General features: G+C 69.1%; 56 protein-coding genes (2 of these 56 only partly in view). 32 read left to right on the forward strand and 24 right to left on the reverse strand.

Annotated features, from left to right (window positions below; all coding sequences use genetic code 11):
* Together L3Q65_RS45475 and L3Q65_RS45480 are read right to left on the reverse strand one after the other, a co-directional pair.
* On the reverse strand, window positions 1-803 hold the 5' portion of the coding sequence (locus tag L3Q65_RS45475) for a sugar ABC transporter substrate-binding protein (protein WP_182895594.1). It extends 199 nt beyond the left edge of the window; only the first 803 of its 1002 coding nucleotides appear in the window; it begins with the start codon at window positions 801-803; its stop codon lies off the left edge, out of view.
* 41 nt (window positions 804-844) lie between these two features.
* Window positions 845-1717, reverse strand: a complete 873-nt coding sequence (locus L3Q65_RS45480) for a sugar phosphate isomerase/epimerase (protein WP_237598405.1) — start codon at window positions 1715-1717, stop codon at window positions 845-847.
* Window positions 1718-1816: 99 nt separating this feature from the next.
* Between L3Q65_RS45480 and L3Q65_RS45485 the strand changes: the two genes are divergently transcribed.
* Entirely contained in the window at window positions 1817-2824 is a 1008-nt protein-coding gene (locus L3Q65_RS45485) for a LacI family DNA-binding transcriptional regulator (RefSeq protein ID WP_237598406.1), read from the forward strand.
* Window positions 2824-3825 (forward strand): Gfo/Idh/MocA family oxidoreductase, encoded by a 1002-nt coding sequence (locus tag L3Q65_RS45490; protein WP_182895597.1) that lies wholly within the window; start codon window positions 2824-2826, stop codon window positions 3823-3825. Before L3Q65_RS45485 ends, L3Q65_RS45490 begins: the two co-directional genes overlap by 1 nt.
* A gap of 1 nt (window position 3826) precedes the next feature.
* Here L3Q65_RS45490 and L3Q65_RS45495 read toward each other — a convergent pair whose 3' ends face one another.
* Window positions 3827-4423 (reverse strand): TetR/AcrR family transcriptional regulator, encoded by a 597-nt coding sequence (locus L3Q65_RS45495; protein ID WP_182895598.1) that lies wholly within the window; start codon window positions 4421-4423, stop codon window positions 3827-3829.
* A gap of 61 nt (window positions 4424-4484) precedes the next feature.
* Here L3Q65_RS45495 and L3Q65_RS45500 point away from each other — a divergent pair, with 61 nt between their 5' ends.
* Both L3Q65_RS45500 and L3Q65_RS45505 read left to right on the forward strand, forming a co-directional pair.
* Window positions 4485-5144, forward strand: a complete 660-nt coding sequence (locus L3Q65_RS45500) for an SDR family NAD(P)-dependent oxidoreductase (RefSeq protein WP_182895708.1) — start codon at window positions 4485-4487, stop codon at window positions 5142-5144.
* Between the two features lie 53 nt (window positions 5145-5197).
* Window positions 5198-5701 (forward strand): GNAT family N-acetyltransferase, encoded by a 504-nt coding sequence (locus tag L3Q65_RS45505; protein ID WP_237598407.1) that lies wholly within the window; start codon window positions 5198-5200, stop codon window positions 5699-5701.
* A gap of 206 nt (window positions 5702-5907) precedes the next feature.
* Here the strand turns inward: L3Q65_RS45505 and asnB are convergent, their stop codons facing one another.
* Window positions 5908-7749, reverse strand: coding sequence for an asparagine synthase (glutamine-hydrolyzing) (gene asnB, locus L3Q65_RS45510; protein ID WP_182895599.1), 1842 nt, complete (start codon window positions 7747-7749; stop codon window positions 5908-5910).
* A 425-nt stretch (window positions 7750-8174) separates the two neighbouring features.
* Between asnB and kdpF the strand changes: the two genes are divergently transcribed.
* From kdpF to L3Q65_RS45575, 13 genes are all read left to right on the forward strand, one after another.
* Window positions 8175-8276 (forward strand): K(+)-transporting ATPase subunit F, encoded by a 102-nt coding sequence (kdpF, locus tag L3Q65_RS45515; RefSeq protein WP_037358287.1) that lies wholly within the window; start codon window positions 8175-8177, stop codon window positions 8274-8276.
* 1 nt (window position 8277) lies between these two features.
* Window positions 8278-9939 carry a potassium-transporting ATPase subunit KdpA gene (gene kdpA, locus L3Q65_RS45520; protein ID WP_237598408.1) on the forward strand — a complete coding sequence of 554 codons (1662 nt, stop codon included), beginning with the start codon at window positions 8278-8280 and terminating at the stop codon, window positions 9937-9939.
* Window positions 9936-12029, forward strand: coding sequence for a potassium-transporting ATPase subunit KdpB (kdpB, locus tag L3Q65_RS45525; RefSeq protein WP_237598409.1), 2094 nt, complete (start codon window positions 9936-9938; stop codon window positions 12027-12029). Before kdpA ends, kdpB begins: the two co-directional genes overlap by 4 nt.
* A 1-nt stretch (window position 12030) precedes the next feature.
* Complete coding sequence (locus L3Q65_RS45530) at window positions 12031-12642, forward strand: potassium-transporting ATPase subunit C (protein WP_237598410.1); 612 nt, start codon at window positions 12031-12033, stop codon at window positions 12640-12642.
* A gap of 5 nt (window positions 12643-12647) precedes the next feature.
* Window positions 12648-15206 (forward strand): sensor histidine kinase KdpD, encoded by a 2559-nt coding sequence (locus L3Q65_RS45535; protein WP_182895603.1) that lies wholly within the window; start codon window positions 12648-12650, stop codon window positions 15204-15206.
* Window positions 15203-15901, forward strand: coding sequence for a response regulator (locus L3Q65_RS45540; RefSeq protein WP_037810222.1), 699 nt, complete (start codon window positions 15203-15205; stop codon window positions 15899-15901). The genes L3Q65_RS45535 and L3Q65_RS45540 overlap by 4 nt, the downstream gene beginning before the upstream one ends.
* 77 nt (window positions 15902-15978) lie before the next feature.
* Window positions 15979-16230, forward strand: coding sequence for a hypothetical protein (locus L3Q65_RS45545; protein ID WP_237598411.1), 252 nt, complete (start codon window positions 15979-15981; stop codon window positions 16228-16230).
* Window positions 16231-16260: 30 nt separating this feature from the next.
* Complete coding sequence (locus L3Q65_RS45550; protein WP_182895605.1) at window positions 16261-16542, forward strand: hypothetical protein; 282 nt, start codon at window positions 16261-16263, stop codon at window positions 16540-16542.
* A gap of 269 nt (window positions 16543-16811) precedes the next feature.
* The gene (locus tag L3Q65_RS45555) at window positions 16812-17108 is read left to right on the forward strand and encodes an acylphosphatase (protein WP_182895606.1); all 297 of its coding nucleotides are present in this window, start codon (window positions 16812-16814) and stop codon (window positions 17106-17108) included.
* 179 nt (window positions 17109-17287) lie between these two features.
* Window positions 17288-20890, forward strand: coding sequence for a chromosome segregation protein SMC (gene smc, locus L3Q65_RS45560; RefSeq protein ID WP_182895710.1), 3603 nt, complete (start codon window positions 17288-17290; stop codon window positions 20888-20890).
* Between the two features lie 136 nt (window positions 20891-21026).
* Window positions 21027-21569, forward strand: a complete 543-nt coding sequence (locus L3Q65_RS45565; protein ID WP_220508429.1) for a hypothetical protein — start codon at window positions 21027-21029, stop codon at window positions 21567-21569.
* A 155-nt stretch (window positions 21570-21724) separates the two neighbouring features.
* On the forward strand, window positions 21725-22066 hold the full coding sequence (locus L3Q65_RS45570) for a beta/gamma crystallin domain-containing protein (RefSeq protein ID WP_182895607.1): 342 nt from the start codon (window positions 21725-21727) through the stop codon (window positions 22064-22066).
* A gap of 150 nt (window positions 22067-22216) precedes the next feature.
* Complete coding sequence (locus L3Q65_RS45575) at window positions 22217-22714, forward strand: hypothetical protein (protein WP_182895608.1); 498 nt, start codon at window positions 22217-22219, stop codon at window positions 22712-22714.
* Between the two features lie 55 nt (window positions 22715-22769).
* Here the strand turns inward: L3Q65_RS45575 and L3Q65_RS45580 are convergent, their stop codons facing one another.
* A complete protein-coding gene (locus L3Q65_RS45580; RefSeq protein ID WP_182895609.1) occupies window positions 22770-24335 on the reverse strand; it encodes a sodium:solute symporter in 1566 nt (521 codons plus the stop codon).
* A 9-nt stretch (window positions 24336-24344) separates the two neighbouring features.
* Window positions 24345-25559 (reverse strand): anhydro-N-acetylmuramic acid kinase, encoded by a 1215-nt coding sequence (locus L3Q65_RS45585; protein ID WP_182895610.1) that lies wholly within the window; start codon window positions 25557-25559, stop codon window positions 24345-24347.
* A gap of 140 nt (window positions 25560-25699) precedes the next feature.
* Between L3Q65_RS45585 and ftsY the strand changes: the two genes are divergently transcribed.
* On the forward strand, window positions 25700-27061 hold the full coding sequence (ftsY, locus tag L3Q65_RS45590) for a signal recognition particle-docking protein FtsY (RefSeq protein ID WP_237598412.1): 1362 nt from the start codon (window positions 25700-25702) through the stop codon (window positions 27059-27061).
* Between the two features lie 34 nt (window positions 27062-27095).
* On the forward strand, window positions 27096-27590 hold the full coding sequence (locus tag L3Q65_RS45595; RefSeq protein WP_237598413.1) for a GNAT family N-acetyltransferase: 495 nt from the start codon (window positions 27096-27098) through the stop codon (window positions 27588-27590).
* On the opposite strand, the gene L3Q65_RS45600 is transcribed toward L3Q65_RS45595, so the two are convergent.
* The gene (locus L3Q65_RS45600; protein WP_182895613.1) at window positions 27583-28347 is read right to left on the reverse strand and encodes an IclR family transcriptional regulator; all 765 of its coding nucleotides are present in this window, start codon (window positions 28345-28347) and stop codon (window positions 27583-27585) included. The genes L3Q65_RS45595 and L3Q65_RS45600 overlap by 8 nt on opposite strands.
* A gap of 108 nt (window positions 28348-28455) precedes the next feature.
* Here L3Q65_RS45600 and aceB point away from each other — a divergent pair, with 108 nt between their 5' ends.
* Window positions 28456-30030, forward strand: a complete 1575-nt coding sequence (gene aceB, locus L3Q65_RS45605) for a malate synthase A (RefSeq protein ID WP_237598414.1) — start codon at window positions 28456-28458, stop codon at window positions 30028-30030.
* Complete coding sequence (locus tag L3Q65_RS45610) at window positions 30030-31226, forward strand: aldolase/citrate lyase family protein (protein ID WP_182895615.1); 1197 nt, start codon at window positions 30030-30032, stop codon at window positions 31224-31226. The genes aceB and L3Q65_RS45610 overlap by 1 nt, the downstream gene beginning before the upstream one ends.
* Before the next feature lie 54 nt (window positions 31227-31280).
* Here the strand turns inward: L3Q65_RS45610 and L3Q65_RS45615 are convergent, their stop codons facing one another.
* On the reverse strand, window positions 31281-31700 hold the full coding sequence (locus tag L3Q65_RS45615) for a nuclear transport factor 2 family protein (RefSeq protein WP_237598415.1): 420 nt from the start codon (window positions 31698-31700) through the stop codon (window positions 31281-31283).
* A 131-nt stretch (window positions 31701-31831) separates the two neighbouring features.
* On the opposite strand from L3Q65_RS45615, the gene htpG reads away from it, so the two are divergent.
* A complete protein-coding gene (gene htpG, locus L3Q65_RS45620; protein WP_237598416.1) occupies window positions 31832-33718 on the forward strand; it encodes a molecular chaperone HtpG in 1887 nt (628 codons plus the stop codon).
* A 69-nt stretch (window positions 33719-33787) separates the two neighbouring features.
* Entirely contained in the window at window positions 33788-35128 is a 1341-nt protein-coding gene (locus L3Q65_RS45625; protein ID WP_182895617.1) for an 8-oxoguanine deaminase, read from the forward strand.
* 387 nt (window positions 35129-35515) lie between these two features.
* Here L3Q65_RS45625 and L3Q65_RS45630 read toward each other — a convergent pair whose 3' ends face one another.
* The gene (locus L3Q65_RS45630; RefSeq protein ID WP_237598417.1) at window positions 35516-36910 is read right to left on the reverse strand and encodes an FtsW/RodA/SpoVE family cell cycle protein; all 1395 of its coding nucleotides are present in this window, start codon (window positions 36908-36910) and stop codon (window positions 35516-35518) included.
* Between the two features lie 163 nt (window positions 36911-37073).
* On the opposite strand from L3Q65_RS45630, the gene L3Q65_RS45635 reads away from it, so the two are divergent.
* A complete protein-coding gene (locus tag L3Q65_RS45635; protein ID WP_237598418.1) occupies window positions 37074-37760 on the forward strand; it encodes a DUF998 domain-containing protein in 687 nt (228 codons plus the stop codon).
* Between the two features lie 11 nt (window positions 37761-37771).
* On the opposite strand, the gene L3Q65_RS45640 is transcribed toward L3Q65_RS45635, so the two are convergent.
* The 7 genes from L3Q65_RS45640 to L3Q65_RS45670 all read right to left on the reverse strand — a co-directional run bounded on the left by L3Q65_RS45640 (window position 37772) and on the right by L3Q65_RS45670 (window position 42492).
* On the reverse strand, window positions 37772-38131 hold the full coding sequence (locus L3Q65_RS45640) for a twin-arginine translocase TatA/TatE family subunit (protein ID WP_182895620.1): 360 nt from the start codon (window positions 38129-38131) through the stop codon (window positions 37772-37774).
* Window positions 38132-38167: 36 nt separating this feature from the next.
* The gene (locus tag L3Q65_RS45645) at window positions 38168-38776 is read right to left on the reverse strand and encodes a TetR/AcrR family transcriptional regulator (protein ID WP_182895621.1); all 609 of its coding nucleotides are present in this window, start codon (window positions 38774-38776) and stop codon (window positions 38168-38170) included.
* The gene (locus L3Q65_RS45650; protein WP_182895622.1) at window positions 38773-40119 is read right to left on the reverse strand and encodes a nucleobase:cation symporter-2 family protein; all 1347 of its coding nucleotides are present in this window, start codon (window positions 40117-40119) and stop codon (window positions 38773-38775) included. The genes L3Q65_RS45645 and L3Q65_RS45650 overlap by 4 nt, the downstream gene beginning before the upstream one ends.
* 25 nt (window positions 40120-40144) lie before the next feature.
* A complete protein-coding gene (gene pucL / locus L3Q65_RS45655) occupies window positions 40145-41035 on the reverse strand; it encodes a factor-independent urate hydroxylase (RefSeq protein ID WP_237598419.1) in 891 nt (296 codons plus the stop codon).
* Between the two features lies 1 nt (window position 41036).
* Window positions 41037-41354 carry a hydroxyisourate hydrolase gene (uraH, locus tag L3Q65_RS45660; RefSeq protein ID WP_182895624.1) on the reverse strand — a complete coding sequence of 106 codons (318 nt, stop codon included), beginning with the start codon at window positions 41352-41354 and terminating at the stop codon, window positions 41037-41039.
* A gap of 82 nt (window positions 41355-41436) precedes the next feature.
* The gene (uraD, locus tag L3Q65_RS45665) at window positions 41437-41922 is read right to left on the reverse strand and encodes a 2-oxo-4-hydroxy-4-carboxy-5-ureidoimidazoline decarboxylase (protein WP_237598420.1); all 486 of its coding nucleotides are present in this window, start codon (window positions 41920-41922) and stop codon (window positions 41437-41439) included.
* Window positions 41923-42015: 93 nt separating this feature from the next.
* Window positions 42016-42492 (reverse strand): helix-turn-helix domain-containing protein, encoded by a 477-nt coding sequence (locus L3Q65_RS45670; protein ID WP_043833120.1) that lies wholly within the window; start codon window positions 42490-42492, stop codon window positions 42016-42018.
* A 108-nt stretch (window positions 42493-42600) separates the two neighbouring features.
* On the opposite strand from L3Q65_RS45670, the gene allB reads away from it, so the two are divergent.
* Window positions 42601-43929 (forward strand): allantoinase AllB, encoded by a 1329-nt coding sequence (gene allB / locus L3Q65_RS45675; RefSeq protein WP_182895626.1) that lies wholly within the window; start codon window positions 42601-42603, stop codon window positions 43927-43929.
* 4 nt (window positions 43930-43933) lie between these two features.
* On the forward strand, window positions 43934-44953 hold the full coding sequence (gene alc, locus L3Q65_RS45680) for an allantoicase (RefSeq protein ID WP_182895627.1): 1020 nt from the start codon (window positions 43934-43936) through the stop codon (window positions 44951-44953).
* 231 nt (window positions 44954-45184) lie between these two features.
* Here alc and L3Q65_RS45685 read toward each other — a convergent pair whose 3' ends face one another.
* The 3 genes from L3Q65_RS45685 to L3Q65_RS45695 form a co-directional block, all read right to left on the reverse strand.
* The gene (locus L3Q65_RS45685) at window positions 45185-47230 is read right to left on the reverse strand and encodes a WXG100 family type VII secretion target (protein WP_237598421.1); all 2046 of its coding nucleotides are present in this window, start codon (window positions 47228-47230) and stop codon (window positions 45185-45187) included.
* Window positions 47227-47559 (reverse strand): type VII secretion target, encoded by a 333-nt coding sequence (locus tag L3Q65_RS45690; protein WP_182895629.1) that lies wholly within the window; start codon window positions 47557-47559, stop codon window positions 47227-47229. Before L3Q65_RS45690 ends, L3Q65_RS45685 begins: the two co-directional genes overlap by 4 nt.
* 137 nt (window positions 47560-47696) lie before the next feature.
* Window positions 47697-47873, reverse strand: a complete 177-nt coding sequence (locus L3Q65_RS45695; protein WP_167441866.1) for a hypothetical protein — start codon at window positions 47871-47873, stop codon at window positions 47697-47699.
* Between the two features lie 69 nt (window positions 47874-47942).
* On the opposite strand from L3Q65_RS45695, the gene L3Q65_RS45700 reads away from it, so the two are divergent.
* The 3 genes from L3Q65_RS45700 to L3Q65_RS45710 are packed head-to-tail and all read left to right on the forward strand — an operon-like array spanning window position 47943 to window position 49253.
* Window positions 47943-48107, forward strand: a complete 165-nt coding sequence (locus L3Q65_RS45700) for a ribbon-helix-helix protein, CopG family (RefSeq protein ID WP_009074407.1) — start codon at window positions 47943-47945, stop codon at window positions 48105-48107.
* Window position 48108: 1 nt separating this feature from the next.
* Window positions 48109-48435, forward strand: a complete 327-nt coding sequence (locus tag L3Q65_RS45705) for a VOC family protein (RefSeq protein WP_182895630.1) — start codon at window positions 48109-48111, stop codon at window positions 48433-48435.
* Window positions 48432-49253 carry a class I SAM-dependent methyltransferase gene (locus tag L3Q65_RS45710; protein WP_237598422.1) on the forward strand — a complete coding sequence of 274 codons (822 nt, stop codon included), beginning with the start codon at window positions 48432-48434 and terminating at the stop codon, window positions 49251-49253. The genes L3Q65_RS45705 and L3Q65_RS45710 overlap by 4 nt, the downstream gene beginning before the upstream one ends.
* Here the strand turns inward: L3Q65_RS45710 and L3Q65_RS45715 are convergent.
* From L3Q65_RS45715 to L3Q65_RS45735, 5 genes are read right to left on the reverse strand one after another with little or no spacing between them, the layout of a single operon-like run.
* Complete coding sequence (locus L3Q65_RS45715) at window positions 49246-49740, reverse strand: DUF6228 family protein (protein WP_182895631.1); 495 nt, start codon at window positions 49738-49740, stop codon at window positions 49246-49248. The genes L3Q65_RS45710 and L3Q65_RS45715 overlap by 8 nt on opposite strands.
* 30 nt (window positions 49741-49770) lie before the next feature.
* Window positions 49771-50247: a CoA-binding protein gene (locus tag L3Q65_RS45720; protein ID WP_237598423.1), complete on the reverse strand. Its 477-nt coding sequence runs from the start codon at window positions 50245-50247 to the stop codon at window positions 49771-49773.
* Window positions 50244-51530 (reverse strand): O-acetylhomoserine aminocarboxypropyltransferase/cysteine synthase family protein, encoded by a 1287-nt coding sequence (locus L3Q65_RS45725; protein WP_237598424.1) that lies wholly within the window; start codon window positions 51528-51530, stop codon window positions 50244-50246. Before L3Q65_RS45725 ends, L3Q65_RS45720 begins: the two co-directional genes overlap by 4 nt.
* A gap of 11 nt (window positions 51531-51541) precedes the next feature.
* Window positions 51542-52051 carry a GNAT family N-acetyltransferase gene (locus tag L3Q65_RS45730; RefSeq protein ID WP_182895634.1) on the reverse strand — a complete coding sequence of 170 codons (510 nt, stop codon included), beginning with the start codon at window positions 52049-52051 and terminating at the stop codon, window positions 51542-51544.
* Window positions 52048-52881: a putative RNA methyltransferase gene (locus L3Q65_RS45735; RefSeq protein ID WP_182895635.1), complete on the reverse strand. Its 834-nt coding sequence runs from the start codon at window positions 52879-52881 to the stop codon at window positions 52048-52050. Before L3Q65_RS45735 ends, L3Q65_RS45730 begins: the two co-directional genes overlap by 4 nt.
* Window positions 52882-53055: 174 nt before the next feature.
* Here L3Q65_RS45735 and L3Q65_RS45740 point away from each other — a divergent pair, with 174 nt between their 5' ends.
* The 3 genes in view from L3Q65_RS45740 to L3Q65_RS45750 are tightly spaced (at most 3 nt apart) and all read left to right on the forward strand, a layout consistent with a single transcriptional unit that may run on beyond the window.
* On the forward strand, window positions 53056-54423 hold the full coding sequence (locus L3Q65_RS45740; protein WP_182895636.1) for an ammonium transporter: 1368 nt from the start codon (window positions 53056-53058) through the stop codon (window positions 54421-54423).
* Window positions 54420-54758, forward strand: coding sequence for a P-II family nitrogen regulator (locus L3Q65_RS45745; RefSeq protein WP_182895637.1), 339 nt, complete (start codon window positions 54420-54422; stop codon window positions 54756-54758). Before L3Q65_RS45740 ends, L3Q65_RS45745 begins: the two co-directional genes overlap by 4 nt.
* Before the next feature lie 3 nt (window positions 54759-54761).
* On the forward strand, window positions 54762-55895 hold the beginning of the coding sequence (locus tag L3Q65_RS45750; RefSeq protein ID WP_237598425.1) for a [protein-PII] uridylyltransferase. It continues 1170 nt past the right edge of the window; only the first 1134 of its 2304 coding nucleotides appear in the window; the start codon lies at window positions 54762-54764; its stop codon lies off the right edge, out of view.

Here is a 55895-nt window from a genome sequence, read left to right on the forward strand (position 1 = left end):
GCGGCCACCACGTCGGAGTTGAGGTCGAACGTGGCGACCTGCGCCTTCGCGTTCACCGACTTGATCGCGCTCACCGCACGCGCGGCGACCTGCGAGTTCAGCGTGAGGACCGCGTCGATCGACGAATCGGTCTGGACCGCGCCGCGGATGCGGGACTCGGCGTCGGTCGGGTTGGAGATGTCCACCTGCAGCGTCTGCACGGTGCCGGCGAATCCGGTCTTCGCGCCGTCACAGCGTTGCGCCTGCCCGACGTTTCCGGCCTCGTGGATCACGCACAGCAGCTTGTGCTTGCCGAGTTCTTTGAACTTCTTCCCGGCTTCTTGCCCGGCGATCGACTCGTTCTGCCCGACGTGCGCAAGCGCGCCGTACGCCGCGCTCTTGTCCTCGCCGGAGTTGATGGTGATCACCGGGATCCCGGCGCGCACCGCGGCCTCGATGGACGGACGCAGCGCTTCGGGGTTGGCCATCGACACGACGAGCCCGCCGGTCTGCTGCGCGACAGCGTTGTCGATCAGCTTCGCCTGCGCGCCCGGATCTCCGTCGGACGTGTATTCGACCTGCACGCCGAGGTCCTTGCCCGCTTGTTCGGCGCCGTTCTTCACCACGTTCCAGAACGCGTCGCCCGCGGTGCCGTGGGTGATCACCGAGACCTTCAGCGGCCCGGACGGCGTCGGCGCGGCGGCGGGCGCGGTCGTCTTCGGTTCGGCGGCCGGACCGGTGCACGCCGCCAGCAGCAAGCCCGCGGCCAGCAGGCTCGCCACCGCGCGGCCGGAGCGTCGTGCGCGCTCCCAGCGATGGGACATCGTTGTCTCTCCTCGCTTGTTTTCCGAGCTTGTTTCCGGCGTCAGCCGGTGATGGTGCGCAGGTACGAAAGGCTGGTCGCGACGTCGCGGCCAGGACGGTCCGCCGGGCTGTCGTCGCTCAGTGCGGTGTCCTGCTCCAGGACGTACCAGCCGTCGTAGCCCGCCTCGGCGACGGAGCGGACCATGGCTTCGATGTCCACGTCGCCCTCGCCGAGCGGAACGTAGAGACCCCTGCCGACGGCTTCGGTGTACGGCAGTTCGCCTGCTCGGACGGCGTCGGCCAGCTCGCCGCGGACGTCCTTGAGGTGCAGGTGCCCGATCCGCCGCGGGTGCCGCCGGGCGAGCGCGACCGGGTCGGCGCCGCCGATCAGCAGGTGGCCGGTGTCGAGGCAGAGCTGGAGATCCGAGTCGGCGAGGAAGCGTTCGACCTCGGCCTCGGTTTCCACGTGCGTGCCGACGTGCGGGTGCAGGACCGTTCGCAGACCGTGTTTTGCCGCTATGTCGCGGATCTTGCCTGCCGTGCCGACCAAAGTGGACCATTCGGCGTCGATGAGGGCGGGCCGTTCGTCGTAACCCTCGAGTCCGGTTGCCGCGGCGAGGACGAGCATCGTGCCGCCGCAAGCCGCGAAGAGCGCGGCCGATTCTTCCGCTTCGGCTATGGCCGCGTCAGGATCTTCGTGCAGTGGTACGGCAAGAAAGCCGCCGACGAGGTCGAGGCGGTGGCTTTCCAGCAGCTTCTTCAACTCGGCCGGTTCGCGCGGCAGATAGCCGGGCGGACCCAATTCTGTTGCGGTGACGCCCAAATCGGCCATCTCGCCGAGTACTGCCGGGGCGTCGAGCACTCGGCCCCAGCCGGGAACCTCGCAGACTCCCCAGGAGATCGGGGCGGCTGCGACGCGGATCTTCGCGGTCATGGATCCCTCTCCGGTCGGGGGGCGTCCTCTTGATTAGAGCGCTCTAAGCTTGTAGCGTCCGACCCGTCGCGTCAAGCGCTTCTCCGGGGAGGTTTTCGCATGGGGAAGCCCACCATGGAGGATGTCGCCGCGCGAGCCGGGGTTTCCCGGGCACTGGTTTCGCTCGTGATGCGCAACGCGCCGAACGTCTCGGCGCGGCGACGCGCGGCGGTGCTGAAGGCGGCGGAGGAGCTGGGTTATTCGCCGCACGTGATGGCGCGGTCGCTGGCGAGCCGGACGTCCACGGTGCTCGGCGTGATGGTGAACGACCTGCGCAACGCATTCTTCGCCGATGTCGTCGAAGGGCTGGACGCGGCGGCCCAAGCGGCCGGGTTCGACCTGATCCTCAACACTGGCGGCAGGATGCCTTCTCGGGAAGGTGCGGCGTTGCGCAGTCTGCTGTCGTTCCGTCCGGCCGGCGTCGTGCTGTTGTCGCCTGTGGTTCCGGCCGCGGCGATCGAAGCCGCGGCACGGCAGTGTCCGGTAGTGTTGGTGTCACGGACCTCTCGACTGTCTACTGTGGATACGGTGAACGACGACGGCGAGGCTGGCGCGGCGTTGGCCGTCGAGCACCTGGTCCAGTTGGGGCATCGCCGGATCGCGCACCTCGACGGCGGGGGAGCGGCCGGCGCCGCGGCTCGGCGACGCGGTTTCCGGCAGGCGATGCGGGCGCACGGGCTGGAGCCGATCGTGGTGCGCAGCGAACACACCGACACCGCGGGCGAGAAAGCCGTGCAGGAATTGCTGTCCGCGTACTCTCCGGCTCCGACGGCACTGCTGGCGGGCAATGACTTCAACGCGGTCGGCGCGATCTCGGCGCTCGAAGAACGCGGGTTGCGGGTGCCGGAGGACGTGTCCGTAGTCGGCTACGACAACACGTCCTTGGCTTCCCTGCGGCACATTTCACTGACCACAGTGGACCAACCGCGGGCGGAAATGGCGCGGCTGGCTTTCGACGCGCTGCTGGAGCGCGTACGCGGTGAACGCACTGAACCGGTGCGGCACCTGCTTCATCCGTCCCTGGTCGTGCGGGAGACCACGGGGCCCGACTCAGGGGAGGCGCAGTGATGAGGTTAGGACTGGCAGGGGCCGGACGGATCGGTGCCGCACACGCGGAAACGCTCGCGGGATTCGACGAGGTCGCGTCGGTGGTCGTCGCCGACGTGGATCCGGCGCGCGCCCAGCCGGTCGCCGATCGGCTCGGTGTCGAGGCGGCCGAAGGAATCGACGCCCTGTTCCAGTCTGGTCTCGACGGCCTGGTCATCGCGGCGGCCACGGACGCGCATCCGGAGTTGATCATCAAGGCGGTCGACGCGCGACTACCGGTGTTCTGCGAAAAGCCGGTCGCCGCGGACATCCCCGGCACGCTCGCGGTGATCGACCGCATCGCGGACTCGGACGTTCCGGTGCAGATCGGTTTCCAGCGCCGGTTCGACGCGGGTTACCAGGCCGCGCGGGTCGCGGTGGAGAGCGGGGAGCTGGGCTGGCTGCACAGCGTCCGGGCGACCACTTTGGACCCGGCACCGCCGCCCGCCGCGTATGTCGCGCATTCCGGCGGTCTCTTCCGGGACTGCGGCGTGCACGACTTCGACATCCTCCGGTGGGTGACCGGCCGGGAGGTCGAGCAGGTGTTTGCCTTGGGGCGCAACAAAGGCGAGCAGTTCTTCGCGGATGCCGGAGACGTCGATACCGCCGCGGTCGCGATGACTCTCGACGACGGAACCCTCGCGACGGTCTCGCTGACGCGTTACAACGGCGCGGGTTATGACGTGCGCTTCGAGGCCCTCGGTTCGCTGGCGAACGCCGTGGTGGGCTTGGACGGCCAGGCCCCGCTGCGGTCCGTGGAGCCGGGCGTCGGACGATTGCCGGGACCGGCGTATCCGGGCTTCATGGAACGTTTCCGGACGGCCTATTCGGCTGAGCTGCGGGCGTTCCTGGATGTTGCCGCCCGGCGGATCCCGTCGCCTGCCGGAGCAGCGGACGCGTTGGAGGCGTTCTACATCGCGGAGGCGTGCGAGGTCTCGCGGAGGGAGAACCGCCCGGTGCGGGTCGCCGAGGTGCGGCGGTAGGTCACCCGCGCGGACGAAGCAGCTTATCCACCAACGTATCCACCAAATTCTTCGGCACCGCGGTTCCCGTGAGCGCACAGTAGACGATCGGTCCGAACAGAGCGTCCATTGTGGCTTCCGGATCCAGTACCGGAGAAACCTCGCCTGCCTCGGCAGCGCGGGTCAGCATCTCGCGTTCGGCGATCTGCCGCGGCTCCAGGTAGCGCTCGTGGAACCGCGCGGCAGTCCCCGCATCGTGCTGTGCTTCGGCCAGCAGGGTAAGCAGGCACTTGCCCGCAGGGTCCTCGGCGAGGAAATGCGCGAAGTCGCGCAGATAGGCCCGGATGCTGTCGGCCGTCGGGAGTTCCGTCGGCACCGGCAGGCGTTTCTCGCTGTCCTCGATCAGCGTGTCCAGCAGAATCTCGACCTTCGACGGCCACCAGCGGTAGATGGTCTGCTTCGCGACGCCGGCCCGGCGCGCGATCGCTTCGACGGTCAGTGCGCCGAAGCCGTGCTCGACCAGCAGGTCGTCGGCGGCGTGGAGCACCGCCAGGCGCGCGGCCTCGTCGCGCCGGTTGCCGGAGCGTGCCCTGCGGGGCTGGGAATTGACTGCGGGCATACCGGGCACCTTACCGTGCTACTGTCTAGACGCGACGTTGCGTCTAGACAAGGGAGCGGTCATGGCGGTACGCCGGGCGTTGGTGGTCGGGGCTTCGCGAGGACTGGGATTGGTGCTGGTCACCGAACTGGACCGGCGCGGGTGGGAGGTCGTCGCGACGACTCGCGACGGTTCGGTGCCGCGGGAAGGAATGCGGACCGAGCAGCTGGAGATGACTGACGACGCACAGATCGCGGCGCTCGGAGACAGAGTCGGCGGTCCGCTCGACCTGCTCTTCGTGAACGCGGCGATCAACCAAGGGAATCTGCCGATCAGCGAAGTGCCGGCGACGATGTTCGCCGAAGTCATGATCACCAACGCGTTGAGCCCGTTGAGAGTCCTCGAAGGACTGCACGATCTGGTCGCGCCGGGCGGCACGGTCGCGGTGATGTCGTCCGAGCAGGGCAGCATCTCGATGAACGTCGAACCGGGATACGAGCTGTACAAGGCGAGCAAGGCCGCGCTCAACCAGCTCATGCGCAGCTACGCCACTCGCCACGAGGCCGACGGGCGCACCAAACTGCTCATCGATCCCGGCCACAACCGGACTCGGCTCGGCGGTCCGGACGCGCCGTTGCTGCCTGAGGAAAGCGTCCCCGCGGTCGTCGACGTGCTCGAAGCACAGGCAGGAGAGCCCGGGCTGCGGTTCCTCGACCGCTTCGGCGAGCCGGTTCCCTGGTAACGACTGGGCCGATCGGGTAGCGCTGGACGGCTTCGCGTGCCAAGCTGCGGGGCGTGCCTGGATCCGGAGAATCCGAGATCGTGCTGATCCCGCTCGACGAGCCGGGGCTCGAGCGGCTTCTGGACGCCGCGGTGGCCGACGCCGAACCGACGGAGGTCATGCCGCCGGTGGAAGGTCCCGCCGGGTGGACCGAAGCCCGCCGCGAAGCGTTTCTCGCGTTTCACCGCAGGCGATCGCTCAATCCGGACACCGCCATCGAGACGACGTGGGTCGTGGAAGTCGACGGCCGCGTCTGCGGGGCGGCGCGGCTGCGGCCAGTGTCCGGACGGGCCGCACTGGCGGTCGAGGCCGGGGTGTGGCTGGGCCGATCGGCGCGCGGACGCGGAATCGGCCGCAAGGTGACCGCGGTACTGCTGGACGCGGCCCGCGACGGCGGCGCGGCGAAGTTCGTCGCGACGACCACTGTGGACAATGCGGCGGCACAGCGGCTGCTGAGCGGGGCCGGCGCGGAACTGGACGTGCGCGGCACGGAGATCGACGCACACCTGGACTTCTGACCGCTCGCCCGGCCGACGAGACGGCCTTCACGGCTTTGCTCCGACGTCGGCATCGCGCGCCCAGTCCCGAGGGGGCCTGCCCAGTACGTCAGCGGGGTGCGGTCCGGCGGGTGCTCCGCATCGCCGTAACGGGGCGGCACACCACAGCCGCTGAGCCCGGCACCGCGCGGAAACGGTGCCGGGCGAGCAGCGGGCCAGGGCCAGGGTCAGTTGAGTTCCAGCTCCGGCGAGTACATGTCGAACCAGTGGTGCAGGTCCAGCGCCCGGTCCATGCCGACGCGCTGTGCCTGGCTGATCGTCGCCGGGTCGGTGTCCGCCGACTGCTGCAGCCATTCCCGGCTGACCATCTGGAACACCGGATTGTCCTTCTGCGCCAAGGCTTCCTTGATCTGCTGCTGCAGCGCGATCGCGTACCCCGGGTCCTGAGTGGAGGGATACGGGCTCTTCACCCGGTCCCGCACCGACGCCGGCAGCACGTGCTTCGTCGCGTGCCGCAGCAGGCTCTTTTCCCTGCCGTCGTAGGTCTTCAGCGACCACGGCGTGTTGTAGACGTACTCCACGAGCCGGTGGTCGCAGAACGGCACGCGCACTTCCAGGCCCACCGCCATCGACATGCGGTCCTTGCGGTCGAGCAGCTGCCGCACGAAACGGGTCAGGTGGAGGTTGCAGATGACGCGCATCCGCGACTCCCGCTCGGATTCGCCGTCCAGCAAGTCCACTTGGGACACCGCGGTGCGGTACTGGTCGGCGACGTAGGACTCCAGGTCCAGCTTCGCGGCCAGGCCCGGTTCGAGCAGCGATTCCCGGTCGTCCATCAGGCTGTTGCGGAACGCCAGCCACGGGAAGGTGTCCGCCTTCACCGCGGCCTCGTCGTGGAACCAGCGGTACCCGCCGAACACCTCGTCGGCCGATTCGCCGGACAGCGCGACCGTCGATTCCGCCCGGATCGCCTTGAACAGCAAGTACAACGACGTGTCCATGTCGCCGAGCCCGGTGGGGATGTCACGGGCGCGCAGCACCTTGCGGCGCACCTCGGGGTCGCTCAGGTCGGCCGGGTTCAGCATCACGTCCTGGTGAGCGGAACCGACGAGCTTGGCGACGTCGCGGATGTAGGGCGAGTCGGGTGTGTCGCGCATTTCGTCGGGCTGGAAGTTCTCCTCCTGCCCGAAGAAGTCGACCGAGAACGTGCGCAGCTGCTCACCCTGCTCGGCCAGCCGGGCGGCGGCGAGGCCGGTGACCGCGCTCGAGTCGAGGCCGCCGGACAGCAGCACGCAGCGCGGGACGTCGGCGACCAGCTGCCGGTGGACGATGTCGGTCATCAGCTCGCGCACGCGCGCGACCGTCGTCTCCTGGTCGTCGGTGTGCTGCTTCGCGTCGAGCTTCCAGTAGGTGCGGGTGTTGATGCCCTCGCGGGTCACCGTCACGACGGTGGCCGGGTCGACCTCGTACATGCCCTTCCACAGCGACCAGCCCGGCCGCTTCGTGAAGCCCATCAGCTCGCGCAGGCCGTCGCTGTCGACCACCTTGCGCGCCAGTGGGTTCGCGAGGATCGCCTTGGGCTCGGAGCCGAACAGGACGCCGTCGCGGGTGGGGTAGTAGTAGAACGGCTTGATGCCCATCCGGTCGCGGATCATCACGAGCTTCTGGTCGCGTTCGTCCCAGATCGCGAACGCGTACATGCCGTTGAGGTGGTCCACGACCTCGGCGCCCCACTGCAGGTAGCCGTGCAGCACGACCTCGGTGTCGCTGTCGGTCTCCCAGCGGTGGCCCAGTTTGGTGAGTTCTTCACGAAGTTCGGAGAAGTTGTACGCCTCGCCGCTGTAGACCATGGCGACTTCGCCGTTCGGAGTCTTGACGCTCATCGGCTGGCGGCCGCCCGGCAGGTCGATGATGGCGAGCCGGCGGTGACCGAGCGCGACCGAACGGCGGACCCAGGTTCCGCGGTCGTCGGGTCCTCGGCAGGCCATGGTCTCGGTCATCGCGTCCGCGATCTCCTGCTGCTGCGTGAGATCGGTGTCGTAGGAAACCCAGCCCGCGATTCCGCACATACGAGCCCTCCCTGAACCTAGTTAGTTAGTTGATACAACTATTGGTTACTCAGGTGTAACACGGACCCCCGATCGTTGTCTGCCCGAATTGCACTCTCTGTCCTTGATCCGCTACCAGCTGTGCCGCAAGTCACCCACCAACTACGGACAGTCATGCCGTCGCGCTGACCCGGATGGCGCTTGACGCAGTGGCCCGGGTCACCAGCCGTCAAGATCGCGTAAACGCCCCCAGGTCGCGGCGTCAAGGAGGCGTCAGACGCGGGTGCTTACGCTCCGCGACGACCGCACAGTGGCTCTCGACCGACGGTCACCCCGTGCCGGGTGACCCTTCCTGAGAGGTGCCTCGTGGCGGATTTGCTGTACGCCCTATTGCTCATCGGCGTTTTCGTAGTGCTCGCCGGTGTCCTGCGCGGGCTGGAGAAGCTGTGAGCGGCGCGGGCACCGTGGCCAACATCGTCGGCGGGCTGCTGGCGCTTGGCCTCCTCGGCTACCTGTTCGTCGCCCTCGTGAGGCCGGAGAAATTCTGAGATGAGTGACGTCGCGGCCGGCTTCCTGCAAGCCGGCATGCTCCTGGTCGCCCTCGCGGTGGTCTACAAACCCCTCGGCGACTACCTCGCCCGCGTCTTCTCCACCGAGAAGCACCTGCGGGTCGAGAAGGCCCTGTACAAGGTCGTCCGGGTCGACCCGGACACCGAGCAGCACTGGAAGACCTACGCCTCCGGCGTGCTCGGCTTTTCGTTCGTCTCGGTGATCCTGCTGTACCTGGTGCAGCGCCTGCAGTCGATCCTGCCGTGGAACTTCGATCGCGGCCCGGTATCGCCTGCCGTCGCGTTCAACACCGCGGTTTCCTTCGTGACCAACACGAACTGGCAGTCCTACACGCCCGAGACGACCATGGGCCACTTCGTCCAGATGGCCGGGCTCACCGTGCAGAACTTCCTGTCCGCGGGCGTCGGGCTGGCCGTGGCGATCGCGGTGACGCGCGGGTTCGTCCGCTCGCGCACCGACCGGCTCGGCAACTTCTGGGTCGACCTGACCCGCGGCACGATCCGCGTGCTGCTGCCGATGGCGTTCGTGTTCGCGATCGTCCTCGTGGCGCTCGGCGTGGTGCAAAGCCTCCGTTCCGGCGTCGCGGTGACCAACCCGGACGGCAGCACCAGCACGATCGCGCTGGCCCCGGCGGCGAGCCAGGAAGTGATCAAGGAACTCGGCACGAACGGCGGCGGCATCTTCAACGCCAACTCCGCGCACCCGTTCGAAAACCCGAACGTCTGGACCAACCTCGTCGAGATCTTCCTGATCCTGGTGATCCCGGTCTGCCTCACCCGAGCTTTCGGGCAGCTGGTGGGCAACCGCAAGCAGGGCTACGTCCTGCTGTCGGTGATGGCCGGTCTGTGGGCCGCGATGCTCGCGGTGATCTGGACGTCCGAGACGCACACGAACAGCCCCGCCGCGCTGGCCGCGGGCGGGAACTTCGAGGGCAAGGAACAGCGGTTCGGGCTCAGCCTGACGTCGCTGTTCGCCGACACCACCACCGGCACCTCGACCGGCGCGGTGAACGGCGCGCACGACAGCCTGTCCGGTCTCGGCGGCGGGGGCGCGATGCTCAACATGCTCTTCGGCGAGGTTTCGCCGGGCGGTGTGGGCACCGGGCTGTACGGCATCCTCGTGATGGCTGTGATCGCGATGTTCCTGGCCGGCCTGATGGTCGGCCGGACTCCGGAGTACCTGGGCAAGAAGCTCGGCAAGCGCGAGGTCACCTGCGCGGCGATCTCGATGCTGGCGATGCCCGTCGTGGTGCTGCTCGGCTCCGGCATCGCCCTGATGATCCCGAGCACGCGAGACGCGCTCGCCAACTCGGGATCGCACGGACTGTCCGAAGTCCTTTACGGCTACACGTCCGCGGGCAACAACAACGGCAGTGCCTTCGGCGGGCTCACCGCGACCAGCGACTGGTTCCAGGCGTCGCTGTCGGTGGCCATGCTGATCGGCCGGTTCGTGCCGATCGTCGCGGTGCTTTGCCTGGCGGGTTCCCTTGCCGCGCAGAAGAAAGTCCCGGAAACCGCGGGCACGCTGCCCACCACCGGGCCGCTGTTCGGGACGTTGCTGACCGGCACCGTCGTCCTCGTCGCGGCTCTCACGTTCATCCCGGCGCTTGCGCTGGGGCCGATTGCAGAGGCATTGGCATGAGCATTACCCAAGAGCGGACTCCGGAACAGGAGACGCAGCACCACGTCGAAAACGCCGGACGCGTCGGAGCGGGCGTGTTCAGCCCGAAGCAGCTGTGGGCGTCCATGCCGGACGCGCTGCGCAAGCTGAACCCGCGCCACCAGCTCAAGAACCCGGTGATGTTCGTGGTGTGGGCCGGTTCGGTCCTCACCACCGTCTTCGCGGTCACCGACCCGAGCGTGTTCTCGATCCTCATCGCGGTGTGGCTGTGGTTCACCGTCGTGTTCGCGAACCTGGCCGAGGCGGTCGCCGAAGGGCGCGGCAAGGCGCAGGCGGAATCGTTGCGGCGGACCAAAAAGGAGACCGTCGCGCGGCGGCTCACTGAGGACGGTTCCGAGGAGCAGGTGCCCGGCGTGGACCTGCGGGTCGGCGACCGCGTGGTGGTCGAGGCGGGCGAAGTGATCCCGGGCGACGGCGACGTCGTCGAGGGCATCGCCACGGTCGACGAATCGGCCATCACCGGCGAGTCGGCCCCGGTGATCCGGGAGTCCGGCGGCGACCGGTCGGCGGTCACCGGCGGCACCACGGTGCTGAGCGACCGGATCGTGGCGCGGATCAGCACCAAGCCCGGCGAGTCCTTTGTGGACCGGATGATCGCGTTGGTGGAAGGCGCTTCCCGGCAGAAGACGCCGAACGAGATCGCGCTGACCATCCTGCTGTCGACGCTGACCATCATCTTCCTGCTCGCCGTCGTGGCGCTGCAGCCGATGGCCGCCTACTCCGGCAGCGAGCAGTCGGTGATCGTGCTGACCGCGCTGCTGGTCTGCCTGATCCCGACGACGATCGGCGCGCTGCTGAGCGCGATCGGCATCGCCGGGATGGACCGGCTGGTGCAGCGCAACGTCCTCGCCACCTCCGGCCGCGCGGTCGAAGCCGCGGGCGACGTGTCGACACTGCTGCTGGACAAGACCGGCACGATCACCTTCGGCAACCGGCGCGCGACCGAGCTGATCCCGGTCGGTTCGTCCACTGTGGACGACCTGGCGCGCGCGGCCCGGTTGTCCAGCCTCGCCGACGGCACGCCGGAAGGCCGCAGCATCGTCGAGCTGATCGCCGAGCAGCACGGGCTGCCCGGGGAACCGGACGACAGCGAAAAGCTCGCCGAGTTCGTACCGTTCACCGCGCAGACCCGGATGAGCGGCGTCGACCTCGATGGCCGCGAGGTCCGCAAGGGCGCGACGTCGGCGGTGCGCCAATGGGTGCGCGAACGCGGCGGCGACGTGCCGGACGAGACCGAACACGTCGTGGACGAGATCAGCCAGCAGGGCGGGACCCCGCTGGTGGTCGCGGAAGCGGCGGGCGGCACGGCGTTCGTACGCGGCGTGATCCGGCTGTCGGACGTGGTGAAGCCGGGCATGAAGGAGCGCTTCGAGGAACTGCGCTCGATGGGCATCAAGACGGTGATGATCACCGGCGACAACCCGCTCACCGCGAAGGCTATCGCGCAGGACGCGGGCGTCGACGACTATCTCGCCGAGGCCAAGCCCGAGGACAAGATGGCGCTCATCAAGAAGGAGCAGGAGGGCGGCAGGCTCGTCGCGATGACCGGCGACGGCACGAACGACGCGCCCGCGCTCGCGCAGTCCGACGTCGGCGTGGCGATGAACACCGGGACCATGGCGGCGAAAGAGGCAGGCAACATGGTCGACCTCGACTCGAACCCGACGAAGCTGATCGAGATCGTCGGGATCGGCAAGCAGCTGCTGATCACCCGCGGCGCGCTCACCACCTTCAGCGTGGCGAACGACCTGGCGAAGTACTTCGCCATCCTGCCGGCGATGTTCACCGGCATCTTCGCCCAGCTGGGCGCGCTCAACATCATGCACCTGGCGACCCCGAAGTCGGCCATCCTGTCCGCGGTCGTCTTCAACGCGCTGATCATCGTCGGGCTGATCCCGCTCGCCCTGCGCGGCGTGCGGTACCGGCCGTCGTCGGCGTCCGCGCTGCTGCGCCGCAACCTGCTCGTCTACGGCCTCGGCGGCATCGTGAGCCCGTTCCTCGGGATCTGGGTGATCGACCTGATCGTGCGCCACATTCCAGGGATTGGCTGACATGAACGTTTTGCTCAAGCAGACCTGGGCCGGCCTGCGCCTGCTCATCGCGATGACCGTGCTGCTCGGCATTGTTTACCCGCTGGGCGTGTGGGCGGTGTCCCGCATCCCCGGCCTCCAGGGGCACGCCGAGGGCTCGGTGGTGACGCAGAACGGCCAGGCCGTCGGCTCGTCGCTGATCGGGATCGACCCGGTGCCCGCCGACCCGGCGCACGACCCGTGGTTCCACAACCGGCCCTCCGCCAGCTCGAAGGACGTGCTCGGGCCGGGCGACCCGTCGACCTCGGGGCCCTCGAACAAGGGCCCGTACAACGAGGATCTGACCAAGGCCATCGCGCAGCGGCGGGAGCTGATCGCCAAGCGCGAAGGCGTCGACCCGGCGGAGGTGCCCGCGGACGCGGTGACTGCCTCGGGTTCGGGCCTCGATCCGGCGATCAGCGTCGCGTACGCCGATCTGCAGGTGCTTCGAGTCGCGCGCAACACCGGGCTGAGCGAGGAGAAGGTGCGGCAGCTGGTCGCGGACAACACGACGGGCAACGGGATCGGCGTGCCGGGCGTGAATGTGCTCCAGCTCAACCTTGCCGTGCATTCGACCGCGCCTGGCGCACACTGAACACTGTGAGCGCACCTGACACACCACCGAAGCCGCGCCGAGGCGAACTCCGCATCTACCTCGGCGCGGCTCCGGGCGTCGGCAAGACCTTCGCCATGCTCGGCGAAGCACGCCGCCGGCTCGACCGCGGCACCGACGTGGTCGTCGGCCTGGTCGAAACGCACGGCCGCAAGAAGACCGCCGACCTGCTCGACGGGCTCGAGGTCGTGCCGCGGCGCACGGTCGGGCATCGCGGGCACGAGTTCGCCGAGATGGACCTCGACGCGGTGCTCGCCCGCGCGCCCGAGGTCGTCGTCGTGGACGAGCTGGCGCACACGAACGTGCCCGGCGGGCGGCACGAGAAACGCTGGCAGGACATCGACGAGCTGCTCGAAGCGGGCATCGACGTGCTGTCCACGGTCAACGTCCAGCACCTGCAGAGCCTCAACGACGTCGTCGAGCGCATCACCGGCGTCACCCAGCAGGAAACCGTGCCGGACGAGGTCGTGCGCCGCGCGGAGCAGCTGGAGCTGGTGGACATCACGCCGGAGGCGCTGCGGCGGCGGCTCGCGCACGGCAACGTCTACCCGGCCGAGCGCATCGACGCCGCGCTGGGCAACTATTTCCGGCCCGGCAACCTCACCGCTTTGCGCGAGCTGGCGCTGCTGTGGGTGGCCGACCAGGTCGACGTCGCGCTGCAGCGTTACCGCGCCGAGCAGAAGATCACCGATACGTGGGAAACGCGCGAACGGGTGGTCGTGTCGATCACCGGCGGCCCGGAAAGCGAGACGCTGATCCGGCGCGCGAGCCGGATCGCCAACCGGGCGGGCGCGGAACTGCAGGTCGTGCACATCCTGCGCGGCGACGGCCTCGCCGGGCTCGGGCCGACCGCGATGGCCCGCTGCCGCACGCTGGCCGAGGAGGTCGGCGCGACCTTCCACGCGGTGGTCGGCGACGACGTTCCGACGGCGTTGCTCGACTTCGCCCGCGGGGTCAACGCGACTCAGCTGGTGATCGGCACCTCGCGGCGTTCCCGGGTCGCGCGGCTCTTCGACGAGGGCATCGGCGCGACCGTGATCCAGCAGTCCGGTCCGATCGACGTGCACATGGTCACGCACTCCTACGCCGGCGGACGACTGCGGGCGCGGCTCGGCGCGAGCCCGCTGGCGCCGTCGCGGCTCGTGCTGGGCTGGGTGTTGAGCATCCTGGCACCGGTCATCGCGACCGGTCTCGGCGTGCTGCTGCGCGACGCGGTCGAGTTCTCCACCGACGTCATCCTCTTCGTCCTTTCGACGGTCATCGTCGCTTTGGTGGGCGGGCTCGGTCCGGCTTTGGTGGCGGCGATTTTCGGTGCCGGGCTGTTGAACTTCTTCTTCACCCCGCCGCTGTACACGCTGGACGTGCACAGTCCGCAGAACGTCGTGACGCTCATCGTGATGGTCGTGGTGGCGGTGATGGTGGCCTTGGTCGTCGCTTCTGCCGCGCGGCGTGGAGTGGCCGCGGCGCGAGCTCGGACGGAGGCGTCGTTGCTGGCGTCTTATGCGCGCACAGTGCTGACCAATCCGAATCCGATCGAGCGGTTGCTGGAGAAGGTGCGGGAAAACTTCGGGCTCACTTCCGTGACGCTGCTGGAGAAACGCAATGGCAAGTGGGACAAGGTCGCGCTGTCCGGCGGCGAGCCGTGTGCGGATCCGGATGAGGCCGATGTGGACATCGCGGTGACCGCTGACGTGCACCTGACGTTGCGCGGTCGCGCGTTGCCCGCGGCGGACCGCCGGGTGCTGGAAGCCGTTGCGGGACAAGCGTTGCTCGCCCTGCGGCAGCAGCGGATGGCCGCGGCCGCGGCGGCCGCCGAGCGGAAAGCCGAGGCGACCGAACTGCGCACGACGCTGCTGTCCGCGGTCGGACATGACCTGCGGACGCCGCTCACATCCATCAAGGCGGCGATCGGCAGCCTGCGCGCGCCGGACCTGTCTTTGTCCGATGAGGACACTGAGGAACTGATGGAAGCCGTGGAACTGTCGGCGGACCGGCTCGCCGGACTGATCGACAACCTGCTCGACTCTTCGCGGCTCGCTACCGGTGCGGTCACCCCGCACCTGCGGCCGGTCGGCTACGACGAGGTGGTCGCGCACGCTTTGTCCAATGTGGACAACTCGCAGAAGGTGCAGGTATCCGTGGACGCTCGATTGCCTTCGGTGCAAGCAGATCCGGGCCTGCTGGAACGGGTGATCGCGAACGTGCTCGACAATGCTCTCCGGCACGGCGGCGGCGACGTTTCCGCGCGGGCGAGCGCGCATTCGGAGTTCGTGGAACTGCGGATCGTCGACCACGGCAAGGGTCTGCGCAAGGGCGCCGCGGAGTCCGCGTTCGCGCCGTTCCAGCGGCTGGGCGGGGACCGGGACTCGACGCCCGGCGTCGGGCTCGGCTTGTCTGTCGCGAAGGGGTTCACCGAGGCGATGGGCGGTACGGTTCGCGCCGAGGACACTCCTGGTGGAGGGTTGACCGTGGTGATCTCGCTGCCGGCCTGCACCGGCCGGGAACTCGTGGAAGCCGAACCGGCGGAGGAGGGGGTGGCGCGATGACGGCCGATCCAGCGGCGACGGTGCTGGTCGTCGACGACGAACCGCAGATCGTGCGCGCGTTGCGGATCAACCTCAACGCACGCGGGTACAAGGTGATCACCGCCCACGACGGGACGGCCGCGCTGAAAGCGGTCGCCGAAACGAAACCCGACGTGGTGGTGCTGGATCTCGGCCTGCCCGATCTGGACGGCACCGAGGTGATCGCGGGCCTGCGCGGCTGGACGACGGTGCCGATCATCGTGCTGTCCGCGCGCGGCGATTCGGCGGACAAGGTCCAGGCGCTCGACGCGGGCGCGGACGACTACGTGACCAAACCGTTCGGAATGGACGAACTGCTCGCCCGATTGCGGGCCGCGGTGCGGCGCTCGTCGGTCGGCGGGACGGACGGCGCGGAAGCGGTGGTGGACACCGGATCGTTCACCATCGACCTGGCGGCGAAGAAGGTGCTGCGCGAGGGTCGCGAGGTGCACCTGACCAAGACCGAATGGGGAGTGCTGGAACTGCTGGTGCGCAACCGGGGACGGCTGGTGGCGCAGAAGCAGCTGCTGCACGAGGTGTGGGGGCCGTCGTATGAGACGGAATCCCATTACCTGCGGGTGTATCTGGCACAGTTGCGGCGGAAGCTGGAGCCGGAGCCTTCCCGGCCGCGGCATCTGCTTACCGAACCCGGCATGGGGTACCGCTTCGAAGCCTGACCTGGCCGGAAAGCCGTGAGGGGCTCCTTGAAGGAATCTGATTCCCGCAAGGAGCCCTTCGCGGACTTCAGCGGCTGGTGGAACTCGTCGGGCCAGAGTCCGAAGTGGACACGCTCGGCGACGAGGACGACGACGGCTGGCCGCCGGTGGAGCTGCTGCCAGAGCTGGGCGGCGGGCTGTCCGGAGGCGACGAGGGGGTGCTCGGCGGGGTGGAAGGCGTCGTCGACGCAGTGGAGCTGGTCGGCGGTTTCGGCGTCGTGGGGTGGCTGGTCGGCTGGTCGCTGCGGTCCGAAGTCGTGCCCGGCACGGGCTGCCCGCCACCCGGCTGACCGCCCGGCTGACCGGCGTTCGGCGGCGGCGTGATCACGCTCGTGGTCGGCTTCCCGTCCGGACCGACGGCCACCACCGTGGTCGGGGTCGGCGGGGCGGTCTGGCCGGGGGTCGGCGAGCCGGGGACGGTCATCGGGCCGCCGGGGACGGCGTTGCCCGGCACGACCACCTGGGAACTGCCCTGGAAGCCGCCCTGGCCGCCGCCGGTGGTGTTCGTCGCGGTGTCGGTGACCGAGCCGGGGCCGGCCAGTTCGGCGACCGCGGCGAAGGCCGTGGCGACCACGAGGCCGCTGACGCCCAGGATCGCGTAGCCGGAGCGGCTCAGCCTCCCGCTCGCGCCCTTCGGCGGAGCGGTGGGGGCAGCGCTCACCGCGATCTCGGGCGACGCTGAGCTTGGTTCAGGCCCGTCGGGACGGGACATGCAGGCTCCTTAGAAGAGTCAACGCTCAAGTCGAGGGGCGGCACGGGGGAGCGGGGCTCCGGCCCCGGATGCCAGGCGGGAGGTTATCACTGCTCAGGACCCGTTCGCGCGACCGAGGGACGGGACCGTCACCGTCCGCAGCCGGGGGCGTGCGGCAGGATGGGGCCGGTGAACGAGCAGGAATCGCCCGTCCGGCTGGCCGCCTGGGTGCACGGGCAGGTGCAGGGTGTCGGTTTTCGCTGGTGGACCCGGAGCCGGGCGCTGGAACTCGGACTGGCCGGATTCGCGAGGAACCTCCCGGACGGCCGTGTCGAGGTGGTCGCGGAGGGTAGCCGGGACAACTGTGCGCGATTGCTGGCCGCGCTGCGCTCCGGAACCTCACCCGGAAGAGTGGATCAGGTAGTTGAACGCTGGACCGCCGCGAAAGGCGGCCTCGAAGGGTTCGCCGAACGCTGAGGCCGGTGAGGCGGCTGCGGCTGATGGGGTGCTTGGGGTTGCCGGGGCGGTCGGATCTGTGCTAGGCGCGCCCGGGCGGCCCGGCCTCCCACGGCGGCGGAGAACCCCCGGGTAGCCTGTCCCGAACCGGGGGAACCGGTAGCCATCCAGTACCCGTGGCCAAGAGGGGTCGGCAGCACGTGCACCTGAAAAGCCTGACGCTCAAGGGCTTCAAGTCCTTCGCCTCGGCGACCACGCTGCGCTTCGAACCCGGCATCACCTGCGTGGTCGGCCCGAACGGCTCCGGAAAGTCGAACGTCCTCGACGCGCTGCGCTGGGTCATGGGCACCCAGGGCGCGAAGGACCTGCGCGGCGGCAAGATGGAGGACGTCATCTTCGCCGGCACGGCGGGCCGCGCCCCGCTCGGCCGCGCCGAGGTCACGCTCACCATCGACAACGCCGACGGCGCGCTGCCGATCGAGTACGCCGAGGTCTCCATCACCCGCCGGATGTTCCGCGACGGCGCGAGCGAGTACGAGATCAACGGCGACCGCTGCCGGCTGATGGACGTGCAGGAACTGCTGTCGGACTCCGGCATCGGCCGCGAGATGCACGTCATCGTCGGGCAGGGGCAGCTGTCGGCGATCCTGGAGTCGAAGCCCGAGGAGCGGCGCGCGTTCATCGAGGAGGCCGCCGGCGTCCTCAAGCACCGCAAGCGCAAAGAGCAGACTCTGCGCAAGCTCAACAACATGCAGGGCAACCTCGACCGGCTCACCGACCTCACCACCGAACTGCGCCGCCAGCTCAAACCGCTGGGCAAACAGGCCGAGATCGCCCGCAAGGCCCAGTCGGTCCAGTCCGACCTGCGCGACGCCCGGCTCCGGCTGCTGGCCGACGACCTGGTCACCCAGCGCGAGTCCATCCAGCGCGACGAGGCCGACGAGCGCACCGCCCGCCAGCGCCGCGCCGAGGTCGAGCAGGCACTGGAAATCGTGTCCGCCGAAGAGACCGAGCTGGAGGCCTCGCTCGCCGAGGACGCGCCGCGGCTGCAGATCGCGCAGGAGACCTGGTACAAGCTGTCCGCGCTCACCGAACGGCTGCGCGGCACCGTGCGGCTGGCTGTGGAACGTCAGCGGCACCTTTCTTCCGACGTCTCCGCGCCGACCGGCGGTCGCGATCCGGAAGAGTTGCTTGCCGAGGCCGAACAGGCCGCGGAGCGCGAGCAGGAGCTGACCGAGGCTGTCATGGAGGCCCGCGAACTTCTCGCGGAAACCGTGCTGCGGCGCGAAGATCTCGAACAGCGAGTGCAAGCCGCGGAGCGCGCGCACTGGGCCGCGGTCCGCGCGATCGCCGATCGACGCGAGGGCATGGCGAAGCTGACCGGCCAGGTCGAAGCGTTGCGCAGCAAGAACGGCGCGACCGCGGAAGAGGTCGACCGGCTCACCGTCGGGCTGCAGGAAGCGGCCGAGCGCGCCGAGATCGCGGTCGAGGAGCTGGAAGAAGCCAAAGCCGTCGGCGGCACGGAAGAATCCGACGACGCCGAGCTGCAGCAGCGCCACGATCGCGCGGTCGAGGCGAACAACGCCGCCAAGGCTCGCGTCGAAGAGCTGGTGAAGGCCGAGCGCGGTTCCGAGCGCGAGATCGCGTCGGAGAAGGCTCGCGTCGAGGCGTTGTCGATGGGCCTCAAGCGCAAGGACGGCGCGGGCGCGCTGCTCGGCGCGTCCGCCGAACTGCCGGGCTTGCTCGGTTCGGTCGCCGCGTTGCTCACCGTGCAGCCGGGGCACGAGGTCGCGCTGGCCGCCGCGCTCGGGCCGGTGGCCGACGCGGTCGCGGTGTCCGGCGGCGAGAACGCGCTGTCCGCGCTGAAGTACTTGAAGGACACCGATTCCGGCCGTGCGGGGATCGTTCCGGTCGGCACCGGGTCCACTGTGGACACCAGTTCGTGGCCGGCGCTGCCCGAGGGCGCCCGCTGGGCTCGCGAGGTCGTCAGCGCGCCGGAGCAACTGCGGCCCGCGGTCGAGAAGGCGCTGGACCGGCTCGCGCTGGTGCCGGATCTGGACGCCGCGCGTCAGCTCGTGGCCCAGCACCCGCAGGTGCGCGCGGTCACCGCCGAGGGCGATGTCTTCGGGGCCAACTGGATCGCCGGCGGTTCGGCCGCCCGCGAGAGCGTGATCGAGGTCCAGGCGGCGGTCGACGAGGCGCAGGAACGCTTGCGCACGGCCGAACGCGCGCTGGAGCAGTACTCCGCCGAGCTGGAAGGCGCGCGTGCCGAGCAGCAGTCCCGGCGCGAAGAGGTCGGCCAGGCGAAGGACGCGCTCGGCGAGGCCAAGGTGCGCAAGGCCCGTTCGTCCGAGCGGCTCAACCGGTTGCAGCAGGCGGCGCGGTCCGCGCAGGCCGAGGTCGAACGGCTGACCCAGCAGCGCGCGAAGGTCGAGCAGAGCCGCGAACAGGCGCTGGAACAGCTGGCGGAGCTGGAAGAACGGCTCGCCGCGGTCGCCGAACAGCCGGTCGAGGACGACCCGGACACCGCCGAGCGCGACGAAGCCGCCGAGCAGCTCGCCGTGGTGCGGCAGGAAGAAGTCGAAGCGCGTCTCGCCCAGCGCACCGCCGAGGAACGCGCGCGCAGCATCGCGGGGCGAGCGGAATCGTTGCGCCGCGCGGCTTATGCCGAGCAGCAGGCCCGTGAGCGCGCGGCCAAGGCCCGGGAAGCCCGGGAGCGCGGCGCGGAAATCGCGAACGCGGTCGTCAACGCCGGTGAATTCGCGTTGGAGCGCATCGAAATCTCGGTGCAGCGCGCGGCCGCCGAGCGTGACGAAGCCCAGGCGCAGCGCCAAACCCGCGAAACCGCGCTGACCGCAGTGCGTGCGAAGGTGCGCGAGCTCTCCGGCGAATTGGAGAAGCTGACCGACGCCGTGCACCGCGACGAGGTGCTGCGCGCCGAGCAGAAGCTGCGGCTGGAAACGCTGGAAGCCAAGATCGCCGAGGACTTCGGCATCGGGCTGGCGGACCTGGTCGAGGAGTACGGCCCGAACGTGCCGGTGCCGCCGAGCGCGGGCGAGATGGCCGAGTACGAGGCGGCCAAGGAACGCGGCGAGGACGTCACCCCGCCGCCGCCCATGCCGTACGACCGCGACACCCAGGCCCGCCGCGCCAAGCGCGCGGAGAAGGACCTGACCCTGCTCGGCAAGGTGAACCCGCTGGCGCTGGAGGAATTCGCGGCGCTGGAGGAACGCTACAAGTTCCTCTCCACCCAGCTGGAAGACCTCAAGGACACCCGCAAGGACCTCGAGGCCGTCATCAAGCAGGTCGACGAGAAGATCCTGGAGGTCTTCACCTCGGCCTACGCGGACGTGGCGCGCGAGTTCGAGACCGTCTTCGGCGTGCTGTTCCCCGGCGGCGAGGGCCGGATGGTGCTCACCGAGCCGAACGACCTGCTCGCCACCGGCGTCGACGTCGAGGCGCGCCCGCCGGGCAAGAAGGTCAAGCGGCTGTCGCTGCTGTCCGGTGGCGAGAAGTCGCTGGTGGCGGTCGGCATGCTGGTGGCGATCTTCCGTGCCCGCCCGTCGCCGTTCTACGTGATGGACGAGGTCGAGGCGGCGCTGGACGACACCAACATGCGTCGGCTGATCGGCCTGCTGGAGCAGCTGCGCGATTCGTCGCAGCTGATCATCATCACGCACCAGAAGCCGACGATGGAGATCGCCGACGCGCTGTACGGCGTGAGCATGCAGGGCGACGGCATCACCAAGGTGATCTCGCAGCGGCTGCGCACCGCGGAAGAGGAACCCGTCCCGGCGTCCTAGGCGGGTTGCGCCGATCGGGGCGATCCTGCCCGAACGGGCAGCTCTGCCCGGACAGCCGTCCGACGAGCCAACTGCCGCGGAATCCGCACGTCTTCAGGGGTGTTCGAAAGAAACGCATCCTGGAGGGGATTCGACAATGCGCACCATCGTGGCCCGCACCCTGATTTCCGGTTCGCTGCTCGGCGCCGCCCTCGCGGTCGCCGCGTGCGGCGGAGGCTCGCAGACCGGGCAAGCCGCGGCCGCGCCGAGTGCGCTCTCGGCCGCGCCGACCGCTTCTTCCGTGGCCGCACCGAGTTCTTCCGCCACGCCCACGCCGTCCGCCCAGGCCCCGACGCACCCGAGCAAGCCCAAGCCGCGCCCGGCCCCGGCCGAGGAACAGCCCGGCGACCGCCTGCCGGGCAAGGGAGAACTCGGCGACGGCGCCGACTGCGGCCCGATCGACGGCCCCGGCGGCAAGGTCGACGTGGTCACCGAGGCGATGCCGGCGGGCACGGTCGGCTGCACCGAGGCGATCACCGTGATGTCCGACTACCTGGCCCAGGCTCCGACCAAGGCGCAGGGCACCGGGCGCTTCCTCGACGTCGACGGCTGGAACTGCGGATACGACGGCGGAAACGGCGGCAGCAAGCAGATTTTCTGCGGCAGCAAGGGGCTTTCGTTCCATGGCAAGGCCGTCTGAGCGTTGGTCCCGGACCCCGGGTACGAACGGGTAGAAGCGGGCATCGCGGGTGTCGGCTCGGTGTCCGCGACTGGCACCGTCGAACTCGTCCGGCAGGGCGGTTTCCGCCGGGCTCACCTTCGAGGCAGCACTGGGAGAAAGGTTCCACAGCGATCATGCCTTCACTCGTCAAAAGACTCGCGATCGGCGGCGCCGCGGCGCTCGCGCTGGCCGGCACCGTTCCGGCCGGTCAGGCGTTCGCCATCGACCGGGTCGCCTGCAACGGCCGCACCGACTTCGTCCAGGTGCGCCTCGCGGGCGGAAGCCCGTGGGACGGCAGCGATGTCGCCTGCTTCGCCAACGGCGGAGCGACGTACGTGGATCTGGGCGGCGTCACCCGGGTCGACTCCGGCAACAACTCGGTCACCCTGTACTGGGACGGCGGCCGGACCGACCTCGGCCGGTGGCAGGGCGGCGACCTGAACTTCGTGCACGTGCGGCAGGTCGTCATCCACTGACGTATTCCTGACGGCGGCCCGGTTTCCCCTGGAACAAGGGGAAGCCGGGCCGTTCGCTGTGACGCGCAGCGGTCACACTGCCGACCCGGCGCGGCCCGCTTAGGGTGATCTTGGCCGATCGGCGGCCGGAAACCGGGGAGGGAATTCTTCATGCGCACGTTGGTGTCCAAAGCCGTTGTCACGGCGTCGATTCTCGCGTTCGGCGGGCTGGCCGCGGCTTGCGGCGGGAGCAGCGACCAGGCGGCCCCGTCGTCGGTTTCGGCCGCGCCGACCGCCGCTTCGGCGCCGGAAAGCCCTGCGGCCAGCACCAAGTCCGCGCCCGCGAGCAAGACGCACCGCCCGAGCAAGTCCCAGGAAGCCAGCCCGGACACCGGCGAAACGGTCGGCCCGCCGGTCGACTGCGGCCCGATCGACGCGCCCAACGGCAAGGTCGGCCTGATCGCCACCGAAACCAAGGCGGGCCGTCCTGGCTGCACCGAGGCGATCGACGTGATCACCGAGTACTTCCAGGACGCGCCGAAAAAGGCCGAGGGCACCGCGCACGTGCTGACCGTGAGCGGCTGGCAGTGCATGGCCGACACCGGCGCGCAGGGCAGCGGGCGGATCGGCTGCGACAAGGACGGCATGGTCTTCTACACGCAGCCGTAGCAGCCTCGTGAGTGTTTGTGCCGGTTAGAACCGGCACAAACACTCACGAGCTTTTCTACGCCGCGCTTTCCGCCGGTTCCTCCGCCTTCACCGCATTCGGGTCGGCGCCGCGCCGCCGCAGTGACAGCAGCCCGCCCACGATCAGCGTGATCAGCACCCCCGCGAAGGTGTACCAATACGTCGCCAGCGGCACGAGCGTCTTCGTCGCCGCGCCGAAGTGGATGTGCACCTCGGTGGTCGCCTTGTCGAATTTCACGAACAGGATCAGGAACGCCATCCCGATCACCGAGCAGGCGAACGCGATCACCGCGTCGGACTGGCGGGCCTTGCGCACCATCAGGCCGAGGAAGAACGACCCGAGCAGCGCGCCGTAGGTGTAGCCGACGATCCCGAGGCCCTGCTGGATCACCGGGTCCTTCGAGTTGGTGAACATCGAGGCGAACACCGCGAACACGGCCGCCCAGATGAGTGTCCACATGCGACCGTGCCGGAGCAGCTTGGCGTCCTCGATCGACTTGTGCGTGAACCGCTGGTAGAGGTCGGCGATGGTGGAGGTGGACAGCGCGTTGAGCGCGGACGCGAGCGCGCCCATGGTCGACGCGAGGATGCCGGCGATCAAGAGCCCGGCGAGGCCGACCGGAAGGTCGTTGACGATGAAGTTGGAGAACACGTCGTCGCCGGACATCTTCCCGGCCGCGACCGCGGTGGCCGTCGGGCCGTTCTTGCCGCCGGTGTAGACCCACAGCATCGCGCCGACGAGCAGGAACAGCGCGAACTGGACGAACACCACGATGGACGAGCCGATCAGCGCGCGCTGGCCGTCGCGCAGGTTCCGGCACGACAGCAGCCGTCCGACGATCAGCTGGTCCGCGCCGTGCGAAGCCATCGACAGGAACGCGCCGCCGACCACCGCGCAGAGGAACGCGTACGGGTTGGTGAGGAGGTTCGACGCGAAGTCGGTGAGCTGGAACCGGCCCTGGCTCGAAGCGATCTGCGTCCAGCCGGACGGCAGCTTCGTGGACAGGAAGATCACCGCGCCGATCGCGCCGAGGATGTAGAGCGACCACTGGATGACGTCGACCCAGATCACCGACTTGATGCCGCCGACGAACGCGTAGACCACGGTGAGCGCGGTCAGCAGCACGACGATGTGCCAGTACTCGGTGTGGATGCCGTAGTGGCCGAGGATCGCCTTGATCGGGATCGCCCCGGCGAACAGCCGCAGCCCCTCGGCGAGCAGCCGCGTCACCACGAAGGTGACCGACGCGGTGCCCTGCAGCCCGCGGCCGAAGCGGCGGCCGAGGAATTCGTACGCGCTCACGTAATTGCCGCGGAAATACCGCGGCAGCAGCACGAACGCGGCGATCACGCGGCCGATGATGTAGCCGAAAGCCACTTCCAGGAACAGGAAGGCGCTGCCGAACACGAGCCCGGGCGTGGAGATCACGGTGAGCGTGGACGTCTCGGTGGCCACCACCGAGAGCGTGACCGCCCACCACGGCATGCTGCGCTCGCCGACGAAGTAGTCGTTCGCGGACTTCTGTCTGCGTCCGACCAGCACGCCGATGACCGGCATCGCCGCGAGGTACACGATGACGATCACCAGATCGACTGGATTCATGGGGTTCTCCTACCGTGGTTGCCCGGATTCCGCGACCCGGAGCCGGGTCGCGGCGCCCCCCAGCGGGGCGGGGAGATTCAGGGGCGCCGCACCCGGCGTCAGCGCGCCGAGCAGGCGGGGACCGCTCGCTCCGGTGGCCGACGGCAGCGTCGCCGGGACGCCGCACCAGCTCAGCCAGCCGAGCAGCGCGGTCAGATAGGCCTCTTTTCCGGAGCCGGGGAGACCGAGGTCGTCGCTGGTGCGGAGCGCGCCGCCGGGCAGTTGCCGGGCGAGCGCGGCCATGGTCGCCGGGTTCGCGACGCCGCCGCCGGACGCGACAACGGTCGCCACGCCGTGCCGCCGGCATTCCGCGGCGACCGTCGCGGCGGTCAGTTCGGTGAGCGTGGCCAGCAAATCCTCCGGGGACAACGGCGGCAGCCCGGACAGGGCTGCGTTCAGGTATCCGCCGTGGAAGTGCTCTTTGCCAGTGGATTTCGGGGGAGCGGCGGAGAAATAGGGGTCGGCGAGCAGCCGGTCGAGCAGGTCTTTCCGGACCGACCCGGCGAGCGCGAGGCGTCCGTCGATGTCGGCGGACAGTTTGCCGTCGCTGACGTGGGCGGCGGCGAGATCGAGCAGCGCGTTGGCCGGGCCGGTGTCGTAGGCGAGCACCTTGTCCGACTGCGTGACCACGGTGATGTTGGCGATGCCGCCGAGGTTGAGCGCGGCCACCGGACGTCCGGTCTCCTCGGCGAGGCCGCGCAGCCACATCGCGTCGAGCGTGCTGGCCAGCGGCGCGCCCTGGCCGCCCGCGGTGATGTCCCGGATGCGGAGGTCGGCGATCACCGGCACTCCGGTGCGCTCGGCGATCCACGCCGGCTGGCCGAGCTGGAGCGTGCCGAGCGCGACGCCGTTTTCGACCCAGTGATAGACGGTCTGGCCGAGCGAGGCGATCACGTCCACCGGCCCGTACGCGGCGATGCCGAGCGCGGCCGCGTCCGCGAACGCCTGGCCGACCCGGGTGTCGAGGACGGTCAGCTGCCGCGCGCTGCTCGGCCGCGGCGGGAGGGCGTCGAGCAGATCCGTGCGGAGGTCGGCGGGATAAGGCACGTCGAGCTCGCCGAGCGGGGTGAGGACGACGGTCCCGGTGTCAGCGCGGATTTCGGCGACCGCGACGTCGATCCCGTCCACGGAGGTGCCCGACAGCAGCCCGAGGACGCGGAAACAGTGGCCGGCGGGGGTGGTCATCCGATGTGGTCTAGTCAACACCGGAGGGGTGGCGCAAGACGCTTTGTGGAGTCTTGGCCGAATCGGAACCGTTCGCGTTACTCGTTGGCCTCGCGGTGGGGTGTCCCGTGGCTTGTGCACGCGGATGACAGGATGGTGGCGTGTCGAGCACCTGGTTCTGGATCGTTGTCGTCGCCGTCGTCGTCCTGGTCGCCGTGCTGGTGTCCGGGCTGCTCATCGCGCGCAAGCGGCGGATCAGCATCGCCGAACAGCGCGAGGTCGAGGAGAAGCCGAAGGGCGGCGGGTACGCCGCGAGCGGCGGGATCTCTTTCGCGTCCGGCGGAACGGCCGTCGAGGAGAAACCCGAGCCCGCGCCTGAGCCCGAACCTGCTCCTTCGCCGGAGCCGGTGGTCGAGCATCCCGTCGAGGACCGCCCGGAGGTCGACGGGCAGCCCGCGGTCGGCGACGACGCCGCGGTACCGCGCGACTCCGACCAGCGCACGGTGCGCGACGTCAAGCTCCCCGAGCCGGTCGAAGAAGAGGCCCCCGAGGCGGTCGTCCCGGGAACGGTCGAGCCGATCGAGGAGATCGAGTCCCCGGTCGGCCGCCTGGAGCGCCTGCGCGGCCGCCTGTCGAAGTCCCGCTCGGTGTTCGGGCAGAGCCTGCTGGGCCTGCTCGGCGGCGGCGACCTGGACGAGGATTCCTGGCAGGACGTCGAAGACACGCTGCTCATGGCGGACCTCGGCGCCGCCACGACGACCCAGATCGTGGACCGCCTGCGCGACGAACTGAACCGCCGCGCAGTGCGCACCTCGGCGGAAGCACGCGAACTGCTGCACGAGGTGCTGACCGCGTCCCTGTCCACGGACGCCGAGCGCTCGGTCCGGGCCCTGCCGCACGAGGTGGACGGCAAGAAGCAGCCCGCGGTCGTGCTGGTCGCGGGCGTGAACGGCACCGGCAAGACCACGACGACCGGCAAGCTCGCCCGAGTACTGGTCGCCCAGGGCGGCACGGTCGTCCTCGGTGCCGCCGACACGTTCCGCGCCGCAGCCGCCGACCAGCTCCAGACCTGGGGCGATCGCGTGGGCGCGTCGGTCGTGCGAGGCAAGGAAGGCGCGGACCCGGCAGCGGTCGCGTTCGACGCGGTCAAGCAGGGCATCAGCGAGGGCGTGGACACGGTCCTGGTCGACACCGCGGGCCGCCTCCACACGAAGACCGGCCTGATGGACGAACTCGGCAAGGTGAAGCGAGTCGTCGAGAAGCAGGCGCGAGTGGACGAGGTGCTGCTCGTGCTGGACGCCACCACCGGACAGAACGGACTCGCGCAGGCACGGGTGTTCGCCGAGGTCATCGACGTGACGGGGATCGTCCTGACCAAACTGGACGGCACGGCCAAGGGCGGGATCGTGTTCCAGGTCCAGAAGGAACTGGGAGTGCCGGTGAAGCTCGTGGGTCTCGGCGAGGGGCCGGACGATCTGGCGCCGTTCGAGCCGGGTGCGTTCGTGGACGCTTTGCTGGGCTGACGGAAGCCTCGAAGAGAACGGTGGAGTCGACGAAGTGAGCCGCGTCACCCTTCGCCCGCTCGCCGAAGCCGACCGGGCACGCGTCCACGAGATCCTTTCCGCCCCGGAAGTCTCGCAGTGGTGGGGCGATCCCGACGAAGAAACCGACAGCCTCCTCGCCAAAGCCGAGGCGCAGGCCTACGCCATCGAGCACAACGGCGAGACTGTCGGCATCATCCAAAGCTGGGAAGAAGCCAGCCCGCGTTACCGCCACGCCGGAATCGACCTGGCCGTGCACCCCGGCCACTACGGGCTCGGGCTCGGCGCGGAGGCGATCCGGATCCTCGCCCAGCGCCTGTTCGACCGGGGACACCACCGGATCACCATCGACCCGGCGGCGGCCAACGTCCGCGCGATCCATGTGTACGAGAAGCTCGGTTTCCGGCGCGTCGGGATCCTCCGCGATTACGAGCAGGGGCTCGACGGCACCTGGCACGACGGACTGCTGATGGACCTCCTCGAAGGCGAACTCAAGGGCGAACTCAGGTAACCGGCAGCTGCTGCGAAAGCCGGTCCGCCACCTTCTGCACCACCGGCGCGATGTGGCTCACCGCGTCCGCTGTCAGGCGGCCGGACGGGCCGGACACCGAGACCGCCGCGGGGACCGGTGCGCCGGGGATCGCGACGGCGATGCAGCGCACCCCGAGTTCCTGCTCCGCCTCGTCCAGCGCGTAGCCCTGTCCGGCGATCTTCTTCAGCTCCACCGCCAGCGCGTCCGGGTCGGTGAAGGTGTGCTCGGTGTACGCGGGCATTCCGGTGCGCTCCAGCAGCGACGCGACCTCGCCCGCGGGCAGTTCCGCCAGCATCGCCTTGCCCACGCCGGTGCCGTGCGGCAGCAGGCGCCGTCCGACCTCGGTGAACATGCGCATCGAGTGCTTCGAGGGCACCTGTGCGACATACACCACCTCGTCGCGTTCCAGCACCGCCAGGTTCGCCGTCTCGCCGACCTCCTCGACCAGCTCCACCAGCAGCGGCCGCGCCCACGCGCCGAACTGCATGCTGGCGTTCTCGCCGAGCCGGATCAGCCGGGCGCCCAGCGCGTAGTGCCGGTTGGTGTTCTGCCGGACGTAGCCCAGCGACACCAGCGTGCGGATCAGCCGGTGGATCGTCGGCATCGGCAGCCCGGACAGGGTCGCCAGCTCCGACAGGCTGGCCTCGCCGCCGGTGTCCGCCAGGTGCTCCAGCAGCTCGAACGCGCGCTGCAGGGACTGGACGCCGCCGTCTCGTCCGCTCTTCTCAGCCGCCACCAGTGGTCCTCCTCACAGACCCGATTGATGTTCCGCTATGCAGAAACTATAGTCCGTCAGGTAAAAACCGTAGGGACGTTATCCAAAGCACTACTCGGGGTGTTGCGCATGTCTGAGGTCCAGGTTCTCGGCGGGTCCGTCGAGCGTGGGGACGAGATTCTGACGCCGGAAGCCCTCGCTTTCGTAGCGGGCTTGCACGACGAGTACGCCGCGCGGCGCGACGAACTCCTCGTCGCGCGGGGCAAGCGGCGCGAGGAGGCCCGTACCACCGGCCGCCTCGATTTCCTGGCTGAGACCAAGGAGATCCGCGACAGCGACTGGCAGGTCGCCGGCGCTCCGGAAGCGCTGCGCGACCGGCGCGTGGAGATCACCGGTCCCACCGATCGCAAGATGACCATCAACGCCCTCAACTCCGGTGCCAAGGTGTGGCTCGCGGACTTCGAGGACGCCAACACGCCGCACTGGGCGAACGTCGTGGGCGGCCAGGTCAACCTGTCCGACGCGATCCGCGGCACCATCACGCTCGACCAGAACGGCAAGCACTACGAGCTGAAGCCGGACGTCGAGCACGCCACCATCGTGGTCCGCCCGCGCGGCTGGCACCTCGACGAGCGCAACCTGACCTTCGGCGGGCGCAAGGGCGTCGGCGCGCTGGTCGACTTCGGCCTGTACTTCTTCCACAACGCCCAGGAGCTGCTCAACCGCGGCAAGGGCCCGTACTTCTACCTGCCGAAGATGGAAAGCCACCTCGAAGCGCGGCTGTGGAACGACGTGTTCACGCACGCGGAGAAGGCGCTCGGCATCCCGCACGGCACCGTCCGCGCCACCGTGCTGATCGAGACCATCCCGGCCGCGTTCGAGATGGAAGAGATCCTCTACGAACTGCGCGAGCACGCCTCCGGCCTCAACGCGGGCCGCTGGGACTACCTGTTCAGCGTCATCAAGTACTTCCGCGACGCGGGTGAGAAGTTCGTGCTGCCGGACCGCAACTCGGTCACCATGACCGCGCCGTTCATGCGCGCCTACACCGAACTGCTGGTGCGCACCTGCCACAAGCGCGGCGCGTTCGCGATCGGCGGCATGGCCGCGTTCATCCCGAGCAAGGACCCGGAAGTCAACAAGGGCGCCTTCGACAAGGTGCACGCCGACAAATCGCGGGAGGCCGGGGACGGCTTCGACGGTTCGTGGGTCGCGCACCCGGGCATGGTCGCACTCTGCAAGGAAGAGTTCGACAAGGTCCTCGGCGACAACCCGAACCAGCTCGAGCGCACCCGCGACGACGTGCAGGTGACCGCCGACCAGCTGCTGGACGTCGCCTCGACGCCGGGCAGCGCGACCGCGGCCGGTCTGCGCGCGGCGGTCGACGTCGGCATCCGCTACCTGGCCTCGTGGCTGGGCGGCAACGGCGCGGCGGCGATCCACAACCTGATGGAAGACGCCGCCACGGCCGAGATTTCGCGGTCGCAGGTGTGGCAGTGGGTCAAGAACGGCACGCAGCTGGACAACGGCGAGAAGGTCACCGCGGAACTGGTGCGCGGGGTCGTGGCCGATGTCCGCGGCGAGCTGGCGGCTGAGGTTTCCGACGATCTGCTGAAGCCCGCGGTCGAGCTGTTCGAGCAGGTCGCGCTGGCCGACGAGTTCCCGGACTTCCTGACCCTGCCGGCGTACGAGCACATCCAGTAATGGGCGGCGGACGGCTCGCCGAGGACGTCTACACCGCCGCCGACACGCGGTTGGCCGAGGCCGACGCGCGCGTGGCGGCGCGGTATCCCGGCGAGTCTCCGGGCCGTCGTCCGGTGCACACGGTGTATGTGCCGGCGTCGCAGTACCGCACGCGCCTGGTCGCCGACTGGGGCAAACAGGCGATGCGGGTTTTCGTCGAGCACGGCGATCTGCTGAACCTCGACCCGGCGGTGGCCGAGCGCGTCCGCGAGAAGCTCCTCACCGAGCCGATCGAGGATCTCCGCATCGACTTCGAGGACGGCTACGGCCATCCCGGCGACGAAGCGGAGGACGCGGCCGCGGAAGCCGCGGGGCGCACCCTCGCGACCACCGGCGGCACTCCGTTTGTCGGAATCCGGTTCAAGAGCTTCGAAGCCGCGACGCGGCGGCGGGGCATCCGGACGCTCGACCTGTTCCTGTCCGGCTTGCTGTCCGAAGGATCGCTGCCGGACGGATTCGTGGTGACGCTGCCGAAGGTCACCGCGGTCGAACAGGTCGAGGTCGCCGCGGAAGTGTTGGGGCGGCTGGAAACCGCGTACGGACTGGCGGACCGCGCGCTGCGGTTCGAGGTGCAGATCGAGACCGCGCAGTCGATCCTCTCGACCGATGGCACGGTTTCGGTCGCGCGGATCATCCAGGCGGCGGACGGCCGGTGCTCCGGGCTGCACTACGGGACCTACGACTACAGCGCGGGTCTCGGCATCAGCGCGGCGTACCAGAGCATGGCGCACCCCGCCGCCGACTTCGCGAAGCAGTTGATGCAGGTCGCGGCTGCCGGAACGGGCGTGCGGCTGTCCGACGGTTCGACCAACCGGCTCCCGGTGGGCGATGACCTGCCGGGCGCGTGGGCGGAGCACCTGCGCCTGGTGCGGCGGTCGCTGGAGAACGGCTTCTACCAGGGCTGGGACCTGCATCCGCACCAGCTGCCGACCCGGTACGCGGCGACGTACGCCTTCTACCGCGAGGGCGCCCCGGCGGCGGCCAAGCGGTTGCAGGACTACGCGTCGAAGACCGCCGGGGGAGTGCTCGATGAGCCTGCCACGGCGGAGGCGCTGGCCCGGTATTTGCTGGGTGGCTACAACTGCGGGGCGTTGGCGGAGGCGGAGCTGCCGTTCGAGGTGGCCCGGCTGGACGCGTACGCGCGGCGGCAAGCCTGAGAGACGTCGTGAGTGCCTATCACGGTTAGAACCGCGATAGGCACTCACGAGTCTTCAGCCGCGGCAGGCTTCGGCGATCGCCGCGGTGTCCCAGTAGAACGGCCGCACCTCGGCGATCCGCCCGTCCTCGATGCGCAGCGTCTGCAGGATCGGGAACTCCAGATCGCGTCCGGTCGTCCGCGTCCGGGCCCGGACCTGCGTGAGCACCACCGACGTCGCGCCGAGGGCGAGGAACTCCTGCTCGCCGATCTCGAACGACTCCCAGATCCGGCTCATCTCGAGGAAGAACTTCTCCAGCCCGGCGTGGCCGTGCCAGTCGCCGCCGAACGGCAGCCCGGCGGCCTGGTGCAGTACGACATCCTCGGCGAAATACGGGGCCAGCGGGGCAAAAGAAGCCGAATCGGGGCCGCCTGCGGCGAAATACTCGGCTTCGGCTCGGTACATGCCGTCGAGCACGGCTGCGGGATCAGTCACGGGCCCATCCTGGCCGTCCCGGGCGGGTGCGGCTGGCGGCAATCGGACTTCGCGGTCTCCGCACGTTCTGTCGTCCCTCCTCGGTAGACTTCACGCCGGTCTTTCAGGGGCGGAAAGGAAACACGAAAGCCATGGCTGAGGAAACCGGGACGGTCGAAACGCTGGAGTTCCAGTCCGAGGCGCGCCAGCTGCTGCAGCTGATGATCCACTCGATCTACTCGAACAAGGACATCTTCCTGCGCGAGCTGGTCTCCAACGCCTCCGACGCGCTGGACAAGCTGCGGCTGGAGACGTACCGCGACAAGGATCTGCGGGCCGAGACCGACAACCTGCACATCGAAATCCTCCTCGACTCCGAGGCGCGCACCCTCACCGTGCGCGACAACGGGATCGGGATGAGCCGGGACGACGTCGTCAACCTGATCGGCACCATCGCGAAATCCGGCACCGCCGACTTCCTGCGCAAGCTGAAGGAGTCGAAGGAATCCGCCGGCCAGGACCTGATCGGGCAGTTCGGCGTCGGCTTCTACTCGAGCTTCATGGTCGCCGACAAGGTCACCCTGGTGACCCGGCGCGCGGGCGCCGACGAGGGCGTCCGCTGGGAATCCGCCGGCGAGGGCACCTACACGATCGAGTCCCTCTCCGACGCGCCGCAGGGCACCTCGGTGACGCTGCACCTCAAGCCCGCCGACGACGAGGACCACCTCTACGACTACACGTCGCCGTGGAAGGTCCGCGAGATCGTCAAGCGCTACTCCGACTTCATCACCTGGCCGGTCCAGATGGCCAAGGAGGTCAAGGAAGGCGAAGAGAGCGGTCTCGAGACCGTCAACTCGATGAAGGCGCTCTGGGCGCGGTCGAAGGACGAGGTCTCCGACGAGGAGTACCACGAGTTCTACAAGCACATCAGCCACGACTGGACCGACCCGCTCGAGACGGTCCGGATGCAGGCCGAGGGCACCTTCGAGTACCAGGCGCTGCTGTTCCTGCCCTCGCGCGCACCGGTGGATCTGTTCATGCGGGACGCGAAGCGCGGCGTGCAGCTGTACGTCAAGCGCGTGTTCATCATGGACGACTGCGAAGCGCTGATGCCGAACTACCTGCGCTTCGTGAAGGGGGTCGTCGACGCGGCGGATCTGTCGCTGAACGTGTCGCGCGAGATCCTGCAGCAGGACCGGCAGATCCGCGCGATCCGGCGGCGGCTGGAGAAGAAGATCCTCTCCACGGTCAAGACGATGATGACCGAGGACGCCGAGAAGTACGCGACGTTCTGGCAGGAGTTCGGCCGCGCGGTCAAGGAAGGCCTGATCGACGACCCGGAGAACCGGGAGCAGATCCTGGAGATCTCGTCGTTCGACTCGACGCACCACGCGGACAAGCCCACCTCGCTGCGCGACTACGTGTCGCGGATGAAGGAGGGCCAGGAGCACATCTACTACCTGACCGGCGATTCGCGCACCGTCATCGAGAACTCTCCGCACCTGGAAGCGTTCCGCGCCAAGGGGTACGAGGTGCTGATCCTCACCGACCCGGTCGACGAGATGTGGACCGAGTCGGCGACCGGCTTCGACGGCAAGACGTTCCAGTCGGTCGCGAAGGGCGAGGTCGACCTCGGCGACGAGACGACTGACGAGAAGAAGGCCGAGTACGAGGACCTGCTGAAGTGGATGTCGGCGACGCTGTCCGACACCGTCAAGGAGGTCCGGCTGTCGTCCCGGCTGACGACGTCGCCGTCCTGCATCGTCGGCGACGCGGGCGATCTGACGCCGACGCTGGAGAAGATGTACCGCGCGATGGGCCAGGAGCTGCCGCCGGTGAAGCGGGTGCTGGAGCTGAACCCGGAGCACGCGCTGGTCACCGGTCTGCGCAAGGCGTTCGCCGAGCATCCGGAGGACGCTTCGCTGGCCGAGACGGCGGAGCTGCTGCACGGCATGGCTTTGCTCGCCGAGGGCGGCGAGCTGAAGGACCCGAGCCGGTTCCTGAACCTGGTGGCGGATCGCGCGGCCAAGGCGTTGTGACGGGTTTCGTGAGTGGCTGCCCCGAATCCGGGGTAGCCACTCACGAACCCTTCCGGAGGTGAGTGCCGCATGAGGACAGTCGTCGAGAACGCCGCGATCGCGACGGTCAGCGGTCCCGAATACCGCACCGGACATGTCGTGATCGAGGACGACCGCATCGCGGCTGTCGGTGACGGTGCTTTCGCCGGCGAGGCGGACGAACGCGTCGACGCGGGTGGCTGCCTCGTCACGCCGGGCCTCGTGAACACGCACCACCACCTCTACCAATGGGCCACCCGGGGCCTCGCCGCCGACCACACGCTGTTCGAGTGGCTCGTCGCGCTGTACCCGGTGTGGGCCAAGCTGGACGCGGAGATCACGCACGCCGCGGGCGCAGCCGGAATGGCACGGCTCGCCTTGAGCGGCTGCACCACGGTCGCCGACCACCACTACGTCTTCCCGGCCGACGGCGGCGACCAGATAGCCGCGCTCGCTGCTGCGCGGGAGCGGATCGGCTTGCGGTTGCACCTGGTCCGCGGCTCGATGGACCGCGGCGAATCGGACGGCGGGCTGCCGCCGGACAGCCTGGTCGAGACCGCCGAGGACGCCCTTCTCGGCACCGAAGCCGCGATCGACCGCTACCACGACGCCTCGCCGGGCGCGCACCTCCAGATCGCCGCTGGCCCGTGCTCGCCGTTCACCGTCACCGAGCGCCTGATGGCCGATTCGGCCGCGTTGGCCCGGCGCAAGGGCGTCCGGCTGCACACGCATTTGGCCGAAACCCAGGACGAGGAAAAGCAATGCCTCGCCGAAACCGGCCTCACGCCCGCGGAGTACGCGGACAAACTGGGCTGGCTGGCACCCGACGTCTGGCTCGCACACACCGTGCACCTCGCGCCCGACGCAATCCGTCGGTTCGGCGCGACGTCAACCGGTTCCGCGCATTGCCCGACGTCGAATGGCCGACTGGGCAGCGGAATCGCTCCCGTGCGGGACTTGCTCGACGCGGGCGCGCCGGTCGGTTTGGGCGTCGACGGCGCGGCTTCCAGCGAATCCGGCGGCTTGGCGGAGGAACTGCATCAGGCGTTGCTGCAGGCCCGGCAACGCGGCGGGCCGACCGGCCTAACGACGCGGGAAGCGTTGTGGCTAGGGACAATGGGCGGCGCACGCTGTCTCGGCCGGGAGCGCGACATGGGCTCGGTCGAGGTGGGGAAGCTCGCGGATCTGGCGGTGTGGGATCTGAACGGGCTGAACTACGCGGGCATCGAGGACCCGGTCGCGGCGCTGGTGCTGGCCGCGCCGCCGCCGCTGCGGAAGCTGTTCGTGGGCGGGAAAACGGTGGTAGACGCCGGGCAGCTCGCGACGGCCGACGAATCGGCGATCGCGGGGGAGCTGACGAAGGCGAGTGCTCGGCTGCGCGAAGACCGGTAGCCCGGTCCGGTGGGCCGTCCGCGAGAACGGCCCATCGGTTCCAGAGTCAGGCTCGTTCCACGGTCCACAGCGCAGTCGGCGCGTGGCAGATCCGCACTCCGGCGGCTTCGGGGCTGCCCCCGCTGTTGTTCAGGCAGAGCCTGGTCTGAACGTCTTGAAGTACCTGTTCGTTGTGGACGAGGTCGTCCAGGTCGTGATGAACACGGCCGTTCTGCTCGCGGAGAGGCAGGCGTTGGTCTCCAGGTTCCGGAACTTGCCCGGGGCGTAGTCGGTCCACCCCCGGTTCCGTCCCTCGTTGCGCCGCTCGATGACATGTCAGTCCTTCCGCGGTAGACGGCCGGACGGAAGAGACGCTGCCGGGCGGCGTCCCCCGTCCGGTCAGCTAGCTTATTGCGGCCGTCTGACCAGCACTGTTCCCGCTTCTGCCAGCGGCGCCCGCACCGCTTGCACCGGATCGGTCGCGCTTGGCTTGCGCGCCGCGTCGGAGATCCGCAGCAGCAAGGCGACCAGGACGTAGTTCGCGAGCAGCGACGAACCGCCCTTCGACAGGAACGGGGCGGTGATCCCAGTCTCCGGAATCAGCTTCGTCACCCCGCCCACGACCACGAAAATCTGCATCACCACGGTGAATGCCAGCCCGCCGCCGAGGAGTTTCCCGAAGCTGTCCCGGACGGCCAGCGCGTGCCGCATTCCGCGCAGCGCGATCAGCAGGTACAGCATCAGCACCGCGGCCAGCCCGAGGAAACCCAGTTCCTCGCCGATGCTGGCGGTGATGAAGTCGGTGTTCGACTCGGGCACGATGTCCGGCCTGCCCTCGCCGAGGCCGGTTCCGCCCATGCCGCCGGTGCCGAGGCCGAACAAGCCCTGCGCGACCTGGTACCCGCCGCCGGCCTGGTCGTAGGTCGCGAGCGGGTCGATCCAGTTCGCGACCCGCTGCCGCACGTGGTTGAACAGGAAGTACGCCAGCACGCACCCGCCCGCGAACACCGTCAGCCCGGCATACACCCAGACCGCCCGTTCGGTCGCGAGGTAGATCATCACCAGCACGATCCCGAAGAACAGCAGCGAGGCGCCGAGTTCCTTCTCGAACGCCAGCACCGCCACGCAGCCGAGCGCGGCGAGCACGATCGGCCCGAGGTCGCGCGCCCGCGGCAGTTCGACGCCGAGCACCTTGCGCCCGGCGACGCGGAACAATTCCCGTTTCGCCACCAGCGTCGTCGCGGCGAACACGATCAGCAGCAGCTTCGCGAATTCGCCCGGCTGGAGCGACATCGGGCCGATCCTGATCCACACCTTCGCGCCGTTGGCCTCCGACAGCGACGACGGCAGCAGCGCGGGCAGGATCACCGCGACGATTCCGGCCAGCCCGGCGAGGTAGCCGTAGCGGGTCAGCACGCGGTGATCGCGGACGAAACCGAGCACTGCCAGGAACAACGCCAGCGCCACGACCGTCCACAGCACCTGCTGCCCGGCGACGGCCGAGTACTGTTTTCCGCGCTGCACCGCCTGTTCGGCGAGCCCGAGGTCGATCCGGTGGATCACCACCAGCCCCAAGCCGTTCAGCAGCACGGTGCACGGCAGGATCAGCGGATCCGCGTGCGGGGCCCAGCGCCGGACCGCGAGGTGCGCCACCGCGACCACCGCGGTGAACGACGCGCCGTAGCCGACGACGGAGAAGCTGAGCTGTGCCAAGGCGTTCGCGTCCACGAGCAGGAACGCGCACCAGACGATCGCCACCGCGAACAGAAGCAGCCGCAATTCCGTACCGCGCGCGGCAGGCATGGATTTCCCGTCGGTAGAAATCAGTGAACGGCCGCGAGGGTAGTCACGATTTCTGGCAGGACGCTGAGAATGCGCGGCAATTCGGTCGGACTGTCCGAAAGCGACGGGACGGTACCCGGGATATGCTTTCGGGAAAGCGGACGGGCGGAGCGGAGAACCTGCGGTGACCACAGAACTGACCCCGGCGCCGATCCCGGCGCTGGCGCCGGCTCCGGCGGCGAAAGGAACGAAACGCGCGCTCGGCGCCGCGGTGGCCGCGGTGCTGGCCGCGGCGGCGTTCCTGGTGGTGCTGCACGTCGACCGCTACTGGGGCCCGATCGACCCGGTCAGCGCGATGCTCAGCGACTACGCCTGGACTCCCGGCTGGTGGATGTGGGCGGCGGCGATGCTGCTGACGTCGGCTGGTTCGGTCGTGGTGGCCGCGGTCCTGCGCGGCCGGGGCCTGCTGCGCGGAACGCTGACGGTCGTCGCGACGACCGCTTGGTGCGCCGGGCTCGCGGCGGTCGCGTTGTTCACGAAGGACCCGCAGGGAAATGCGGTGACGTGGGTCGGCAAAGTGCATCTCGGCGCGACCGGGATCAGTTGTGTGAGTTTGCCGTTAGCCGGATGGCTGCTCGGCCGCGCGCACCGGAATTCGCCGCAGTGGCGGGGTTATGCGCGCTGGTCGCGTATTTTGGGGCTGGCGGCCGTGCCGTTCTTTCTGCCGTTTCTCATTCCGTTCGCGGCCAATGTCGCGTTCGGGCAGCATCTGCCGACCGTCGCGACCGGGCTCGTGGAACGGCTGATGGCCGTGCTGGAACTCGTCGAACTGCTCGTGCTCGCCGGATGGGCGTGGCGCGCGTCCGAATAATCCCGAATGACTCAGGTGGCGTCGGGATCGACCGGCGGCCGCTCGTTCGCCCGCAACGGAACCGGAGCCGGAACCGCCGGGGCTCGCGGCGGCGTCGAGGCCGGGGGAGTGTCGTCGAGCAAATACCTCGTCACGGCTGCCCGAGGGTTCCCTATCCGCAGGGACTGCAGTTCCTGCAACGGTTTCCGCAGTTCCTGGTACTCCGGGCCGATCTCGGCTTCGAGCTGGGCTTTGGCGCCCGCGGCGAACCCGCGGGCCCGTTTCAGGGTCTGCGCGACCCAGTGCGCCGCCTCGGGCAGCCGTTCCGGGCCGAGGATGAACAACCCGGCGAGCAGCAAAATCACGATGTGGTCGATGCTGAGACCGAACACCGGCCACCTCCCGAGGACCCGGACGCTGGCTCCAGCTTAGCCGTCCTCGGGACGCCGCTTCCCGTCGTCGCCCAGTTCGGTCAGCAGCCGTCGCGCTACGTCGACCACCGCCGCGCCCGCGACCGCCATCGGTTCAGTCGTCCGCATGGAGCGGCACAACACGAACGCGCCCTCCAGGCTGGTCACCAAGGCGAGCGTGAGGGTGCGGGCGTGCTCCTCGGGAAGGCCGAAGGCGCAAAATCCCTTGGTGCCCGCTTTGGTCCACGCCTCGAACACGTCCGCGGTGGCCTTGCGCAGCGGTTCGTTCGTAGTCGCCACTTCGAGCGCGACGGTCGCGATCGGGCAGCCCTCGACGTAGTCCGTTTCGAGCAGCGTGGTGACCGCGGCCCCGAAGAAGGTTTCCAGGCCGGTGATCAGGTCCGGCGCGGGAGCAATGAAAACCTCGAACAGCTGCGCGTATTGCATCCCCGAGGTGCGTACCACTTCTTCGCCCAGCTGCTCCTTGCCGCCGGGGAAGAAGTGGTACACCGACCCGAAGGGCGCGCCGGCCTTCTCGACAATCTGCTTCATGCCGGTGCCCGCGTACCCGCCTTGGCGGAACAGTTCCGCCCCGGCGGCGAGGATGCGGTCCTTGGTGCCAGTCACGACACCGAGGATAGCTCCTTGACAGTAGAGCGTTCTATCAAGCGCGGCCGGAGCACCAGGTTCAGCACCACCGCGGTCACGCAGCCCGCGCTGATCCCGGAGTTGAGCACGACCTGCAACGCCGCCGGGAACCCGGAGTAGAAGTCCGGCATGGCGATCGGGATGAGCCCGACGCCGAGCGACGCTGCGACGATCGCGACGTTGACCGGATGCTCGAACGACGCCTTCGCGAGCGTCCGGATGCCGCTCACCGCGACGCTGCCGAACAGCACCAGCCCGGCCCCGCCGAGCACCGGCTGCGGCACCAGCGCGACGATCCCGCCGGTCACCGGGAACACTCCCAGCAGCACGAGCACGACGCCGCTGGCCGCGACCACGTACCGGCTCACCATGCGGGTGAGCGACACGAGCCCGATGTTCTGCGCGAACGCCGTGCAGGCGAACCCGCCGAAGATCGTGCCGACGGCGGTGGAGAGCCCGTCCGCGCGCAGGCCGTCGGCCAGCACCCGGCTGGTGGTCGGCCGGTCCACGATTTCGCCGAGTGCCAGCAGGTCAGCGGTGCTTTCCGCCATGATCACGAGCATCACGATGAGCATCGAGACGATCGCCGCGATGTCGAATGCCGGCGTGCCGAAGTGGAACGGCGTCACGATGCCGAACACCGGGGCCTGCCGCAGCGTCGACGTGTCGACCTGGCCCATCGGCCACGCCGCGGCGGTGCCCACGACCAGGCCGAGCAGCAGCGCGATCCGGCTCCAGAACCCGGTCAGGAACCGGGTGAAGACGAGCACCGCGACCAGGGTGATCCCGGCCAGCACGAGGCCGCTGGGCTTGGCCGATTTGTGCTGGGCGGCGATCCACTGCACGGCGACCGGCAGCAGGGAAATCCCGATGAGCGTGATGACCGTCCCCGTCACCACCGGCGGGAAAAACCGCGTCAGCTTGGAGAAAAACGGAGCGGCGAACACCACGAACACGCCGCCGACGAGCGTGGCGCCGTAGACGACGCCCAGCGCGTTGCCGTCGCGATGCTGCGCGGCGATGGACAGGATGGGTGCGACGGCGGCGAAAGTGACGCCGTTGACCAGCGGCAGTCTCGCGCCGAAGCGCCAGAAGCCGAGGGTCTGCAATAAGGTGGCCAGCCCCGCGGTGAACAGCGCCGCGCTGATCAGCAGCGCGAGCTGGCCGGGGGAGAGGCCGACGGCCGCGCCGATGACGAGCGGTGGCGCCACCACTCCGGCGTACATGGCCGCGACGTGCTGGATTCCTCCGAGGATCAACTGCGGCAGCGGGGGCGCCGCGTCCACGGGGTGCCGAGAAGGTCGTTCCTGTGCAACTGACATGCGCTCTCCCGGAGGGGACTCGGGGCTAGAGCACGGCGTCGGTCCAGGCCGGGCCGGGCTCTTCGGCTTCGTCGCGGACTACTGTGCCTTCGATGAGGCCGTACGGTCGGTCCGCGGCGTAGAACACCTCGTTGTGGTTCTCGAGGCCGAAGGGGCTTAGATCGACGAGGAAATGGTGCTTGTTGGGCAGAGAGAACCGGATCTCGGCTACTTCCGGCCGTGCCTGCAGCACGGCTTCGCCCATCGCGTACAGGGTCTGCTGCAGCGAAAGACTGTGCTTGGTGGCGAACGTCTCCAGGAGCGTCCGCCGGATCTCCCGATGGCTCTTGGCCCAGTCGATCCCGGTGAATCCCTCGTAGCGCCAGCGCGCGGTCACGGCGGTGGCGAGAATGCGGTCGTCGGTTTCGGCGAGCGTGGTGTACTCGTCCTTCGGGTAGCCGTGGAATTCGGACCCGGTGGACTTGAGCACCACCAGACCGTCCACTCCGGACACCACCCAGGCGCGGTCGGCGTGCACGGTGACGGTCGTGGTCCGGCGTTCGCCGCCGGAACGGCTGAACGAGTGGTCGTGCGGCGCGCCGTCGACGGTGATGCGGTCCCATTCCTGCTCTTCGACGGAAATCCGCGCGCCGGTGATCTTTTCCTGGGTGCCGACGAAGTGCTGGCCGAGCCGCAGCGCGAAGTCCTCGATCTCGCCGACGTCCTGCTGCTTGGCGAACGCGTACACCGTGTTCTTCTGCGTGTCGGTGGCCAGCACGGCGGAGTTGTCGCCGGTGAGGTGCGTGGCCGACAGGTCGCCGCGCAGGGCCGAGGACACCGTGAGGTCGCGCAGATGGTGCACGCCGCCGGCGCGCCGGACGGTGACGAGGCGGACCTCGGCCTTGCCGTACTGGTTGGGGCCCAACGAGATTCCCATGTCAGCTCCCGCGATAGGTGGAATAGGCGAACGGGCTCAGCAGCACCGGCACATGGTGGTGCGACGTGCCGTCGACGATCCGGAAAGCGATCGTGACGTCGGGGAAGAACGCCTCCGGGCCGAGGTAGCTCCCGGTGTCGAAGATCAGCCGGTACACCCCGGGGTCGAGCGTGTCCGGGCCGAGGTCGCGGATGCGGCCGTCGTCGTCGGTCGCGCCCTCGGCGATCAGCGAGCCGTCCTGGCCCTCGAAACGCACGGCGATCCCGGCGGCGGGCTTGCCGGTCGCGGTGTCGAGGACGTGCGTGGTCACAAGACTCATGCCGTCGCCTCCTTGACGGGTTCCACGCTGTCTGCCTGGGAGGCGACGGCATGAATATCCATGATTCGCTTGCAGGCGGCGCTCATGCCGTTACCGCTTTCGCCAGGCGCAGGTGCGCGATCTTGGCCAGCTCCGCTCCGGCGACGTCGAGTTCGGTTTCCGGGTCGTTGCCGAGCCGGGAGCGCAGGTTCGCGAGCAGTTCCTCGCCGCTGCGCCCGCTCGCGCACACCAGGAAGACGTGGCCGAAGCGTTCTTCGTACTCGGCGTTGGCGGCGGCGAATTCGTCCGCGTTGTCCACTCCGGACTGCTCCGAACGGGACCAGTCGGCGTCGCTGCCATTGCTGGTCGGCCGTTCCCCGATCCTCGGATGCGCGGCGATCGCGTCGCGGATCTCGTTGCGGCGCAACGGGGTCGCGCTGTCCGCGCTCTTGCTCAGCGCGGCGAAATCGGCGTACGGGCGGCCTTCGAGCACCGTGTCGACCCAGCGCGGCACGGCCAGGCAGGCGGTGAGCGTCGGCCGGAGTTCGGCGGCGGGCGCGGAGTTGAACTCGGCGAGTGCGAGCGGCAACGGAATCTCCTGAAGGGGAGGTGGTGTTCCGCTGACCGTACGGCCGGGCCGAGCGTGCGTCAACACTTTGTTGAATTGCGGCTCGCGGCTCTTTCAGTCGGCTTCCCGGTTGAGGTAGTTGTAGACCGTGAACCGCGTGACGCCCAGTTCCTCGGCGACGGCCGAAACCGATTTCCGCAGGTTGAAGGCCCCTCGCTCGCGCAGCAGGCGCACCGCGCGCTGCTTTTCCGGGCGGTCGAGATCGCGGAGTTTCGAGCCGAGTTCGCGTTCCACGTCGGAGATCAATCGCGACAGCGCGCTGTTGAGTTCGACCGCGGGAACGGTGTCGGAATCGTCGGTCCGGCGCAGTTGCAGCGTCACCCGGGTGGCCCCGCCTTCGAGGGCGGCGCGGGCGATCGACGGCAGGGCGGCGAACAGTTCGTCGGCGGTCCCGCGGGCCAGGGTGCCGAGCGGCCCGAAGTCGGTGTCGAGCCCGGCCGCGTCGGCGGCGTCGCGGGCGCGGACAGCGTGCTCCGGCGGTGCGCCCTCGCCGCGGAACGGCTCGCTGGTGAACTCGGCTTCCAACTCCACCCGGTGACCGTAACGTGGGAAGGACGGCGTTGACGAGCCGGGAAGGACGTGTCTAATCTCGGTGAGCGAAAGACTCTTTCCGTAACGTGGAACTGGAGGAGGCCGTCGATGGACCTCGTGGTGCGGGCCGCACGTGCGGTGACCCCCGCCGGTCTCGGGCCGGCGACGATCGGCGTGCAGGACGGCCGGATTGTCGCTGTGGAACCCGGCGTTGTCGAGATGCCGGGCACGCGGGTCGTCGAACTGGCTGAAGACGAGGTGCTGCTGCCCGGTCTCGTGGACACCCACGTGCACGTCAACGACCCTGGCCGCGCCGAGTGGGAAGGCTTCGAGACCGCCACGCGCGCGGCCGCCGCCGGTGGCGTCACGACGATCGTGGACATGCCGCTGAACAGCCTGCCGCCGACGGTCGACGTGGCCGCGCTGGAGGTCAAGCGCAAGGCGGCGAGCGGCCGCGTCCACGTGGACGTCGGATTCTGGGGCGGCGCGATTCCGGGCAACGAAGGCGATTTGCGCGGGCTGCACGACGAGGGTGTCTTCGGTTTCAAGTGCTTCCTGCTGCACTCCGGCGTCGACGAGTTCCCGCCGTTGGACGCGGCCGGTCTGGAATCCGCGCTGCGCGAGCTGAAGTCGTTCGACGCGCAGATGATCGTGCACGCGGAGGATTCCGACGCGATCGACGCCGCTCCCGATCCGCACGGCGAGAAGTACCACGACTTCCTCGGTTCCCGCCCGCGCGGCGCGGAAAACCTGGCCATCACGCACGTGATCGAAGCCGCCCGGCGCACCGGTGCTCGCGCGCACATCCTGCATCTGTCCTCTTCGGACGCTTTGCCGCTGATCGCCAGCGCCCGCCGCGAGGGCGTCGAGCTGTCGGTGGAAACCTGCCCGCACTATCTGTCGTTCGTCGCGGAGGAAATCCGGGACGGCGCGACGCAATTCAAGTGCTGCCCGCCGATCCGCGAGGCGGCGAACCGGGAATTGCTGTGGCAGGGTTTGGCCGACGGCGTGATCGACACGATCGTCAGCGACCATTCGCCGTGCACGCCGGAGCTGAAACGCTTTGACACCGGCGATTTCGGTCTGGCCTGGGGCGGGATCTCCAGCCTGCAGCTCGGTCTGCCCGCGATCTGGACGCAGGCCCGTCAGCGCGGCTTCGGTCTCGTCGATGTGGTGCGCTGGATGGCCGAGCGTCCGGCCGCACAGGTGGGGATGACCCGCAAGGGCAAACTGGAAGTGGGCGGCGACGCCGATTTCTGCGTCTTCGCGCCGGACGAGGCCTTCGTCGTGGACGTCGCGAAGCTCGCCCACCGAAACCCGGTGAGCGCGTACGACCAGCGTCCGCTGGCCGGTGTCGTGCGCGGCACGTGGCTGCGCGGCGAGCCGGTGACCGGCGGCGAACCGAGGGGGACTCTGCTGACCCGGGGCAATTGCTGAAGAGATGGAGGAGCACGTGTCCGACCGTCCGGAGTGGACTACCCAGCCTGATCTGGCCTCGCGCCTGTTCGGGGGAACCGTGATGTGGGCGAGCGACGAACTGTTCGCCGAAAAGGAAAACCTGGTCAACCCGTGGCGGCCGGCGCACCGCGCCGAAACGTTCGGCCCGAAGGGCCAGGTGTACGACGGCTGGGAGACCCGGCGGCACCGCGAACCCGGCGACGACCACGCGCTGGTCCGCCTCGGCCTCGGCGGCGTCGTTTCCGGCGTGGTGGTGGACACGGCGTTCTTCAAGGGCAACTACCCGCCGTTCGTCTCCGTGGCGGCGACGTCCGTGCCCGGCTACCCGAGCGCGGCGGAGTTGCAGGACGCCGACTGGGACGTCCTGGTCGACCACGAACCGGCAGTCGGGGACTCGGAGAACTACTACAAAGTGACGTCCCCGCGTCGCTACACCCACGTACGCCTCACCCAACACCCCGACGGCGGTGTCGCACGACTGCGGGTACACGGTTCGCCGGTGCCCGACCCTTCGCTGCTCGACCCGCGATCGCTGGACCTGGCAGCGTTGGAAAACGGCGCGGTTGTCACCGGATGCAGCGACATGTTCTATTCGTCGCCGAACAACATGCTGTCGCCAGGCCTCGCCGCGCACCAAGCGGAGGGTTGGGAAACCGCCCGCCGCCGCGACGACGGCAACGACTGGGCGACGGTGTCCCTGGCGGGCGCGGGCCTGATCCGGTTCGTGGAACTGGACACCAGCAACCTCAAGGGAAACGCACCCGGCTGGGCCTCGGTGAGCGGCCGCCTCGACGAGGGCGAATGGGTGGAATTGTTGCCGCACACCAGGTTGCAGCCCGACACCCGGCACCGCTTCGCCCTCGCTGACGACGGCCCCGAGGTGACCGAGGTCCGCCTGGACATCTATCCCGACGGCGGCCTCGCCCGGCTGCGGCTGTTCGGCGAGCTGAGCAAGCGCGGCCGGGAAGCCATGACAGCGCGGTTCGCGGAGACCTCCGACTGAGTTTGTTTGCGCCCCCTTGCCCGGGAACCGCCGTGAGGGCCACCCTGAGGGAATCAGACTCAATGCCAGGAACTTAAGCCGCGTGAACGCGGCACGCTGACAGTCCACAAAGGACTCAAGTAGTGCCGAAATGCTCGATTTATCGCGAGGTGGCCGTGTCTTGAAGGCCGTGAGGGCCGCCTTGAGGGAATCAGATTCCCTCAAGGCGGCCCTCACGGCTTCTCGGTCCGGTTACTCCGCGGCGGCCGGGTCCGGGTGTTCCTTGCGCCACTCCTCGTCTGAGGCGTTCCAGGCTTCCTCGGCCTGCATGTGGATGTCGGTGATCGACTTGTCGAAGTTGACCGCGTCCTTGCCGGCCCAGCCGACGAAGTTCTTGCTGCTCTTGGCGTCGGACATGGTCTTGAGGAAGGTGAACACCTTCGGGTACTGCTTGAAGAACTCCTCCGGCCCCTTGACGATCTCCGACCAGACGTTCTTCCCGCCGGTGTACTGCTTGATGCCGGGGATGTCGCAGACGTTCTTCAGCCAGCTTTCGTGCTTCTTCATCCAGCTGAACTCGTACGGCTTGAACGGCGACTGCGGGCCGGACCCGCCGCTTCCGCTGGTCCCGACGCCCCCGTTGCCGCCGCTACCGCCGTTGCCTTCGCCGTTCTCGTGGTTGCCGCCGCCAGGGTTGTTCTCGTGCTGATTGCCGCCCGGGTTGTTCTCGTGATCGGCGTTGTTCCCGCCGGGGTGGTCTTCGTGGTTCGTGTTGCTGCCGGGCGGGTCGTCGTGATGGTTGTTCCCGCCGGGAGTGTCCTCGTGCGGGTTGTTGTTGCCGCCCGGCGCGTCTTCGTGGTGGTTGTTGCCGCCTGGGGTGTTGTCGTGTCCGGAGTTGCCGCCGGGGGAGTCTTCGTGGTGGTTGTTGCCGCCCGGGGTGTTGTCGTGTCCGGAACTCCCGCCCGGCGAGTTCTCGTGGTGATTGCCCCCGCCGCCGGGGGCGTCTTCGTGCGGCGTGTTTCCGCCCGGGGTGTCGTGCGGGCGGTTGGGCGGCGGGTTGAAGTGCTGGTCCGCAGCCAGCCAGGTGTCGAACGGATCGTCCTCGTGCGGCTGGTTGTTCGGCCGTTCCTCGTGCGGACTGTTGTTGCCGCCCGGCGGGTCCTCGTGATGGTTGTTCCCGCCCGGCGCGTCTTCGTGGTGATTGTTGCCGCCAGGCGTGTTGTCGTGCCCGGGGGTGTCGTCGTGCGGATTGTTGTTCCCGCCCGGCGGATCCTCGTGATGGTTGTTGCCGCCCGGGCTGTCCTCGTGGTTCGTGTTGTTTCCCGGCGGATCCTCATGGTGGTTGTTGCCGCCCGGGGTGTCTTCGTGGTGGTTGTTCCCGCCAGGAGCGTCGTCATGCGGCGTGTTGTTCCCGCCGTGACCACCCTGCCCACCCTGTCCGCCACCCCCGCCGCCGCTGCCATGACCCCCGCCGCCGTGGTTGCCGCCGAGGTCGGTCATCTCGTGGTTGTTCCCGCCCCCGTGCGACCCGCCGCCGCGGCCGGGCTTCACCTTCTCCGCCAGTTGCGCCAACCGGCTCGCGGTGCGCCCGCCCAGACCGACCACCCGGGCGATCTTGGACGCCATCGTCAGCGCCAGCGAGATCCCCGACCGGATCACGTTGCCGACCCCGACCACGATCGACGCGCCGAACGTGAACGCCGCCATCGCGAGCGCGATCAGCATCGTCGCGATGACGTCGCCGAGGAACGTCGTGATCAGGTCGCGGATCAGCGAGCGCACCACGGAGACCAGGGCCATCGTCGTCTTGACCACGTAGCCCGCGACGTCGACCGCGTGCCCGGCGCTGTCGATCTGGCCCCGCCGGTCGCCGATGTTCTTCTTGAACGCCTCGGCGCCCTCGCCCTGCCAGTTGGCGACCGTCTTCTCCAGCGTGGTGTCGAGGTCCTTCGCCGCGTTGCGCAGGTTCTCGGCGGTCTTGTGCAGTTCCTCGGCCATCTTGTTGATCGCCGCGGGGTCGCCGGCGAGCTTGTCGAGGCCCTCTTTGAGGAACGAGATGTGCTCGATCAGCCAGCCGAGCCCGGCCGCGATCAGCTTGCCGAACGGGTCGAGGACGAACGCCGCGGTGTCCGCGATCGCGCCGACGATCGACACGCCGATCTCGACCCCCACCGCGGCCGCGTCGGCTCCGTGCAGGTGCTGGATCTCCTGGATCGACGAGACGACGCTGTGCCAGCTGTCCGCGACACCCGCGCCGGTGGTGCTGTTCTTGTCCGTGATGGGCTCGACGCCGCTCATTTCACCTGCTCCGGCTTGAACTTGTCGAACGCCTTCGCCAGGTCCTGGTCGCCCTTGCTGTACTGCTCGCTGGCTTGCCGCGTCTTGTCCGCGCTGTCGGTCACGTCCTTCGCGACGCCGTGCAGATTGTCGGAGACGGCTTTCAGCGCGATCCGCGCGGGAATCGCGAGCACCTGCGCGAGCACGACGCCGAACGCGTCGATGTCGCCGCCGTTGGCGTCGTCCACCGCTTTCGCGGAGTCGTTGACCGTCGGCACGGTCGTCTTGTCCAGGTACTCGCTGAATTTGTGCAACTCGTCCGTGTGGACGGTGAAGCCGTTCCCTGCCACCAACACTCCTTCGCCTGCCGCGATCGGGCCGCGCCGAGTAGAGCAGCGGCGGCTGAACCGGAGGCGACGTCCGTGCGGACGAAGGTTGAACGACAGAGCTTCCTGCCCGAGCGTCCGGGCCGGACTGCCCGGACGGGTCAGCCGCGCGCGCTGGGCCGGTTCAGATAGGCGGAGAAGGACGACAGCAGAGCCGCGACGCCGACGATCGCGGTGACCCACCACGGGCCGCCGGTCACCAGGTTGAACACGAACGCGGCAGCCATCAGGACGGCGGCGATGATGTTCCTGATCTGCAGCCCGGAGGGTTTCGCCATGCCTCCACCCTCTCATGGCGGCCGACGGCGGGCCTTGTCCGCCGCTGGCTAGATTGCTAGCATCCTAGAATGGCCGGTGAAGAGGTCAAGCAATTCAACGTCTACCTGCCGGTCGAGCTGATCAAGCAGGTGAAGTACCGGGCGATCGAAACCGAGCAGTCGCTGTCCGCGCTGGTCACCGCGGCCTTGCGGGCTTATCTCGGCACCCCGCCCGAACAACGAGAGGACGGCTGACATGAGCGACGGCATCACGATGTTCGTCATGGAGACGCACAACTGGGGCAAAACCGCGAAGTTCCTGCAGCGCGTGGGTTTCAGCCTCGATTTCGAGACCGACCACAACTCGGGCCAGCTCTCGAACGGCGACGGCGCGCCGGTGTTCGTCGTCGAGGTGCCCGAAGGACAGGAGCCGAGGACGGCCGTGGTGGTGGCGGTGCCGGACGAGTCGGTCGACGCGGAACTCGACGTCGTCACCCCGTTCGAAGACACCCACTACGGCACCCGCGAGATGACCGTGCGGGACCCGGACGGCCGGATCTGGACGCTGCGGGCCCCGAAGTGAGCGAGCCGGACCACACCGCGGTGCGCGTCGCGTTGTGGCGTGCGCTGCACGTGCTCGCCGATCCGCCGCCGCACGCGCTGGCCGACGAGGTCGGTCTCCGGTTGGCCGATCCCGGCCCGGACTGGCGGTCCCGGCCGGACATGGACCTGGACTTCACCCGCCGGTTCCGCGCGGGAATCGCGTTGCGCAGCCGGTTTGCCGAAGATCTGGTGCGCGAACGCGGGGTCTCGCAGTACGTCCTGCTCGGCGCCGGGCTGGACACGTTCGCGCAGCGGGAACCGGAGCTGGGCGTGCGGGTGTTCGAGATCGACCAGCCGGGCACGCAGGAGTGGAAACGCGCGCGGCTGGCCGAACTCGGGCTGCCCGCCCCGTACCGGTTCGTGCCGGTCGACTTCGAATCCGGCGAACAGTGGCCGGAACGCTTGGCTGCCAACGGCTTTGAACTGGAGAAGCCCGCCGTGGTGGCGTCGACGGGAGTCAGCATGTACCTGACTCGCGAGGCGAACGCCGCGACGTTGCGCGCGCTCGCCGGTTTCGCGCCGGGCACCGTGGTGGCGATGACGTTCCAGACGCCGGAGGAATACCTGGACGAAACCGATCGCGCGGCCCGGGCGGCGGCGATGAAGGGCGCGAAGGCGGCGGGGACGCCGTTCGTGAGCTTCTTCGCGCCGGACGAGATGCTGGATTTCGCGCGGGAGTGCGGTTTCCAGGACGTCCAGCATGTCAGCGCGGCGGAGCTGAACAAGCGGTATCTGTCCGGTCGTCCGGACGGGCTGGAGACGTCGGGGGAGGAGTTCCTGGTCGCGACGGTCAGCTGAAGCCGGCCTCGCTGTACTCGACCGGAAACCCTTCTGCGGTAAGGAAAGCGTGCAGCTGGGCGGCCAGGTCGTCCTTCTCGGCGCCCGCCTCCATCGCGGTCGTGACGGTGACTTCCCATTCGCCGCAGACGGAGTGCCGCCACGGCCGGATCGTCCAGGCCAGTTCGACGCGGCCGCCGGAGCGGTGGGTCGCGGAGACGATCAGGTCGCGGTCGGCGTTGACCCACCGTCGCTCGCCTTCCCAGCCGCGGAAGTCGAGACCTTCGAGGAAACGGGCGAGGCCGCGGCCCGTGACGAAGTTGGTGACGCCCTCCAACCGGGCGTCCAGGCCAGGCGCCTGGACGCGCACGGTGAAGAACAGCCGCCGGTCGAGGTGGTGGGTGGCCGCGTGCCGTTCGCCGAAGCGCACCGAGACCGACTCGCCGACGAACACGACCTCGAGGTCGTCCAAGCGGGTCATCTCGACCTCAGGACGGTTCACGTTCACCCGCCAACCGTACTCAGCTCAGCACCCGGTTCACGGCGCTGTCTGCCGCCGCGAACTGATCACCCCGGTGTTGAACCCAGCCAGATGCAACCCGCCCGCGAACCGCGCGTGTTCGATCTTCACGCAGCGGTTCATCACCACGTCCAGCCCCGCCTCGCGGGCGCGGTCCGCCACCGGTTCGTGCCACAGGCCGAGCTGGAGCCACAACGTCCGCGCGCCTGCCTCGATGACCTCCTCGGCCACCCCGGGGAGGTCATCGTGCTTGCGGAACACGCTCACCAGATCCAGTTCGCCCGGCACGTCCGCCAGCGACGGGTACACCGGCCGCCCCAGCAGCGTGTCGAGCCGCGGGTTCACGAAGTTGACCTCGTACCGCGTCGATGACAGCAGATACGTCGCCACGAAGTAGCTCGGCCGCGCCGGATTCGCCGACGCGCCCACGATCGTCACCGATTTCGTGCGCCCGAGAAGACGCCGCCGTTCGACCGCTCCGACGTCGTAGCTCACGCGTTCACCGCCTTGTCGAGGGCCTGGTCGAGGTCCCACAGCAGATCCTCGACGTCCTCCAGCCCGACCGACAGCCGGATCAAGTCCGCGCTCACGCCCGCAGCGGTGAGCTGGTCCTCGGACAGTTGCGCGTGCGTCGTCGAGGCCGGATGGATCACCAACGTCCGCGCGTCGCCGACATTCGCCAAGTGCGACAACAGTTCCACCGATTCCACGAACTTCTCGCCCGCCGCGCGTCCGCCCTTCACCCCGAACGAAAACACCGCGCCCGGCCCCTGCGGCAGATACCGCGCGGCCCGCTCGTGATCCGGATGATCGGGCAACCCCGCGTAAGACACCCACGCGACCCGCGGGTCCGCGTTCAGGTACTCCGCGATCGCCTGCGCGTTGACGACGTGCGCGTCCATCCGCTGCGGCAGCGTTTCCACGCCCTGCAGCAGCAAAAACGCCGAATGCGGCGACAACACCGCGCCAACGTCGCGTAACTGCTCCGCGCGCAGCCGCGTGCAGAACGCGTACTCGCCGAAGTTCTCCCAATACTTGAGCCCGCCGTAACTGTCGACGGTCTCGGTCATCCGGGGGAACTTCCCGTTGCCCCAGTCGAAAGTCCCCGCCTCGACGACGACCCCGCCGAGCGTCGTGCCGTGCCCGCCGAGGAACTTCGTGGCCGAGTGCAGGACGATGTCCGCGCCGTGCTCGATCGGGCGGCAGAGGTACGGCGTGGCGAGCGTCGCGTCGACCACGAGCGGGATGTCGTGCGAACGCGCGAGATCGGCCAGCCCGGCGAGGTCCGCGATCGCGCCGCTCGGGTTGCCGATCACCTCGGTGTAGATCAGCTTCGTGCGGTCGGTCACCGCTTTGGCGTAGTCCTCGGTGCCGCCGTGCACGAACGTCGTCTCGATGCCGAACCGCGCGAGCGTCCCGGTGAGCTGCGTGACGGTCCCGCCGTACAGCCCGGCAGCCGACACGATGTGGTCGCCGGCCTCCGCGAGCGCCGCGAACGTCAGGAACTCCGCCGCCTGCCCGCTGGCCGTCGCGACCCCGCCGATGGCCCCTTCGAGACTCGCGATGCGCTCCTCGAACGCCGCGACGGTCGGATTGCCGATCCGGCTGTAGACGTTCCCGTACTTCTGCAGCGCGAACAGATTGGCCGCGTCGGCCGCGTCCTCGAACACGAAGCTGGTCGTCTGGTAGATCGGCACCGCACGGGCCCCGGTGGTGGGGTCGGGAGTGCCGCCTGCGTGCAGGGCGCGGGTGCGGAAGCCCCAGGTACGTTCGCTCATCGGACGCCACGCTAACCCAGCGCCGGGGGTGGCGGCCATTCCTCCCGGAGAGTGATCGGGCGGGCGCGCCAGACCACCGCGAGCGCCGGATCCCCAGTGGGGTCCGGCTCGATCCTCTCGACCGCGAAACCTTCCCGTTCGTAGAACGCCGCGGCCCGTTCGTTGGCGGCGAAGTGTTCGATGCGCAGCTGGTCGACGCCTTCCGGCAGGCGGCTGGCCAGGGCGTCGAGCAATCGTGGGCCCAGCCCGTGGCCGCGGTGCTCCGGGGCCAGGTAGAGCTTGTAGACGACGTGGTCCGGCCCGCACTGTCCGACGCCGACGACGCGCCCGTCGGTTTCGGCGACGACAACCCGCCCGTCAGTAACGGCCGCGTCGATATGCGATTCGTTCCACCACTGGCGCACTTGGTGCTGGGCCGCCGCCTCGCCGATCAGCGGGGTGTAGTGCGGCGGGATGTGTCTTTCCCCGAACTGGCAGATCGCCTCGACGTCGCTCGGCTCGGCCAGGCGTACTCCGTTCACGGCACGTCGTCTCGCTTCCGCCAAGTGCTCACCGAAACCGCCAGCGTCACGTCCCGCCCCGCCGCCGCTTCGAGCCGCTCCCGCCGCCCGTACCGGTCCAGATGGAACCCGGCAGGCCCCATCGCCACCACATCCCGCACCTGCTCCGCACTGAACGCCTGCGTCCGGACCACCTCGACCCCGGATTCCCGCACGAACAGCCCGCCCAAAGCGGCCTCGAGCCGTTCTTCCTTCCGCGCGTCCACCGCGAGCACCAGGTCGCCCAGTTCCGCGAGATGCCCCGGCAACGGCGACGCCACCACCAGCTTCCCGCCCGGCTCGAGCACCCGGTGGAACTCCGCGGCGTTCCGCGGCGAGAACACGTCCAGCACCACCGAAGCCGCCTCGTCGGCCACCGGCCACGGTTCCCACAGGTTCCACACCGCCGCGCCCAGCCGCTCATGTGCCCGCGCGGCCCGCCGCAACGCGATCGCCGACACATCCAGCGCGAGGCCGACCGCGTCCGGAGCGGAGTCCAGCACCCGCGAGAGGTAATAGCCCGGTCCAGCACCGGCGTCGATGATCAGTCCACGAGCAGAACCAGCGGAGGCGACCGCCTCGGCGAGCGGCGCGTACGCCCCGGAAGACAAGAACGCGGCGCGCGCGTCCACCATCGGCGCGGTGTCGGCCGTGCCCGCCGGGATGCGCGCGTGCAGGAGGTTGACGTAACCCTGCCGGGCCAGGTCGAACGCATGCCGCCGCTCGCAGCGCAGCGTCCGGCCGGTCAGCGAGACCGGCTCCGCACACACCGAACAGCGCAGTGCATTGATCACCCGATCAGGCAAAGACATGGCGGTATTCGACCACGAGGTTGCCTGACCGGACATTTCGCCCCGGGTCCGCGGAAACGTCCCCGTAACAACCACCACGCCGGAGTTCACGAGGGGGAAACGTGAATCGAAGCCTGGCGAAACACCCGCGGCCAACACTTCCTCTGCAGTTGCCCACGGCACGGGAGGACGATTGTGCTGAACGCCGGAGACACCGCCTGGGTGCTGATCAGCGCCGCGCTGGTCATGCTCATGACCCCAGGCCTCGCGTTCTTTTACGGCGGCATGGTCCGCGCGAAGAGCGTTTTGAACATGTTGATGATGAACTTCATCGCACTCGCGATAGTCGGGGTGCTGTGGGTGCTCTTCGGGTTCTCGCTGTCCTTCGGCGACGACGCTTTCGGCGGTCTGGTCGGGAACTTCGACTACGCCGGCTTGTCGGACGCGTTCGGCAAGCTCGTCGGCCTCGCCAGCGAAGGACCGCCCGCGGTTCCGTGGCCGGGGCCGGACGCGCTGCCGCTGCTCGCGTTCTGCATGTTCCAGCTGATGTTCGCGATCATCACCCCGGCGCTCATTTCCGGGGCCATCGCGGATCGCGCGAAGTTCTGGGGCTGGACGCTTTTCGTGACGATCTGGGTGGTCGTCGTGTATTTCCCGGTCGCGCACTGGGTGTTCTCGTTCGACGGATTCACCGGCAAGGACGCGGTCGGCGGCTGGATCGCCAACCAGCTCAAGGCGCTCGACTTCGCGGGCGGCACGGCGGTGCACATCAACGCGGGCGCGGCGGGTCTCGCCCTCGCGCTGGTGCTCGGCAAGCGCAAGGGCTGGCCGAAGGACACCGGCCGTCCGCACAACGTCCCGTTCGTCCTGCTCGGCGCGTCGCTGCTGTGGTTCGGCTGGTACGGATTCAACGCCGGGTCCGCGCTGGGCGCGAACGACCTCGCGGGCGTCGCGTTCACCAACACCACCGTCGCGACCGCCGCCGCGGTGCTCGGCTGGCTGCTCGTGGAACAGCTGAAGTTCGGCAAGCCGACCACGCTCGGCGCGGCTTCCGGCGCGGTCGCCGGGCTGGTCGCGATCACCCCGGCCTGCGGTTTCGTGAGCCCGCTCGGCTCGATCGCGATCGGCGTGATCGCCGGGGTGCTGTGCGCGCTGGCCATCTCGCTGAAGTTCCGCCTCGGCTTCGACGACTCCCTCGACGTCGTCGGCGTGCACCTCGTCGGCGGTCTCGTCGGCACCGTGCTGATCGGCTTCTTCGCCACCAAGAGCGTGAACTCGGCGGGCGCGGACGGCCTGTTCTACGGCGGCGGCTTCAAGCAGCTGGGCATCCAGGTGGTTGCCGCGCTCGCCGTTCTCGGCTACTCGTTCGTCATGACGTTGATCATCGGGTTCGCGATCAAGAAGGCGGGCGGCTTCCGCGTCAGCGCCGAACACGAGGTCAGCGGCATCGACGAGGGCCAGCACGCGGAGAGCGCCTACGACTTCACCGGCATGGGCGGCCTCGGCCACTCGAGCACGTTCCCGGCCAAGCCCGTCACGAAACTCGAGGAGACCAAGGCATGAAGCTCATCACCGCGATCGTCAAGCCGTTCACGCTCGACGACGTCCGCTCCTCGCTGGAGCAGCTGGGCGTGCTCGGGATGACGGTGAGCGAGGTCCAGGGCTACGGCAGGCAGAAGGGGCACACCGAGGTCTACCGGGGGGCCGAGTACTCGGTGGACTTCGTGGCCAAGCTGAAGATCGAGGTCGTGGTGGACGACATCGTGGTCGAGAAGGTCCTCGACGCCGTCACCACCGCCGCGCACACCGGAAAGATCGGCGACGGGAAAGTCTGGGTGACGCCGGTGGAGACGGTCATCCGGGTCCGCACCGGCGAACGCGGCACGGACGCGCTGTAGCCGATGACCGACGGGGGCGAACTCGCCCGAGCCACCGCACTGCTGCTCGAAGGACGGCACGGAGCGCCCGCACTGCGGAACTCCCTGGTCGATCTGTACGAGTTCTGGCTCGGGAAAGGAGCGACGGCGGCCGGCGTCGACACCGCGGACCCAGGTGTCGCGCTGGTCGCCGTAGGGGGGTTGGGACGGCGTGAGCTGGTGCCGTACTCCGATCTCGATTTAGTATTGCTGCACAACGGGAACAGCGAGGTCGGGGAGATCGCCGACGCGCTGTGGTACCCGCTGTGGGACGCGCGGGTCGGCCTCGACCATTCGGTCCGCACACCCGGCGAGGCGCTGAAAGTCGCCGCGGAAGACCTGCGTACCGCGCTCGGCCTGCTCGATGCCCGGCATCTGGCGGGCGACCCGGCGCTCGCCGAACGCCTCGCGGCCGCCGCCCGCGACCAATGGCGGCGCACCGCCCGCAAACGCTTGCCGGAGCTGGCTGAATCCGTCCACACCCGATGGCGGCGCAGCGGCGAGATCGCTCAATCCGCCGAGCCGGACCTGAAACACGGGCGCGGCGGCCTCCGCGACTTCGGCGTGCTGGAAGCCCTCGCGGCCGGACAGCTCACCGCCCGACCGGGCGAAGAACTGTTGGCAGCCAAGCAACTCCTGCTCGACGTCCGCACCGAACTGCGCCGCGAAGCACGTCGCGAACGAGACATCCTCAGCGCGGCCGACGCCGACGTCGTGGCGCACGAACTGGAGCTGGGCGACCGATTCGCCTTGGCCCGCAAGCTTTCCGGTGCGGGCCGAACCATCGCGTACGCCGTCGACGTCGCCCTCAGGTCCACTGTGGAGCAACCGCGCCCGCGCTTCGGCCGACGCCCGGTTCGCCGCCCGCTGGCCGAGGGCGTCGTTCTGCACGGCGACGAGGTCGCACTGGCCCGAGACGCACTCCCTGCCCGCGACCCAGCATTGCTGCTTCGCGCCGCAGCCGCCTCCGCGCGAACTAGAAAGCCTATCTCGCCAGGCACTTTGCGCACTCTCGCGGAGTCCGCTCCCGAACTGCGCGAACCTTGGCCGGACGACGCCCGCAACGCCCTCGTCGAACTGCTGGGCGCGGGCGAGGGGCTGGTCGACGCGGTCGAAGCG

It is taken from the genome of Amycolatopsis sp. FU40, from assembly GCF_021903635.1.
Classification (GTDB): domain Bacteria; phylum Actinomycetota; class Actinomycetes; order Mycobacteriales; family Pseudonocardiaceae; genus Amycolatopsis; species Amycolatopsis dendrobii.

What these genes read in the sequence shown, in the direction of transcription:
- L3Q65_RS45500 (WP_182895708.1), top strand. Translation starts at nt 4,485, where the DNA reads ATGGCGGTACGCCGGGCGTTGGTGGTCGGGGCTTCGCGAGGACTGGGA.
- L3Q65_RS45540 (WP_037810222.1), top strand. Translation starts at nt 15,203, where the DNA reads ATGACGGCCGATCCAGCGGCGACGGTGCTGGTCGTCGACGACGAACCG.
- L3Q65_RS45570 (WP_182895607.1), top strand. Translation starts at nt 21,725, where the DNA reads ATGCCTTCACTCGTCAAAAGACTCGCGATCGGCGGCGCCGCGGCGCTC.
- L3Q65_RS45585 (WP_182895610.1), bottom strand. Translation starts at nt 25,559, where the DNA reads ATGACCACCCCCGCCGGCCACTGTTTCCGCGTCCTCGGGCTGCTGTCG.
- L3Q65_RS45745 (WP_182895637.1), top strand. Translation starts at nt 54,420, where the DNA reads ATGAAGCTCATCACCGCGATCGTCAAGCCGTTCACGCTCGACGACGTC.
- L3Q65_RS45575 (WP_182895608.1), top strand. Translation starts at nt 22,217, where the DNA reads ATGCGCACGTTGGTGTCCAAAGCCGTTGTCACGGCGTCGATTCTCGCG.
- L3Q65_RS45490 (WP_182895597.1), top strand. Translation starts at nt 2,824, where the DNA reads ATGAGGTTAGGACTGGCAGGGGCCGGACGGATCGGTGCCGCACACGCG.
- L3Q65_RS45495 (WP_182895598.1), bottom strand. Translation starts at nt 4,423, where the DNA reads ATGCCCGCAGTCAATTCCCAGCCCCGCAGGGCACGCTCCGGCAACCGG.
- L3Q65_RS45625 (WP_182895617.1), top strand. Translation starts at nt 33,788, where the DNA reads ATGAGGACAGTCGTCGAGAACGCCGCGATCGCGACGGTCAGCGGTCCC.
- L3Q65_RS45555 (WP_182895606.1), top strand. Translation starts at nt 16,812, where the DNA reads ATGGGGCCGGTGAACGAGCAGGAATCGCCCGTCCGGCTGGCCGCCTGG.
- alc (WP_182895627.1), top strand. Translation starts at nt 43,934, where the DNA reads ATGGAGGAGCACGTGTCCGACCGTCCGGAGTGGACTACCCAGCCTGAT.
- pucL (WP_237598419.1), bottom strand. Translation starts at nt 41,035, where the DNA reads ATGGGAATCTCGTTGGGCCCCAACCAGTACGGCAAGGCCGAGGTCCGC.
- L3Q65_RS45685 (WP_237598421.1), bottom strand. Translation starts at nt 47,230, where the DNA reads ATGAGCGGCGTCGAGCCCATCACGGACAAGAACAGCACCACCGGCGCG.
- L3Q65_RS45725 (WP_237598424.1), bottom strand. Translation starts at nt 51,530, where the DNA reads ATGAGCGAACGTACCTGGGGCTTCCGCACCCGCGCCCTGCACGCAGGC.
- L3Q65_RS45695 (WP_167441866.1), bottom strand. Translation starts at nt 47,873, where the DNA reads ATGGCGAAACCCTCCGGGCTGCAGATCAGGAACATCATCGCCGCCGTC.
- L3Q65_RS45530 (WP_237598410.1), top strand. Translation starts at nt 12,031, where the DNA reads ATGAACGTTTTGCTCAAGCAGACCTGGGCCGGCCTGCGCCTGCTCATC.
- L3Q65_RS45480 (WP_237598405.1), bottom strand. Translation starts at nt 1,717, where the DNA reads ATGACCGCGAAGATCCGCGTCGCAGCCGCCCCGATCTCCTGGGGAGTC.
- L3Q65_RS45705 (WP_182895630.1), top strand. Translation starts at nt 48,109, where the DNA reads ATGAGCGACGGCATCACGATGTTCGTCATGGAGACGCACAACTGGGGC.
- allB (WP_182895626.1), top strand. Translation starts at nt 42,601, where the DNA reads ATGGACCTCGTGGTGCGGGCCGCACGTGCGGTGACCCCCGCCGGTCTC.
- L3Q65_RS45485 (WP_237598406.1), top strand. Translation starts at nt 1,817, where the DNA reads ATGGGGAAGCCCACCATGGAGGATGTCGCCGCGCGAGCCGGGGTTTCC.
- L3Q65_RS45565 (WP_220508429.1), top strand. Translation starts at nt 21,027, where the DNA reads ATGCGCACCATCGTGGCCCGCACCCTGATTTCCGGTTCGCTGCTCGGC.
- L3Q65_RS45735 (WP_182895635.1), bottom strand. Translation starts at nt 52,881, where the DNA reads ATGTCTTTGCCTGATCGGGTGATCAATGCACTGCGCTGTTCGGTGTGT.
- L3Q65_RS45610 (WP_182895615.1), top strand. Translation starts at nt 30,030, where the DNA reads ATGGGCGGCGGACGGCTCGCCGAGGACGTCTACACCGCCGCCGACACG.
- asnB (WP_182895599.1), bottom strand. Translation starts at nt 7,749, where the DNA reads ATGTGCGGAATCGCGGGCTGGGTTTCCTACGACACCGATCTCACGCAG.
- L3Q65_RS45700 (WP_009074407.1), top strand. Translation starts at nt 47,943, where the DNA reads ATGGCCGGTGAAGAGGTCAAGCAATTCAACGTCTACCTGCCGGTCGAG.
- aceB (WP_237598414.1), top strand. Translation starts at nt 28,456, where the DNA reads ATGTCTGAGGTCCAGGTTCTCGGCGGGTCCGTCGAGCGTGGGGACGAG.
- L3Q65_RS45630 (WP_237598417.1), bottom strand. Translation starts at nt 36,910, where the DNA reads ATGCCTGCCGCGCGCGGTACGGAATTGCGGCTGCTTCTGTTCGCGGTG.
- kdpB (WP_237598409.1), top strand. Translation starts at nt 9,936, where the DNA reads ATGAGCATTACCCAAGAGCGGACTCCGGAACAGGAGACGCAGCACCAC.
- L3Q65_RS45650 (WP_182895622.1), bottom strand. Translation starts at nt 40,119, where the DNA reads ATGTCAGTTGCACAGGAACGACCTTCTCGGCACCCCGTGGACGCGGCG.
- kdpA (WP_237598408.1), top strand. Translation starts at nt 8,278, where the DNA reads ATGAGTGACGTCGCGGCCGGCTTCCTGCAAGCCGGCATGCTCCTGGTC.
- uraH (WP_182895624.1), bottom strand. Translation starts at nt 41,354, where the DNA reads ATGAGTCTTGTGACCACGCACGTCCTCGACACCGCGACCGGCAAGCCC.
- L3Q65_RS45580 (WP_182895609.1), bottom strand. Translation starts at nt 24,335, where the DNA reads ATGAATCCAGTCGATCTGGTGATCGTCATCGTGTACCTCGCGGCGATG.
- htpG (WP_237598416.1), top strand. Translation starts at nt 31,832, where the DNA reads ATGGCTGAGGAAACCGGGACGGTCGAAACGCTGGAGTTCCAGTCCGAG.